This window comes from Pseudomonas sp. FW305-3-2-15-E-TSA4 (assembly GCF_058787295.1).
Map to the genome: position 1 here is coordinate 1 of NZ_JBYSZP010000003.1, position 57223 is coordinate 57223.

The 57223-nt window shown below is 61.1% G+C and carries 50 protein-coding genes and 2 pseudogenes; 28 read left to right on the forward strand and 24 right to left on the reverse strand.

Annotation, left to right across the window (positions count from 1 at the left end):
- Window positions 1-102 precede the first annotated feature (102 nt).
- Window positions 103-540: a YkgJ family cysteine cluster protein gene (locus tag AC3WMV_RS04450; protein WP_007961740.1), complete on the reverse strand. Its 438-nt coding sequence runs from the start codon at window positions 538-540 to the stop codon at window positions 103-105.
- A 257-nt stretch (window positions 541-797) separates the two neighbouring features.
- On the opposite strand from AC3WMV_RS04450, the gene AC3WMV_RS04455 reads away from it, so the two are divergent.
- From AC3WMV_RS04455 to AC3WMV_RS04475, 5 genes are all read left to right on the forward strand, one after another.
- Window positions 798-3248 (forward strand): glycogen/starch/alpha-glucan phosphorylase, encoded by a 2451-nt coding sequence (locus AC3WMV_RS04455; protein ID WP_103368315.1) that lies wholly within the window; start codon window positions 798-800, stop codon window positions 3246-3248.
- Window positions 3249-3503: 255 nt separating this feature from the next.
- Window positions 3504-7100, forward strand: a complete 3597-nt coding sequence (locus tag AC3WMV_RS04460) for a DUF2339 domain-containing protein (RefSeq protein ID WP_103368316.1) — start codon at window positions 3504-3506, stop codon at window positions 7098-7100.
- Window positions 7097-8461, forward strand: coding sequence for a DUF3999 domain-containing protein (locus AC3WMV_RS04465; RefSeq protein WP_103368317.1), 1365 nt, complete (start codon window positions 7097-7099; stop codon window positions 8459-8461). Before AC3WMV_RS04460 ends, AC3WMV_RS04465 begins: the two co-directional genes overlap by 4 nt.
- Window positions 8462-8790: 329 nt before the next feature.
- Entirely contained in the window at window positions 8791-9801 is a 1011-nt protein-coding gene (locus tag AC3WMV_RS04470; protein ID WP_007961744.1) for a class 1 fructose-bisphosphatase, read from the forward strand.
- Window positions 9802-9804: 3 nt separating this feature from the next.
- A complete protein-coding gene (locus tag AC3WMV_RS04475; protein ID WP_103368318.1) occupies window positions 9805-10407 on the forward strand; it encodes a DUF924 family protein in 603 nt (200 codons plus the stop codon).
- 10 nt (window positions 10408-10417) lie between these two features.
- Here AC3WMV_RS04475 and AC3WMV_RS04480 read toward each other — a convergent pair whose 3' ends face one another.
- From AC3WMV_RS04480 to AC3WMV_RS04495, 4 genes and pseudogenes are all read right to left on the reverse strand, one after another.
- A complete protein-coding gene (locus AC3WMV_RS04480; RefSeq protein WP_103368319.1) occupies window positions 10418-10750 on the reverse strand; it encodes a type II toxin-antitoxin system RelE/ParE family toxin in 333 nt (110 codons plus the stop codon).
- A complete protein-coding gene (locus tag AC3WMV_RS04485; RefSeq protein ID WP_047290864.1) occupies window positions 10747-11019 on the reverse strand; it encodes a type II toxin-antitoxin system Phd/YefM family antitoxin in 273 nt (90 codons plus the stop codon). The genes AC3WMV_RS04480 and AC3WMV_RS04485 overlap by 4 nt, the downstream gene beginning before the upstream one ends.
- Before the next feature lie 204 nt (window positions 11020-11223).
- Window positions 11224-11988: a methyl-accepting chemotaxis protein gene (locus AC3WMV_RS04490; RefSeq protein ID WP_371260421.1), complete on the reverse strand. Its 765-nt coding sequence runs from the start codon at window positions 11986-11988 to the stop codon at window positions 11224-11226.
- Window positions 11989-12081: 93 nt separating this feature from the next.
- Window positions 12082-13116 (reverse strand): annotated as a pseudogene (locus AC3WMV_RS04495) (cache domain-containing sensor histidine kinase); the annotation flags it as partial.
- Between the two features lie 282 nt (window positions 13117-13398).
- Between AC3WMV_RS04495 and AC3WMV_RS04500 the strand changes: the two are divergent.
- Both AC3WMV_RS04500 and AC3WMV_RS04505 read left to right on the forward strand, forming a co-directional pair.
- The gene (locus AC3WMV_RS04500) at window positions 13399-13653 is read left to right on the forward strand and encodes a hypothetical protein (protein WP_003220802.1); all 255 of its coding nucleotides are present in this window, start codon (window positions 13399-13401) and stop codon (window positions 13651-13653) included.
- A 31-nt stretch (window positions 13654-13684) separates the two neighbouring features.
- Complete coding sequence (locus AC3WMV_RS04505; RefSeq protein WP_103368320.1) at window positions 13685-14254, forward strand: lipocalin family protein; 570 nt, start codon at window positions 13685-13687, stop codon at window positions 14252-14254.
- Window positions 14255-14373: 119 nt separating this feature from the next.
- On the opposite strand, the gene AC3WMV_RS04510 is transcribed toward AC3WMV_RS04505, so the two are convergent.
- Window positions 14374-15738 (reverse strand): formimidoylglutamate deiminase, encoded by a 1365-nt coding sequence (locus AC3WMV_RS04510; protein ID WP_103368321.1) that lies wholly within the window; start codon window positions 15736-15738, stop codon window positions 14374-14376.
- A 146-nt stretch (window positions 15739-15884) separates the two neighbouring features.
- Here AC3WMV_RS04510 and hutC point away from each other — a divergent pair, with 146 nt between their 5' ends.
- The 18 genes from hutC to AC3WMV_RS04600 all read left to right on the forward strand — a co-directional run bounded on the left by hutC (window position 15885) and on the right by AC3WMV_RS04600 (window position 38506).
- Window positions 15885-16595, forward strand: coding sequence for a histidine utilization transcriptional repressor HutC (gene hutC, locus AC3WMV_RS04515; RefSeq protein ID WP_162803449.1), 711 nt, complete (start codon window positions 15885-15887; stop codon window positions 16593-16595).
- Window positions 16592-17161, forward strand: coding sequence for a HutD/Ves family protein (locus tag AC3WMV_RS04520; protein ID WP_027611280.1), 570 nt, complete (start codon window positions 16592-16594; stop codon window positions 17159-17161). The genes hutC and AC3WMV_RS04520 overlap by 4 nt, the downstream gene beginning before the upstream one ends.
- A gap of 458 nt (window positions 17162-17619) precedes the next feature.
- Window positions 17620-19317 (forward strand): urocanate hydratase, encoded by a 1698-nt coding sequence (gene hutU / locus AC3WMV_RS04525; RefSeq protein WP_027611281.1) that lies wholly within the window; start codon window positions 17620-17622, stop codon window positions 19315-19317.
- Window positions 19318-19471: 154 nt separating this feature from the next.
- Window positions 19472-20944: a purine-cytosine permease family protein gene (locus AC3WMV_RS04530; RefSeq protein WP_103368322.1), complete on the forward strand. Its 1473-nt coding sequence runs from the start codon at window positions 19472-19474 to the stop codon at window positions 20942-20944.
- Between the two features lie 69 nt (window positions 20945-21013).
- Entirely contained in the window at window positions 21014-21982 is a 969-nt protein-coding gene (locus AC3WMV_RS04535) for an ABC transporter substrate-binding protein (protein WP_027611283.1), read from the forward strand.
- Between the two features lie 84 nt (window positions 21983-22066).
- Window positions 22067-22918: an ABC transporter permease gene (locus AC3WMV_RS04540; protein ID WP_027611284.1), complete on the forward strand. Its 852-nt coding sequence runs from the start codon at window positions 22067-22069 to the stop codon at window positions 22916-22918.
- On the forward strand, window positions 22915-23745 hold the full coding sequence (locus AC3WMV_RS04545) for a quaternary amine ABC transporter ATP-binding protein (RefSeq protein WP_047601084.1): 831 nt from the start codon (window positions 22915-22917) through the stop codon (window positions 23743-23745). The genes AC3WMV_RS04540 and AC3WMV_RS04545 overlap by 4 nt, the downstream gene beginning before the upstream one ends.
- Window positions 23746-23923: 178 nt before the next feature.
- Entirely contained in the window at window positions 23924-25447 is a 1524-nt protein-coding gene (hutH, locus tag AC3WMV_RS04550; protein ID WP_103368323.1) for a histidine ammonia-lyase, read from the forward strand.
- Between the two features lie 116 nt (window positions 25448-25563).
- The gene (hutH, locus tag AC3WMV_RS04555) at window positions 25564-27096 is read left to right on the forward strand and encodes a histidine ammonia-lyase (RefSeq protein WP_103368324.1); all 1533 of its coding nucleotides are present in this window, start codon (window positions 25564-25566) and stop codon (window positions 27094-27096) included.
- Window positions 27097-27198: 102 nt separating this feature from the next.
- Window positions 27199-28404, forward strand: coding sequence for an imidazolonepropionase (hutI, locus tag AC3WMV_RS04560; protein WP_095137983.1), 1206 nt, complete (start codon window positions 27199-27201; stop codon window positions 28402-28404).
- Between the two features lie 10 nt (window positions 28405-28414).
- Complete coding sequence (gene hutG, locus AC3WMV_RS04565) at window positions 28415-29218, forward strand: N-formylglutamate deformylase (protein ID WP_096794678.1); 804 nt, start codon at window positions 28415-28417, stop codon at window positions 29216-29218.
- A 241-nt stretch (window positions 29219-29459) separates the two neighbouring features.
- The gene (gene pip / locus AC3WMV_RS04570) at window positions 29460-30431 is read left to right on the forward strand and encodes a prolyl aminopeptidase (RefSeq protein WP_003220824.1); all 972 of its coding nucleotides are present in this window, start codon (window positions 29460-29462) and stop codon (window positions 30429-30431) included.
- A complete protein-coding gene (gene dtd, locus AC3WMV_RS04575) occupies window positions 30428-30865 on the forward strand; it encodes a D-aminoacyl-tRNA deacylase (protein ID WP_027611289.1) in 438 nt (145 codons plus the stop codon). Before pip ends, dtd begins: the two co-directional genes overlap by 4 nt.
- 307 nt (window positions 30866-31172) lie before the next feature.
- Window positions 31173-32957, forward strand: coding sequence for a glucan biosynthesis protein G (locus AC3WMV_RS04580; protein ID WP_167734086.1), 1785 nt, complete (start codon window positions 31173-31175; stop codon window positions 32955-32957).
- Window positions 32950-35520: a glucans biosynthesis glucosyltransferase MdoH gene (gene mdoH / locus AC3WMV_RS04585; RefSeq protein ID WP_103368325.1), complete on the forward strand. Its 2571-nt coding sequence runs from the start codon at window positions 32950-32952 to the stop codon at window positions 35518-35520. Before AC3WMV_RS04580 ends, mdoH begins: the two co-directional genes overlap by 8 nt.
- Before the next feature lie 372 nt (window positions 35521-35892).
- On the forward strand, window positions 35893-36690 hold the full coding sequence (locus AC3WMV_RS04590) for a transporter substrate-binding domain-containing protein (protein WP_003220833.1): 798 nt from the start codon (window positions 35893-35895) through the stop codon (window positions 36688-36690).
- Between the two features lie 129 nt (window positions 36691-36819).
- Window positions 36820-37779, forward strand: a complete 960-nt coding sequence (locus AC3WMV_RS04595; RefSeq protein WP_027611292.1) for an amino acid ABC transporter permease — start codon at window positions 36820-36822, stop codon at window positions 37777-37779.
- The gene (locus AC3WMV_RS04600) at window positions 37772-38506 is read left to right on the forward strand and encodes an amino acid ABC transporter ATP-binding protein (protein WP_095137988.1); all 735 of its coding nucleotides are present in this window, start codon (window positions 37772-37774) and stop codon (window positions 38504-38506) included. The genes AC3WMV_RS04595 and AC3WMV_RS04600 overlap by 8 nt, the downstream gene beginning before the upstream one ends.
- 146 nt (window positions 38507-38652) lie before the next feature.
- On the opposite strand, the gene AC3WMV_RS04605 is transcribed toward AC3WMV_RS04600, so the two are convergent.
- The 11 genes and pseudogenes from AC3WMV_RS04605 to ubiE all read right to left on the reverse strand — a co-directional run bounded on the left by AC3WMV_RS04605 (window position 38653) and on the right by ubiE (window position 46863).
- Entirely contained in the window at window positions 38653-39525 is an 873-nt protein-coding gene (locus AC3WMV_RS04605) for a methyl-accepting chemotaxis protein (protein WP_371915146.1), read from the reverse strand.
- Window positions 39508-40569 (reverse strand): annotated as a pseudogene (locus AC3WMV_RS04610) (methyl-accepting chemotaxis protein); the annotation flags it as partial. The gene AC3WMV_RS04605 and the pseudogene AC3WMV_RS04610, both read right to left, overlap by 18 nt.
- Window positions 40570-40799: 230 nt before the next feature.
- Window positions 40800-41507, reverse strand: coding sequence for a 16S rRNA (uracil(1498)-N(3))-methyltransferase (locus AC3WMV_RS04615; protein ID WP_027611294.1), 708 nt, complete (start codon window positions 41505-41507; stop codon window positions 40800-40802).
- Entirely contained in the window at window positions 41504-42295 is a 792-nt protein-coding gene (gene tatC, locus AC3WMV_RS04620; protein WP_027611295.1) for a twin-arginine translocase subunit TatC, read from the reverse strand. Before tatC ends, AC3WMV_RS04615 begins: the two co-directional genes overlap by 4 nt.
- The gene (gene tatB / locus AC3WMV_RS04625; RefSeq protein ID WP_103369831.1) at window positions 42292-42744 is read right to left on the reverse strand and encodes a Sec-independent protein translocase protein TatB; all 453 of its coding nucleotides are present in this window, start codon (window positions 42742-42744) and stop codon (window positions 42292-42294) included. Before tatB ends, tatC begins: the two co-directional genes overlap by 4 nt.
- A gap of 10 nt (window positions 42745-42754) precedes the next feature.
- Window positions 42755-43036 (reverse strand): twin-arginine translocase TatA/TatE family subunit, encoded by a 282-nt coding sequence (locus tag AC3WMV_RS04630; protein ID WP_003220847.1) that lies wholly within the window; start codon window positions 43034-43036, stop codon window positions 42755-42757.
- Window positions 43037-43061: 25 nt separating this feature from the next.
- Window positions 43062-43394 (reverse strand): phosphoribosyl-ATP diphosphatase, encoded by a 333-nt coding sequence (locus AC3WMV_RS04635; protein WP_003220849.1) that lies wholly within the window; start codon window positions 43392-43394, stop codon window positions 43062-43064.
- On the reverse strand, window positions 43387-43788 hold the full coding sequence (gene hisI, locus AC3WMV_RS04640; RefSeq protein ID WP_007909357.1) for a phosphoribosyl-AMP cyclohydrolase: 402 nt from the start codon (window positions 43786-43788) through the stop codon (window positions 43387-43389). Before hisI ends, AC3WMV_RS04635 begins: the two co-directional genes overlap by 8 nt.
- A gap of 80 nt (window positions 43789-43868) precedes the next feature.
- A complete protein-coding gene (gene ubiB, locus AC3WMV_RS04645; protein ID WP_027611297.1) occupies window positions 43869-45473 on the reverse strand; it encodes a ubiquinone biosynthesis regulatory protein kinase UbiB in 1605 nt (534 codons plus the stop codon).
- On the reverse strand, window positions 45470-46093 hold the full coding sequence (locus AC3WMV_RS04650) for a ubiquinone biosynthesis accessory factor UbiJ (protein WP_003220855.1): 624 nt from the start codon (window positions 46091-46093) through the stop codon (window positions 45470-45472). Before AC3WMV_RS04650 ends, ubiB begins: the two co-directional genes overlap by 4 nt.
- On the reverse strand, window positions 46093-46863 hold the full coding sequence (gene ubiE / locus AC3WMV_RS04655; protein ID WP_007961779.1) for a bifunctional demethylmenaquinone methyltransferase/2-methoxy-6-polyprenyl-1,4-benzoquinol methylase UbiE: 771 nt from the start codon (window positions 46861-46863) through the stop codon (window positions 46093-46095). The genes AC3WMV_RS04650 and ubiE overlap by 1 nt, the downstream gene beginning before the upstream one ends.
- A 154-nt stretch (window positions 46864-47017) precedes the next feature.
- On the opposite strand from ubiE, the gene AC3WMV_RS04660 reads away from it, so the two are divergent.
- The 3 genes from AC3WMV_RS04660 to AC3WMV_RS04670 all read left to right on the forward strand — a co-directional run bounded on the left by AC3WMV_RS04660 (window position 47018) and on the right by AC3WMV_RS04670 (window position 48869).
- Entirely contained in the window at window positions 47018-47293 is a 276-nt protein-coding gene (locus AC3WMV_RS04660; RefSeq protein WP_003220859.1) for a polyhydroxyalkanoic acid system family protein, read from the forward strand.
- Between the two features lie 231 nt (window positions 47294-47524).
- Complete coding sequence (locus AC3WMV_RS04665) at window positions 47525-47947, forward strand: phasin family protein (RefSeq protein WP_027611299.1); 423 nt, start codon at window positions 47525-47527, stop codon at window positions 47945-47947.
- Between the two features lie 10 nt (window positions 47948-47957).
- On the forward strand, window positions 47958-48869 hold the full coding sequence (locus AC3WMV_RS04670) for a phasin family protein (protein WP_096794687.1): 912 nt from the start codon (window positions 47958-47960) through the stop codon (window positions 48867-48869).
- Between the two features lie 257 nt (window positions 48870-49126).
- Here the strand turns inward: AC3WMV_RS04670 and AC3WMV_RS04675 are convergent, their stop codons facing one another.
- The 7 genes from AC3WMV_RS04675 to hslV form a co-directional block, all read right to left on the reverse strand.
- Window positions 49127-49747: a TetR/AcrR family transcriptional regulator gene (locus tag AC3WMV_RS04675; RefSeq protein ID WP_027611301.1), complete on the reverse strand. Its 621-nt coding sequence runs from the start codon at window positions 49745-49747 to the stop codon at window positions 49127-49129.
- A gap of 30 nt (window positions 49748-49777) precedes the next feature.
- A complete protein-coding gene (gene phaC / locus AC3WMV_RS04680; RefSeq protein ID WP_103368731.1) occupies window positions 49778-51460 on the reverse strand; it encodes a class II poly(R)-hydroxyalkanoic acid synthase in 1683 nt (560 codons plus the stop codon).
- A 139-nt stretch (window positions 51461-51599) separates the two neighbouring features.
- Entirely contained in the window at window positions 51600-52454 is an 855-nt protein-coding gene (gene phaZ / locus AC3WMV_RS04685) for a poly(3-hydroxyalkanoate) depolymerase (RefSeq protein ID WP_027611303.1), read from the reverse strand.
- Between the two features lie 225 nt (window positions 52455-52679).
- Window positions 52680-54359, reverse strand: a complete 1680-nt coding sequence (gene phaC, locus AC3WMV_RS04690) for a class II poly(R)-hydroxyalkanoic acid synthase (protein WP_103368730.1) — start codon at window positions 54357-54359, stop codon at window positions 52680-52682.
- A gap of 257 nt (window positions 54360-54616) precedes the next feature.
- Window positions 54617-54994 carry a gamma-butyrobetaine hydroxylase family protein gene (locus AC3WMV_RS04695; RefSeq protein ID WP_103368729.1) on the reverse strand — a complete coding sequence of 126 codons (378 nt, stop codon included), beginning with the start codon at window positions 54992-54994 and terminating at the stop codon, window positions 54617-54619.
- Window positions 54995-55147: 153 nt separating this feature from the next.
- Window positions 55148-56485: an ATP-dependent protease ATPase subunit HslU gene (hslU, locus tag AC3WMV_RS04700; RefSeq protein ID WP_007968354.1), complete on the reverse strand. Its 1338-nt coding sequence runs from the start codon at window positions 56483-56485 to the stop codon at window positions 55148-55150.
- 55 nt (window positions 56486-56540) lie between these two features.
- Window positions 56541-57071: an ATP-dependent protease subunit HslV gene (gene hslV, locus AC3WMV_RS04705; RefSeq protein ID WP_007968352.1), complete on the reverse strand. Its 531-nt coding sequence runs from the start codon at window positions 57069-57071 to the stop codon at window positions 56541-56543.
- Between the last annotated feature and the right edge of the window lie 152 nt (window positions 57072-57223).

Consider the following 57223-nt stretch of genomic DNA (forward strand, 5'->3'; position numbering starts at 1 on the left):
CCCTTCGCGAGCAGGCTCGCTCCCACAGGGGAACGCATTCCAATGTGGGAGCGAGCCTGCTCGCGAAGGCGGCGGATCAGCCGCCGCAAATTTCAGGAAAGGTCAGAACTTCTCGATCGACCGCGAATTCTGCACCCGCTCGACTTCTTTCGGCTTGTACGCGCAATACCCCGGCCGCGGGCCGATCTTCGGGTGGTTGCGGCAGGTGTCCGGGCGTTTGTCATAAATGGTGCACAGGCGGCTCTTACGATCCAGGTAATAGCAATCGTTGTTGCTCATGCGCTGCAGGGTGAAGATCCCCGACTTCTGGTTGAAGCGCTCGACCAGCCCTTCCTTTTGCAGACGCTTGGCGATGTTCTTCGGCGGATCACCCAGTTCGAACTCGTCGACCACGCCGATGCGTACCAGGTCCTTGATCTTGACCTCGACCGGCAGGGTGCAGCAGCTGGAGACACAAGAGCCGCACATCGGGGCCGAATATTTGGCCCACGTATCGAGACGGTCGATCTCGGCGGCGGCAATCAGGTTGGGCTTCATCATCGGGAATTACCAGGCGTGTGCATCAGGGCGCGCGATCATACCGGGACTGGTGGATTTTTGAACAACCTTTCGCCAGATTTTTGCAAATGCCGCGCAAATGTCATTCAGTCCGGCACGGCCCCTGCATTCATTAGCCCACTCGCCAAGGTAATGCCGGGCTATCTCACCGACTTCGGAAAAACTGCCGAACCAGCGCCTCTACCGTCGGTCAGACCGTCTAGGCTCAGACAATTCCCCGCTCGCTCGAGGTCCTATCGATGACTCAAGAACCACTAGTTCGCGAAGCAGAGGTGGCCGCATTCCGCGATGCCGTCCTGACCAAGCTCACCTATGCAGTGGGTAAAGACCCGGATCACGCTTTCGACCATGACTGGTTCGAAGCCATTGCCCTGGCGGCGCGCGACCACATGGTCGAACACTGGATGGACCACACCCGGCAGATCTACCGCAAAGGCCAGAAACGGGTGTATTACCTCTCGCTGGAATTTCTCATCGGTCGTTTGCTCTACGACAGCCTGAGCAATCTCGGCCTGCTCGACGTCGCGCGTGAAGCGCTGACCGAACTGGGCGTCGATCTCGAACGCATCCGCCTGCTGGAACCTGACGCGGCACTCGGCAACGGCGGCCTCGGACGTCTGGCGGCGTGCTTCATGGAAAGCATGTCGACCCTCGGCATCGCCGGGCACGGCTACGGCATTCGCTACGAGCATGGGCTGTTCCGGCAGGCCATCGTCGATGGTTGGCAGCAGGAGCAGACCGAGCACTGGCTGGATTTCGGCAACCCGTGGGAGTTCGAACGTCCGGAAGTGGTGTACTCGATCGGCTTCGGCGGCAGCGTCGAAACCGTCACCGATGCCAGCGGCAAGACCAAACAGGTCTGGTCGCCTGCGGAAACCGTGCGCGCGATTGCCTACGACACACCGGTGGTCGGCTGGCGCGGGGCGAGCGTCAACACCCTGCGCCTGTGGCGCGCCCGGGCCATGGAAGATCTGCACCTGGAGCGCTTCAACGCCGGTGACCACTTGGGCGCCGTCGCCGAAGTGGCCCGGGCTGAAAGCATTTCCCGCGTGCTTTACCCGGCCGACAGCACTGAGGCCGGGCAGGAACTGCGCCTGCGCCAGGAATACTTCTTCGTCGCCGCTTCCTTGCAGGATCTGCTGCGTCGTCATCGCAACATGCATACCTCGGTGCTGACCCTGGGCGATCACGCGGCGATCCAGCTCAACGACACCCACCCTTCGATTGCCGTTGCTGAATTGATGCGGCAACTGGTCGACGTCTACGACGTGGCCTGGGATGCGGCGTGGCAAGTCACCGTCGACACCCTGTCGTACACCAACCACACGCTGTTGCCCGAAGCGCTGGAAACCTGGCCGGTCGGCCTGATGGAACGCATGCTGCCGCGGCACATGCAGATCATTTATCTGATCAACGCCCAGCACATCGACTCGCTGCGCGCCAAAGGCATTCATGATTTCGACGTGCTGCGCGCGGTGTCGTTGATCGAAGAGGACAACGGTCGCCGGGTGCGCATGGGCAACCTCGCGTTCCTCGGTTCGCACAGCGTCAACGGCGTGTCCGGGCTGCACACGCAGTTGATGCGCAAGACCGTGTTCGCCGAATTGCACAAGCTCTACCCGGAGCGGATCAACAACAAAACCAACGGCATCACCTTCCGCCGCTGGCTGTTCCAGGCCAACTCCGAACTGACCTCGATGCTGGTCGACTCCCTCGGCCCGGAGGTGCTGGATAACCCGGAAGAGCGCTTGCTCGATCTGGAACCGTTCGCCGAGCAACCCGCCTTCCGCAAAGCCTTCGCCGAACAGCGCCTGCACAGCAAAAAGGCCTTGGCCTATCTGATTCACGAGCGGCTGGGGATCGCGGTCAATCCGGCGGCGATGTTCGACGTGCAGGTCAAACGGATCCACGAATACAAGCGCCAGTTGCTCAACCTGATGCACACCGTGGCGCTGTATCAGGCAATCCGCGCCGAGCCTGAAGTCGACTGGGTACCCCGGGTGAAAATCTTCGCCGGTAAAGCGGCGGCCAGTTATCAACAGGCCAAATTGATCATCAAACTGACCAACGACATCGCCCGGGTAGTGAACAACGACCCGACCGTGCGCGGTTTGCTGAAAGTGGTGTTCCTGCCCAACTACAACGTCAGCCTGGCGGAAAGCATCATTCCTGCGGCGGACTTGTCCGAGCAGATTTCCACGGCCGGGTTCGAAGCCTCGGGCACCAGTAACATGAAGTTCGGCCTCAACGGTGCGCTGACCATCGGCACCCTCGACGGCGCCAACGTGGAAATGTGCGAGCGCATCGGCGCCGAGCACATGTTCATCTTCGGCCTCAGCGCGCAGCAGGTTGAAGCGCGCAAGCAGAACCACGAGTTCAGCGCTGCACCGGACATCGCCGCGTCGCATCGTTTGAGCGACGTGCTGCAAGCGATCCGCAGTGGTGTGTTCTCGCCGGATGACACGTCGCGCTACACCGGGCTGATCGATTCGCTGGTGGACTACGATCGCTTCCTGGTCTGCGCTGACTTCGATTCCTATTGGGAAGCGCAAAAACGCGTCGATGCGCATTGGCACGACGCCAACAACTGGTGGCGTTCGGCGGTGCTCAACACGGCGCGGATGGGCTGGTTCTCGTCCGACCGGACGATTCGCGAGTACGCCACGGATATCTGGAAGGCACTGGAGTGATTTTCTGCAACAAATGTGCGTAAGGCCCAACGATTGTTGGGCCGGATCGATATACTGAGCGCCGGTTACCGGGCTGTTCAGTCACCACTGATCCAATGTAGGAGTGAGCCTGCTCGCGATAGCGCCGTCACATTCAACAGCTTCGTTGACTGACAAATCGCTATCGCGAGCAGGCTCACTCCTACAAGGGTTTGTGCCTAGACTGAAGCAACTGTCGGGATTGCCCCGCCTCGGGGCCGCTTAGGGATATCGACCATGCAATGGATGTTCATGTTGATCGGGCTGCTGCTCGGCTGGCTGCTCGATGAGTCGTTCAGTGCCGCGCTGCTTGGTGCACTGCTCGGGCTGGCGATCGGGCAAACGCTGCGCATCACCCGTCTTGGCTCGCAGGCCACCGACCAACAGCGTCAACTGGAACAGGCCAAGGTCGCCCTGCAAGCCGTCGAGCAGCGTCTGTTTCTGCTTGAAGGTGCCAGCGTGCGCACCACACCGCCGAGCGTGGCGCCGATGCCGGACGCCATCGTTGAGCCGATCATCGTCGCCGAACAATCATCCTCCCCCACGCCGGATCTGGTCTGGGAACTGCCGCCCGAACTAGAACCGATCTCTGCCGTTGCCAGCGAAACCAGCCAGCCGCTGCCGGCGGATGTCTGGCGTCTGGATGCTGTTACCGACGAGCCAGCAGCGCCGGCACAGCCTGCCGAACCTCGTGGCCCGAACCTGATCGAGCGTGGCATCAGCGCTGCGCGTAACTGGCTGTTCGGTGGCAACACCGTGCTGCGGGTTGGTGTGGTGCTGCTGTTTTTCGGTCTGGCGTTCCTGCTGCGCTACGCCACCGAGGGCATGGTGGTGCCGATCGAACTGCGTTATGCCGGCGTCGCGGCGGCGGCGTTGGCCCTGCTGGCACTGGGCTGGTGGCTGCGTACGCGCAACAGCAGTTATGCGCTGATTCTGCAGGGCACCGGGATCGCGGTGCTGTACCTGACGGTGTTTGCGGCGATGCGTCTGCATCCGTTGCTCGATCCGTCCGCCGCGCTGGGGTTGCTGGTGGCGGTCACGGTGTTCTCGGCGATTCTCGCCATCACTCAGGATGCGCTGGGGCTGGCGGCGGCTGCAGCATTGGGCGGTTTCGCCGCACCGATCCTGACCTCGACCGGGGAGGGCAACCATGTCGCGCTGTTCAGCTATTTCGCGTTGCTCAATGCCGGCATTCTCGCCATTGCCTGGTTCAAGGCCTGGCGCCTGCTTAACCTGATCGGGTTCGTCGGCACGTTCGGTATCGGCTTCGCCTGGGGCCTGCGCTCCTATGCGCCCGAGTTGCTGTGGAGCACCGAGCCGTTCCTGATTCTGTTCTTCCTGATGTACCTGGGCATCGGCCTGTTGTTCGCCCGACGCAAGTTGCTCGACATGCCCGATGCGCCAGCAGACGGCGATCGCGAGGCGCTGCTGCACTGGTCGGCGCGCAAGGGCGACTACGTCGACGGCACGATGCTGTTCGGCCCGCCGATCGTGGGCTTCGGTCTGCAGTTTGCGCTGGTGCAGCACCTGGAGTTCGCCGCTGCGTTCAGCGCACTCGCACTGGGCGTGATCTACATGGGCCTGGCCCGGGTGTTGATGGGCGGTCGCGCTTTGTTGCTGGGCGAAACCTGTCTGGCGCTGGGGGTGATTTTCGCCAGCCTGGCGATCCCGCTGGGCCTCGATGCGCGCTGGACTTCAGCGGCCTGGGCAGTGGAGGGCGCGGGGATTTTCTGGCTCGGCCTGCGTCAGCAGCGGCCGTTCGCCCGAGCGTTTGCCCTGCTGCTGCAACTGGGTTCGGCGTTGGCGTTCCTCAGTCAGTTGCGCGTCGGCGAAAGTAGCCTGCTCGACGGCGCACCGCTGGGGGCGTTGATGCTCGGCCTCGCGCTGCTGTTCAGTTTCTATCAATTGCGCAAAGCCTCGGCGGAACAGGCTTCGCCGTGGGAGCGCCAGGGTTTGCCGGTGCTGGCGGCACTGGGTCTGACCTTCCTGTACCTGTTGGCGCCGCTGTTTTTCCTGGTTCAGGCGACAGCGATCAGTTGGGCCTTGGCCGGACTGGTGACCCTGTTTGTCGGCCTGCGCCTGCAATCGCGCACGTTCCTGTTCACCGCGTTCGCCGTGCAGTTGCTCGGCGGTGCGTTGTTCCTGTTGCGCCTGCAAGGTGCAGGTGAGAATTCGGCGGCCGTGTTCAGCGCCGGGTGGAGCGGTTTGCTCAGCGCATCGGTGATCGGTGTGGCGTTGATCGGCGGGATGCTGCTGGCGGCGCGCGACGAGATGGTGCGCGGCGATGTGCGGCTGCTGCGCGGGTTGTCGGTGGTGTTGCTGGCGGGGTTGGTGCTGATCAATCTGGCGGTGCTGTTCGTGCTGCCGTGGCAAACCGCGAGTGCGGTGTGGGCGGCGAGCGGTCTGTTGATCATCTGGCTGAGCCTGTACCTCAAACAGCGCGTGAGTTTTGTCTTTGGGCTGTTGTTGCAGTTGATCGGTGGCGCGGCGTTCTTGTTGGCCGGCCCCGAGTTGCTCGGGCCGCTGTCCAGCGAAGGTCTGCGGCCGTTGGCCCATGGCGGCTTCTGGACGCCGCTGGTACTGGGGCTGGCCGCGCTGGTCGGTGCCTGGCGTCTGCAACTGGGCAATCACGCCTCGGCCTTCGATGCGCTGAGTTTGCAACGCCTGTCCGAAGTGCTGCTGGTGTGGGGCGCCGGTTGGTGGGCGTTGGCGTGGGTCAGTGAGGTGCTGCGTTTTGCGCCGCTGAATCTGCAGGCGACGCTGTTGCTGCTGATTGCCGCGCTGAGTGTGGCGCTGTGGACATTGTTGGCGCTGCGCCTGAAATGGCCGGCGCTGGGCCTGCTCTGCACCTTGCTGATCCCGGCGGCGGGGCTGGTGCTGCTGGCGGCGTGGCATGCGCGTTATCACCCAGCGGCGAATTTCGGTTGGCTGGCGTGGGTATTGGTGTTCGCCGTGCATTTCTTCAGCCTGCGGCGTCTGGCGCCGATGCTACCGGCACGCGCCTTGAGCACGGCGCACGTGCTGGGTTGCTGGCTGCTGATCGGCGTACTGGCGCTGGAGCTGCGCTACGGTCTGCTGCTGTTGTCCGAGCAATACAACGCCTGGCGCTGGCTGGGCTGGGCGATCCTGCCGAGCCTGTATCTGCTGTTGGCGGCGGCTCCGCGCAGCTGGCCATGGCCGGTGGCGGCATTCCCGCGGGAATATCGTTTGTACGCTGCCGCGCCGCTGGCAGTGCTGATGCTGGCGTGGTTCTGGCTGGCCAACGGTGTCAGCGACGGTAACGCCGAACCGCTGCCGTACGTGCCGCTGATCAACCCGTTGGAATTGGGCCTGCTGTTCGCCTTGTTCGGGGTGTACGTGTGGTCGCGTCATGCGGTGACGCAGTTTGCCCTGCGCAAGGATTACGCCGAGTACGCCACACAACTGGTCGCCGGAGTTTCGCTGTTCGCTTTCTGCACCGCGCTGGTGACCCGTGCTGCGCACCATTGGGCGGGCATTCCGTTCGAGCTGGATCTGCTGCTCGAATCGATGCTGGTGCAGGCCGGGTTGTCCATCGTCTGGACCCTGATGGCGTTGGGTTTGATGATCGGCGGACACCTGCGTCACCGGCGCGAAGTGTGGCTGATCGGCGCGGCGTTGATTGCGCTGGTGGTGGCCAAGCTGATTTTTGTCGAATTGAGCAACCGTGGCGGACTGGCCCGGATCGTCTCGTTTATCGGCGTCGGCGTGTTGCTGCTGGTGGTGGGCTATTTCGCACCGCTGCCACCGAAACGTGTCGAAGCCGAACCGGTGGCGGACAAACCCGTGCCGGATACCGAAGGAGTTTCATCTTGAGTCGCATGCTGAATCTGGGGTGGTTGGCGCTGGGCGTGGTGATGGCTGCCGGCGCCCAAGAAAAACCGGCGGACTTCGCCACGCAGGTGCCGCTGACGGTGAGCGGCAACGGCCCCTGGTATCGCCTCGACCTGCCGCTGAGCGCACAATTGCAGGCCCGCCAGACCGATCTCAGCGACCTGCGCGTATTCAACGCCGCCGGCGAACCGCAGGCCTACGCCCTGGCCCGGGAATCGGCGCAGACCCGCGACGACGGGCAGTTGCATGAGGTGAAGTGGTTTCCGTTGTACAACGCTGCCGATGCCAGCGAGCGGGCGCCGAACGTGCGCGTGCAATCGACCACCACCGGCACGCTGGTGGAAGTGCAGCCGTCGACGCAATTGGAGGCCGGTGAAGAAGTGCTGCGTGGCTGGCTGCTCGATGCCAGTGCGATCAAGGCGCCGCTGCAGCAGCTGATTCTCGACTGGACCAGCGAGCGCGACGGCTTCCAGCGTTTCAGTATCGAGGCCAGTGATGACTTGCAGCATTGGCAGGCGTGGGGCGAGGGGCAGGTCGCGCGGCTGACCTTTTCCGACGAACGCATCGAACAGCACGAAGTGACGCTGCCGGGGCAATCCGCACGCTATCTGCGTCTGCTGTGGGATGCGCCAACCTCGGCGCCCATCCTCACGTCGGCGCAACTGAAAAGCAGCGATCCACGCAACGTGCCGCTGCCGTTGGTCTGGTCGCAAGCGCTGGCGGGTAGCAGCACCAAGTCCGGTGAGTACACCTGGCAGTTGCCGATGGGCCTGAATGTCGAGCGGGTGCAAGTCGAGCTGAAACAACCGAACAGTCTGGCTCCGGTCACACTCGCGGGCCGCCGCGAAAGCAGCCTGCCGTGGCAGACATTGAGCAACGGTTTGCTGTATCGCCTGACCCAGAACGGTCAGGACGTGGTGCAAAACGAATTGCAGTTGTACGGGCAGACTGTGCAGCAGCTGAAACTGAGCGTGGATGAGCGTGGCGGCGGTCTGGGTGAACAGGCACCGAGCCTGAAGTACGCGGTGCGGGCGACCCAGGTGATTTTCCTCGCACGGGGTGACGGGCCTTACAGTCTGGCGCTGGGCAATCCGACGGTGAAAACCGCGAACCTGCCACTGAGCACGCTGATTCCGGATTTCAAAGCGGAAAAACTCGCGGCGCTGGGCAAGGCCTCGGTGCAGGGTGAGGTGGTTGCCACTCAGGCTGCGCCGGCGACTACGGCGGCAGTAGCCGAGACCAACTGGAAGAAAATCGGCCTGTGGGCGGTGTTGCTGGTGAGTGTGGTGTTCCTCGGGGCGATGGCGGCGAGCCTGTTGCGCAAGCCGCCGACCAATTCCTGAGAATGGCTGGCGCTGCGCGCCATTCGCGAGCAAGCCCGCTCCCACAGTTGACCGAGTAGCCTCGATGGACGCGATCAATGTGGGAGCGGGCTTGCTCGCGAAGGCGGCTGATCGGCCAACGAGAATTTCAGATCGGTCGCGGTTGCGCACGCACCACCCGTCCCGTTTCGAACTACGCTCAATCCGGTACCTGAACTCTCTCGACCCGATCACGTCTGATACAAGCAATTGCGCCCCAATGCACGTTACCGGGCGTCATCGCTCGCTACGTTTTCAGACTCCCTGTAAACTGCGCGGGTTTTTAGCCCCCCATTCCACCGGAGCCGTCCATGTCCCGCGTTACCCTGAGTCGCTATTTGATTGAGCAGACCCGCAGCAATAACACTCCTGCCGATCTGCGCTTCCTGATCGAAGTGGTGGCGCGTGCCTGCAAAGAGATCAGCCACGCCGTGTCCAAAGGCGCCCTGGGTGGTGTTCTGGGCAGCATGGGCACTGAAAACGTCCAAGGCGAAGTGCAGAAGAAGCTCGACGTGCTGTCGAACGAGATCCTGCTCGAAGCCAACGAATGGGGCGGTCACCTGGCCGGCATGGCGTCCGAAGAAATGGACAATGCCTACCAGATCCCGGGCAAATACCCGAAAGGCGCCTACCTGCTGGTGTTCGACCCACTGGACGGCTCGTCGAACATCGACATCAACGCTCCGGTCGGCACCATCTTCTCGGTACTGCGTTGCCCGAACGAATACCTGAGCCAGAACGAGCCGCTGAACGAAAAAGCTTTCCTGCAGCCAGGCACCCAGCAGGTTGCCGCCGGTTACGCGATCTACGGCCCGCAGACCATGCTGGTGCTGACTCTGGGCGACGGCGTCAAAGGCTTCACCCTGGACCGCGAAATGGGCAGCTTCGTACTGACCCACGAAGACATCACCATTCCTGAAACCACCCAGGAATTCGCGATCAACATGTCCAACCAGCGCCACTGGGAAGCTCCGGTACAACGCTACGTCAGCGAACTGCTGGCCGGCGAAGAAGGCCCGCTGAAGAAGAACTACAACATGCGCTGGGTCGCGGCGATGGTGGCCGACGTGCATCGCATCCTGACCCGTGGCGGTCTGTTCATGTACCCACGCGACAGCCGTGAGCCATCCAAGCCCGGCAAACTGCGTCTGATGTACGAAGCCAACCCGATGTCGTTCCTGGTGGAACAGGCCGGCGGCGCGTCCACCGACGGTCACCAGCGCATCCTCGACATTCAGCCGGAAGGCCTGCACCAGCGCGTAGCGGTGTTCCTCGGCTCGAAAGAAGAAGTCGCCCGCGCCACGGCTTACCACAAGGAATAAGCCATGACCGCGCCCTGGCAGCCGTTGCTCGATTGGTGGTTCGGACATGCCGAATCACCGGACGAGATATCGGCTGACAAGGGCAAGTTGTGGTTCGGCAAGAAAGACAGCCAGGACCTCGAAGCGCGTGAGCGTTTCGGGGTCTTTGTCGATCAGGCCCTCGCTGGCGAATTGACCGAGTGGACGCAACGTCCCGAAGGTTGGCTGGCCGTGGTGCTGTTGCTCGATCAACTGCCGCGAATGATCTTTCGCGACTCTCCCAAAGCATTTTCCGGTGATCTGCGCGCGCAGAAACTCGTCGCCCAAGGCATTGCAGCGGACTTCGACCGGCAACTGAAGCCGATTCAGCGGGTATTCATTTATCTGGTGTTCGAACACTGCGAAAACCTCGCGGTGCAGAACGAAGCCGTTTCGCGTTTTATCGATCTGGTAGCTGAACAGCCGGAAGCCGAGCGGGCGGTGTTTGCCGACAATCTGGATTATGCCGAGCGACATCGGAAGGTGATTGCACGATTTGGACGGTTTCCGCATCGCAATGCGGTGTTAGGGCGGGAGTCTACGGCTGAGGAGTTGGCGTTTCTGAGTCAGCCTGGGTCGCGGTTCTGATTTGTTGAGTTCAAGGATTGCCGTTCAACAGTCTCTTCATCAAAAGTGAAGGCAGGCTTTTTCTTGAGTCGACAATGATATGAACGAAGACGTTTTTTTCTCTGACTTCATATATGACTCGGTTCATCCCGGAAATGATTTGTCGGTATTGACCAAGATTGAGCTTCTCGATTTCCTCGGGGATTGAACCGGAATAAGGAAGGTCTGCGAGACCAAGAATGGCGGTCTTGAGATCAGCGTAGGTACTCTGCCACGTCTGACTCGAGAACTGTTTGATAAGGTAGGTACGGAGTTCTTTGAGATCTGTCTGTGCGGACTGAAGAATAACGACCTTTAAACTCATTGATGGTCGGCCCTGTCCAAGTCCGCGAAAACATCCTCAGCGTCTCGATACTTGCCTTCCTCAATCTCCCGATTGCCCATTGCCAATAGCTTCAGCAAAGCCATTGTGTCTTCCTGCTCCTCAAAGCTTTTCACGTCCATAACTACAAGCTTGGCTTCACCATTTTGGGTGATGACCAATGGCTCACGGCTTTCAGTGATCGACTTGACGATCTCCGCTGTATGACTTTTGAGGTAGCTGATCGGTTTGATTTGCGATGAAAGCTTCATGGTTGAGTCTCGCCAAATTGAACAGGACTGAGTTTAGTCTTAATTCAGTCCAGCGTCATTGCGAGCTGACCAGCGTATTTCAACTCAAAATTCAATCGTCGCTAACGCCGTCATCGCCAGCAGGCTGCCTCCCAAAGGGGATCTGTGTCGTTCACAAAAACCTGTGGGAGCGGGCTTGCTCGCGAAGACGCCAGTGGCCGCGCCTTAGATCCTGAAGCTGCCTACCAGTTGCTTCAACCGCGCCGCCTGCTGCTCCAGATCCGAGCAAGCGCGCAAGGTTGCCTGCAGGTTCTCCACACCTTCCTGGTTCAGCGTGTTGATCTCGTTGATGTCGACGTTGATCGATTCGACCACCGCGGTCTGCTCCTCAGTCGCGGTAGCCACCGACTGGTTCATCCCGTCGATCTCGCCGATGCGTTGGGTCACGCTGCCCAGACGTTCGCCGGCCTGGTTGGCGATGCCGACGCTGCTTTCGCTCTCGCGCTGGCTCTCGGTCATGATGCTCACGGCCTGACGCGCGCCGACTTGCAGTTCTTCGATCATCTTCTGCACTTGCTGCGCCGAATCCTGAGTGCGGTGGGCGAGGTTGCGCACCTCGTCAGCGACCACGGCGAAACCACGGCCAGCCTCACCGGCGCGGGCCGCTTCGATGGCAGCGTTTAGCGCCAGCAGGTTGGTCTGCTGCGAGATGCTGGTGATCACTTCCAGAATCTGCCCGATGTTCACCGTGTTGCTGTTGAGGGTTTCGATGTTGCCGCAGGAGTCGCTGATTTTTGCCGACAACTGCTGCATCGCGTGGATGGTTTTATCCACAACCTGCTGGCCGTCGACCGCCAGGCTGCGCGCATCGCTGGAGTGCTGCGAGGCGAGGGCGGCGTTCTGAGCGATTTCCTGAGCGGCGGCGCCGAGCTGGTTGATCGCCGCGGCCACACTGTTGGTGCGACTGGCCTGCTGGTCGGAGTTGTACATCGACGAGTTCGACGCGGCAACCACGCGCAGGGCGACTTCGTTAACCTGGCCGGTGGCCGAGGACACCTCGCGGATCGAAGTGTGAATACGTTCGACGAAGCGGTTGAACGACAGACCCAGCGCGCCAAATTCGTCGTGGCCGTGGATCACCAGGCGTTTGGTCAGGTCGCCTTCACCTTCGGCGATGTCGTGCATGGCGCGGCCCATGGTCAGCAGCGGTTGCATCAGCACGCGGATCAGCATGCCGAGCAGGGCGATGATGATCACCACGGCGATCACCATGGCGATCAGCGCCGAGGTGCGGAATTCGCTGAGCATCGAGAACGCGGTGTCTTTGTCCAGCACCAGCGCCACGTACCAGTCGGCCGATGGCACGCCGTTAACGCGGGTGAACGAGATCAGTTGAGTCTTGCCGTCGAATTCGACTTCTTTCAGGCCCGGGCTGACTTTCGGTGCGCCGTTTGGATAAGCCTCGGCGAGGGTTTTCAGAACCAGTTTGCTGTCCGGGTGAATCAGAATCTTGCCATCGGCGCTGACGATGAACGCATGGCCGTGGCCACCAAAGTTGAGCGAGTTGATGATCGCGCTGACGCTGGTCAGGTCGATATCCGCGCCGGCCACACCGATCATCTGGCCCTGACGCTGCACTGGAGTGGCGACGGTGATTACCAGTTTGCCCGACGATGCGGCGATGTAGGGTTCGGTGACGATGGTCTGTTGGGCGCTGTTGGCTGCCTTGTACCAGCCACGGGCGCGCGGGTCGTAGTCCGGCGCGCGATTGCCGGCGGGTACCGAGAACATCACGCCGTCAGCGCCGCCGAAGTAGCTGAGCTGGAAATTGCCGGTGTAGGCGGGCAGGTCGATGATGCGCTTGAGGCTGGCCGGGGCGCTGCCGTCGGCGGCGACCTGCTGCGACAGCGATTGCAGTAACTGGATGCGGCTTTCCAGCCAGGTCTGGATGTTGCTGGTGGTCAGGCTGCCCAGTTCCTGCATCGAGGCTTCGGTGCTGCTGCTCAGGGCTTCGCGTTGTCGATAGTCGTTGAACAAAATGAAACAGGCGAACGCAACGGCCACCACGAGGGCGGCAGCCAACAAGATCTTGTGGCTGAATTTCATGTTTCTGGTCATCGAATGAACTACCGCGAAGGGGCTGGTCGAGAAAGGGCGGCAATTTGCCACACTCGGGGGCTTTGCGCTGCTCTTATTTCGACCGCCGCGCGCCAAAGATTAGGCGTCTTTGATGAAATGCGACGAAATGCTCAATAGCCGCACAAAGTGTCTGATTTACCGGTAAATGCCAGACGAGCGGAGCGATAAATAGCCATTTCTGAAGGGAACCAGATGAGGGTTTTCTCTTCTAAGCTTCTGGTTGGCACCATGCCATCCCCCTTCCGCTCCAGGAGTTACTTCATGTCGCTGCGATCTATCGCCCTTCTGACTTTTTGCGTGCTGTTGGCCGCGTGCAGCAAGGTCAATCAGGAAAACTATTCCAAGCTTTCGGCCGGCATGGCCAAGGCCGAGGTTGAGACGCTGCTCGGCAAACCCACCGACTGTTCGGGCGCGCTCGGCATGTCCAGTTGCACCTGGGGCGACAAAAACAGCTTTATCAGCGTGCAGTACGCCGGTGACAAAGTGCTGATGTTTTCCGGCCAAGGCCTGAAGTAAACCGGGGCTATGCGCCCACGGGAGAAAAATAATGAAGCGGTTATTGTTCGTCCTTTTTGCCGGCCTGGTACTGGCCGGCTGCGCCACCCACGGTGAAGATCCGCTGGCGCCCAAGACGGCTCACAGTGTCAATCTCAAGCGTTATCAGGGCACCTGGTATGAACTGGCGCGCCTGCCGATGTACTTCCAGCGCAACTGCGCGCAGTCCGAAGCCCACTACTCGCTCAGACCCGACGGCAATGTCGATGTGCTCAATCGCTGCCTGACCTCCGACTGGCAGTGGGAAGAAGCCAAAGGCAAGGCTTATCCACAGGTGCCGGGCAAGACCGACATGTTGTGGGTCGAGTTCGATACCTGGTTCTCGCGCTTGATTCCGGGTGTGGCGAAAGGCGAATACTGGGTGTTGTACGTCAGCGACGACTACAAGACCGCCATCGTCGGCGACCCGAGTCGCAAGTACATGTGGTTGCTGTCGCGCACGCCGATCGTCAACGGTGTGGTGCGTGAGGAGTTGCTGAGCAAGGCGCGTCAGCAGGGTTACGACACTACGCGACTGATCTGGCGGGCGTCGGATCGGCAGATGGCCAAGACTTCGAACTAAAGGTCACCACAAAATCAATGTAGGAGTGAGCCTGCTCGCGATGGCGGTGTGTCAGTCACATATTTATGTCTGACACACCGCCATCGCGAGCAGGCTCGCTCCCACATTTTTGTTTTGTGTCAGCCTAAAAGTTCGCGCAGAACCTGGGTGAAGGCACGTGCGCTTTCCTCTTCGCCCGCATGCCGGCTATCGCGCACCACCCATTGGCCATTGACCAACACGTCGCGCACCTGGCGATCGCCCCCAGCGAACAGCCAGCGATTCAAAATCCCGTCACCGCTGGCGGTCGCCAGATACGGATCATTGCCATCGAGCACGATCCAGTCCGCACGTTTGCCGACTTGCAGCGCACCAATCGGCTGTCCCAAAGCCTGGGCGCCGCCGTCCAGCGCCGCGTCATACAACGTGCGTCCGACCATCGGCTGATCCGCGCCATACAACCGGTTACGCCGCTGATCGCGCAGACGCTGGCCGTATTCCAGCCAGCGCAATTCCTCGACCACGCTGAGCGAGACATGGCTGTCGGAACCGATGCCCATGCGCCCACCCTGAGCGAGGAAATCCACCGCCGGGAAAATCCCGTCGCCCAGATTCGCTTCGGTGGTCAGGCACAGGCCGGCGATGGCGCGACTCTTGGCCATCAGCGTGACTTCTTCCGGGTTGGCGTGGGTCGCGTGAACCAGGCACCAGCGCTGATCGACCTCGGTGTTTTCGTAGAGCCATTGCAGCGGACGGCGACCGCTCCAGCTCAGGCAGTCATCGACTTCCTTCTGCTGTTCGGCGATGTGAATGTGCACCGGGCATTGTTTGTCGCTGGCTGCCAGCACTTCGCTGATCTGCTGCGGGGTGACCGCGCGCAGCGAGTGGAAGCACAGACCCAGTGATTGCGCTTTTTGCTGAGCCAGTAATGGCTGCAAGCGCGATTGCAGACTCAGGTAATTTTCGGTGCTGTTGATGAAGCGGCGCTGCCCATCATTGGGCGTCTGGCCGCCGAATCCGGAATGGCTGTAGAGCACCGGCAGCAGGGTCAGACCGATGCCGCTTTCGCTCGCTGCCTGACTGATGCGCAATGCCAGTTCGGCCGGATCGGCATACGGCTGACCGTTATTGTCGTGGTGCACGTAGTGGAATTCAGCAACCGAGGTGTAACCGGCCTTGAGCATTTCGATGTACAGCTGACGGGCGATCACGCCGAGCTGCTCCGGGCTGATTTTTCCGACGAGGCGATACATCAAGTCACGCCAGGTCCAGAAACTGTCGTTGGGATTGCCGGCCACTTCCGCCAGCCCGGCCATCGCGCGCTGGAAGGCGTGGGAGTGCAGATTGGGCATGCCCGGCAGCAGCGGACCGCTCAGCCGTTCGGCGCCGTCTGCGGTGGAATCGGCCAGGATTTGGGTCAACACGCCATCGGCATTGACCTCAAGACGTACATTATTGGCCCATCCGTTAGGCAGCAGCGCGCGTTCGGCAAAGAAAGCGGACATGGTTCAGCACCCCATCGTGTGTTATTTGTATATACATATACAGACGTTTGCCTGCCCGGTAAACTCCGGCAAGCTAGCAACCTTCATCCAATGAACAGGGATCAACCGTGCCGACTCCGCCTCCAGTCTCCCCGTTGGCCGCGAATATGGGCGACAGTCCGGCGCCCTTGTACGCCCGCGTCAAACAGATGATCACCCAGCAGATCGACAGCGGTAACTGGCCACCGCACTACCGCGTGCCATCGGAAAGCGAACTGGTCAGCCAGCTCGGTTTCAGCCGCATGACCATCAACCGCGCGCTGCGTGAAATGACCGCCGACGGCCTGCTCGTGCGCATGCAAGGTGTAGGCACGTTTGTCGCTGAACCGAAGAGCCAGTCCGCGTTGTTCGAAGTGCACAACATCGCTGATGAAATTGCCTCCCGTGGCCATCGCCACACCTGTCAGGTGATCACCCTCGAAGAAGAGGCCGCCGGCTCCGAGCGCGCGCTGGCACTGGACATGCGCGAAGGGCAGAAGGTGTTCCACTCGCTGATCGTGCATTACGAGAACGACATTCCTGTGCAAATCGAAGACCGCTTCGTCAACGCGCTGGTCGCCCCGGAATACCTCAAGCAGGACTTCACCCTGCAAACCCCTTACGCCTATCTCAACCAGGTCGCGCCACTGACCGAAGGCGAGCACGTCGTCGAGGCGATCCTCGCCGAGCCGTCCGAGTGCAAGTTGCTGCAGATCGAAAAAGGCGAGCCTTGCCTGCTGATCCGTCGCCGTACGTGGTCGGGGCGTCAGCCGGTGACCGCCGCGCGTTTGATTCACCCAGGTTCCCGTCATCGTCTGGAAGGACGCTTTCATAAATGAGTCAGGTAAAGGTTTTACGCGCTGAAGGCTACCCGCGCATGCCGTGGAAAAACGGCGGCGGCAGCACCGAAGAGATTACCCGTGATGCGGGTGCCGGCCTCGATGGTTTCGGCTGGCGCCTGTCGATTGCCGACATTGCCGAGTCCGGTGGTTTCTCGACCTTTGCCGGTTACCAGCGGGTGATCACGGTATTGCAGGGCGATGGCATGACCCTGTGCGTCGATGGTGATGACACGCGGCCGCTGTTACCGCTGGACCCGTTTGCCTTCAGCGGCGAAAGCCAGGTGTCCTGCACCTTGCTCGGCGGCGCGATCCGCGACTTCAACCTGATCTACGCGCCGCAGCGGTACAGCGCGCGGTTGCAGTGGCTGGATGGCGAGCAGCGGTTTTTCAGCTCGGCGACGACGGTGCTGGTGTTCAGTGTCAGTGAGCTGCTGCAAGTGCAGGTTGCTGACAACACTGCGCAACTCGGCCGCCATGATTGCCTGCAACTGGACGGTAACACCGGTCTGGTTGAAGTTGCGGTGAATGCCGCGTGCTGCGTGATTGAGCTGACCGCGCGCTGATCCAACTCTGGTAACACTCCTGTGGTGAGGGGATTTATCCCCGATGGCGGCGCAGCAGACCTTTTGGGACTGCTACGCGCTCCATCGGGGATAAATCCCCTCACCACAATTGCATTTCAATTCCTGTTTCCCTAGGCGCACCAACTTGTTACCGAACGCCCCAGCGTGGCGCAAAACCACGGGTTCGTAACGATCCGCCGAATCCTCAATTCCTCCCCGCAAAAATTTTCATCCACGCCGTAACCCTTGTCTCAGGCGCTCTGCAGCCCTGTCCGCGATTTTTCTTGTACAGCCCTTCAGCAAGTTGGCCGCTTGATTGCATATGCTTGTATGTACAAGTAAAGACGTATGCGTATAAGTCCGCAGCGTCCACTGATTCGCTTGTCGCGCATTGAGGCGCGCAGGCTGCTTGCCCACTGCCAGGGTTGGTTTGAATTGATCGCTGAGGAGTCTTTTTCGTGACTGACAATAAGCCTACAACTGCCGTTTATACAAAGAGACGTGACGTCGAAATCCGTGCATCGCGCGGCAACAAGCTGACCGCCAAGAGCTGGCTGACCGAAGCGCCGCTGCGCATGCTGATGAACAACCTCGATCCGGAAGTGGCCGAGAATCCGAAAGAGCTGGTGGTCTACGGTGGCATCGGTCGCGCGGCGCGTAATTGGGAGTGCTACGACAAAATCGTCGAAAGCCTGACCAATCTGAACGACGACGAGACCCTGCTGGTGCAATCGGGCAAACCGGTCGGCGTGTTCAAGACCCACAGCAACGCCCCGCGCGTATTGATCGCCAACTCCAACCTGGTGCCGCACTGGGCGAGCTGGGAACACTTCAACGAACTCGACGCCAAAGGCCTGGCCATGTACGGCCAGATGACCGCCGGCAGCTGGATCTACATCGGCAGCCAGGGCATCGTTCAGGGCACCTACGAAACCTTCGTCGAAGCTGGTCGCCAGCACTACAACGACAACCTCAAAGGCAAGTGGGTCCTGACCGCGGGTCTGGGCGGCATGGGCGGTGCTCAGCCACTGGCCGCTACCCTGGCCGGTGCCTGCTCGCTGAACATCGAATGCCAGCAGGTGAGCATCGATTTCCGCCTGAAAAGCCGCTACGTCGACGAGCAGGCCAAAGATCTCGATGACGCCCTGGCGCGCATCGCCAAATACACCGCCGAAGGCAAGGCGATCTCCATCGCCCTGCTGGGCAACGCGGCAGAAATTCTGCCAGAACTGGTCAAGCGCGGCGTGCGTCCGGACATGGTCACCGACCAGACCAGCGCCCACGACCCACTCAACGGCTACCTGCCGGCGGGCTGGACCTGGGACGAATACCGCGCCCGCGCCAAGACCGAGCCGGCCGCTGTGATCAAGGCCGCCAAGCAGTCGATGGCCGTCCACGTCAAAGCGATGCTGGACTTCCAGAAACAAGGCATTCCGACCTTCGACTACGGCAACAACATCCGTCAGATGGCGCAAGAAGAAGGCGTGGAAAACGCGTTCGACTTCCCGGGCTTTGTACCGGCCTACATCCGCCCACTGTTCTGCCGTGGCATCGGTCCGTTCCGCTGGGCGGCGCTGTCGGGTGATCCGCAGGACATCTACAAAACCGACGCCAAAGTCAAAGAGCTGATCCCGGACGACGCGCACCTGCACAACTGGCTGGACATGGCCCGTGAGCGCATCAGCTTCCAGGGTCTGCCGGCACGTATCTGCTGGGTCGGTCTGGGCCTGCGCGCCAAGCTCGGTCTGGCGTTCAACGAAATGGTGCGCAGCGGCGAGCTGTCGGCACCGATCGTGATCGGTCGCGACCACCTCGACTCAGGCTCCGTTGCCAGCCCGAACCGCGAAACTGAATCGATGCAGGACGGTTCCGACGCCGTGTCCGACTGGCCACTGCTCAATGCGCTGCTGAACACCGCGAGCGGCGCGACCTGGGTTTCCCTGCACCACGGCGGCGGCGTGGGCATGGGCTTCTCCCAGCACTCGGGCATGGTGATTGTCTGCGACGGTACTGACGAAGCGGCCGAGCGTATTGCGCGCGTGCTGCACAACGACCCGGCCACTGGCGTCATGCGTCACGCCGATGCCGGTTACCAGATCGCTATCGACTGCGCCAAGGAGCAGGGGCTGAACCTGCCGATGATTACCGGTAAATAAACGCACAACCTTGTGGGAGCGAGCCTGCTCGCGAATGCGGTCTGTCAGCCACCACACATGTTGAATGTGCTGACGCCTTCGCGAGCAGGCTCGCTCCCACACTAGTGCGCAAGACGCTCAGTGAACTCGAATAACAATCCACAGAGGTTGAATCATGGCTGTAACCCCCGATCGTGCAGGCAACAAACCGTTGATCGAAAGGCGTTCGATCGACTACATCCCGGAAGCGGAAAGACACGGTCGTCTGTTGAGCCAGTTCACCCTGTGGATGGGTGCGAATCTGCAAATCACCGCGATTGTCACCGGGGCGCTGGCCGTGGTGCTGGGCGGTGATGTGTTCTGGTCGTTGATCGGTCTGTTGATCGGTCAACTGCTGGGCGGCGGGGTGATGGCGCTGCATGCGGCGCAAGGGCCGAAACTGGGCCTGCCGCAGATGATTTCCAGCCGCGTGCAATTCGGCGTCTACGGCGCGGCGATCCCGATCGTGCTGGTGTGCCTGATGTACCTGGGCTTCACCGCCACCGGTACGGTGCTTTCCGGCCAGGCGCTGGGCCAGTTGTTTGGCGTCAGCGACACGGTTGGCATCCTGCTGTTCGCCAGCGTCATCGTGGTGGTCACGGTGCTCGGTTATCGGGTGATCCACTGGATCGGCCGGGTTGCCAGTGTCATCGGCGTGATTGCCTTCGTGTATCTGTTCAGCCGTCTGCTGAGTCAGGTGGATGTGGGCGCACTGTTGCAGATCCGTCACTTCAGCTGGAGCAGCTTCCTGCTGGCGGTGTCGCTCGCGGCCTCCTGGCAGATCGCGTTCGGCCCTTATGTGGCTGACTATTCGCGTTACCTGCCGAGCAAGATTTCCTCGGTGAAAACCTTCTTTGCCGCTGGCGCCGGTTCGGTCATCGGTGCGCAGGTGGCGATGGTCCTCGGCGTATTCGCCGCGGCCTCGGCCAACGGCCAGTTTGCCGGTCACGAAGTGGCCTACATCGTCGGACTGGGCGGCACCGGTGCCACGGCGGCGCTGCTGTACTTCAGCATCGCGTTCGGCAAGGTGACCATCTCGACGCTGAACTCCTACGGCAGCTTCATGTGCATCGCCACCATCATCAGTGGTTTCAAAGGGCACCTGACCGTTACGCGTATGCAGCGTCTGGTGTTCGTGCTGGTGATCGTCGGCGCGGCAACCCTGATCGCCTTGCTCGGTCAGCACTCGTTCCTCGGTGCGTTCAAGTCGTTCATCCTGTTCCTGCTGGCGTTCTTCACGCCATGGAGCGCGATCAACCTGGTCGACTACTACTGCATCACCCGCGAGCGTTACGACGTGCCGGCGCTGGCCGATCCTAACGGTCGCTACGGGCGCTGGAACCTGCTCGGGATCAGCGTCTATGTGTTCGGCGTGCTGGTGCAACTGCCGTTCATCTCCACCAAGTTCTACACCGGCCCGCTGGTGGCCGCCCTCGGTGACGTGGATATCTCCTGGATCATCGGTCTGGTGCTGCCTGCTGCCCTCTATTACGTGTGCGCAAAAAAATGGCACGGCTCAGTGCCTGATCAACTGATTCTGCCGGTCGAGCAGAACAGCGTTGTACCACCTGAAAAAAGTGGGGCCGGGCGCGCTGCGGCGCAGGCCTGATTGGACGTGGACAGGGCTGGATGCCTCTTGACTGCCGTAAGCCAATTCATGATTAGGAGCGTCGCAACAATGAAATCGAACAAGACCCTGCTCACCACACTGTTGTCCATGGGCCTGCTGGCCAGTGCCGGTGCCACTCAGGCAGCCGGTTGGTGCGAGTCCGGTAAACCGGTGAAATTCGCCGGTCTGAACTGGGAAAGCGGCATGCTGCTGACCGACGTGCTGCAAGTGGTGCTGGAGAAAGGTTACGACTGCAAGACCGACAGCCTGCCGGGTAACTCCATCACCATGGAAAACGCCCTGAGCAGCAACGACATTCAAGTGTTCGCCGAAGAATGGGTCGGCCGCAGCGAAGTCTGGAACAAGGCCGAGAAGGCCGGCAAGGTCGTCGGTGTCGGCGCCCCGATCGTCGGCGCAATCGAAGGCTGGTACGTGCCGCGCTACGTGATCGAAGGCGACGCCAAACGCAAGATCGAGGCAAAAGCCCCGGAGCTGAAAAACATCGCCGACCTGGGCAAGTACGCGGCTGTTTTCAAAGACGCCGAAGAGCCGTCCAAGGGCCGTTTCTATAACTGCCCGGCGGGCTGGACCTGCGAGCTGGACAACAGCGAAATGCTCAAGAGCTACGGCCTGGAAAACACCTACACCAACTTCCGCCCGGGCACAGGACCTGCGCTGGATGCGGCGGTGCTGTCGAGCTACAAGCGTGGCGAGCCGATCCTGTTCTATTACTGGTCGCCAACCCCGCTGATGGGCCAGATCGACGCGGTCAAGCTTGAAGAAAAACCGGGCGTCGACAAGAGCGTGAGCATCAAGGTCGGCCTGTCGAAAACCTTCCACGAGCAGGCGCCAGAACTGGTGGCCGTGCTGGAAAAGGTCAACCTGCCGATCGACCTGCTGAACCAGAACCTGGGCCGCATGGCGAAGGAACGTATCGAGTCGCCAAAACTGGCGAAAATCTTCCTCAAGGAACATCCTGAGGTCTGGCACGCGTGGGTCAGTGACGACGCAGCCAAGAAAATCGACGCGGCGCTGTAGGTCGATACCTCCCGGTCAACCGTGAGGCTGGCCGGGAGATATGCCGTAAATCGCTTGATTGAGATTTCTGATTGAGAGCCGCTTATGTTTCCCGAAAGCTTTACCTTTTCCATCGCCGACTGGGTCAACGGTTGGGTCGATTCGCTGGTCACCAACTACGGTGATGTGTTCCGCCACATCTCGGACACCCTGCTGTGGGCCATCGTCAACCTTGAAGGCCTGCTGCGCGCGGCGCCGTGGTGGTTGATGCTGGCGATCGTCGGCGTGGTCGCCTGGCACGCCACGCGCAAAGTGCTGACCACCGCTGTCATCGTCGGTCTGCTGTTCCTCGTCGGTGCTGTCGGCCTGTGGGACAAACTCATGCAGACCCTGGCGCTGATGATGGTCGCGACGATCATTTCGGTGCTGATCGGCATTCCGCTGGGGATCCTTTCGGCGCGCAGCAATCGCTTGCGTTCGGTGCTGATGCCGCTGCTCGACATCATGCAGACCATGCCCAGCTTCGTGTACCTGATTCCGGTGCTGATGCTGTTCGGCCTGGGCAAGGTCCCGGCGATTTTCGCCACGGTGATCTACGCCGCGCCGCCGCTAATTCGCCTGACCGATCTGGGCATCCGTCAGGTCGACGGTGAAGTGATGGAAGCGATCAACGCTTTCGGTGCCAACCGCTGGCAGCAACTGTTCGGCGTGCAACTGCCGCTGGCTTTGCCAAGCATCATGGCCGGGATCAACCAGACCACCATGATGGCCCTGTCGATGGTGGTGATCGCCTCGATGATCGGCGCCCGTGGCCTGGGTGAAGACGTGCTGGTGGGGATTCAGACCCTCAACGTCGGACGCGGCCTCGAAGCCGGTCTGGCGATTGTGATTCTCGCAGTGGTCATCGACCGCATTACTCAGGCGTACGGTCGGCCACGGCATGAGGTGAGCAAATGAACAACGCAACCGTGAGCAAGATCGAAGTCAAAAACGTTTTCAAGATTTTCGGCAACCGCGCCAAGGACGCACTGGCGATGGTCGGCCAAGGCAAGACCAAGGATCAGGTGCTGAACGAAACCGGTTGCGTGGTCGGGGTCAACGACTTGTCGCTGAGTATCGGCACCGGTGAGATCTTCGTGATCATGGGCCTGTCCGGTTCCGGCAAATCGACCCTGGTGCGCCACTTCAATCGCCTGATCGACCCCACCAGCGGCGCGATCCTGGTCGATGGCGTGGACATCCTGCAATACGACATGGAAGCGCTGCGCGAATTTCGCCGGCACAAGATCAGCATGGTGTTCCAGAGCTTCGGCCTGCTGCCGCACAAGACCGTGATCGAGAACGTCGCCTACGGCCTGAAAGTGCGCGGCGAGAGCAAGCAACTGTGCGCTGAACGCGCGTTGCACTGGATCAACACCGTGGGCCTCAAAGGCTACGAAAACAAATACCCGCATCAGCTCTCCGGCGGCATGCGCCAGCGTGTCGGCCTGGCCCGCGCCTTGGCGGCGGACACCGACATTATCCTGATGGACGAAGCGTTCAGTGCGCTGGATCCGTTGATCCGCGCCGAGATGCAGGACCAGTTGCTGGAGCTGCAAAAGACCCTGCACAAGACCATCGTCTTCATCACTCACGACCTCGACGAGGCCGTGCGCATTGGCAACCGCATCGCGATTCTCAAGGACGGCCGCCTGATCCAGGTCGGCACGCCAAGAGAGATCCTGCATTCGCCGGCAGACGAGTATGTTGACCGGTTCGTGCAGCGGCGGGCGGCAGTAGTCTGAAATGGATTGCCTTTGTGGCGAGGGGATTTATCCCCGATGGGTGGCGAAGCCGCCCCCAAACATTGCATGCGGTGCACCTGAAACATCCTGGCTGCAGGTTTTGGGGCTGCTGCGCAGCCCATCGGGGATAAATCCCCTCGCCACAGGGTGTATCAACAGAATTGGCATGAGGTTTTAGATGTCCCAGGCTGAAAAAATCATCATCACCGGCAACCCCCTGCGTTGGCAGGACGTGGTCGCCGTCGCCCGTCACGGCGCGCAACTGGAGTTATCGAGCGAGACCTGGGCGCGCATCGAAAACGCTCAGGCCATCGTCCAGCGCATCGTCGAAAGCGGCGAGCGTGCCTATGGCGTCAACACCGGTCTGGGTGGTCTGTCCAACGTTTCGCTGAAGGACGAACAGCTCAGCCAGCTCTCACGCAACACCCTGCTCAGCCACGCCTGCGGCGTCGGCCCGGTGCTGCCTGATGAGCAAACCCGGGCAATCATCTGCGCCGCAATCCACAACTACAGCCACGGCAAATCCGGCATTCACCGGCGGGTGGTCGAAGCGTTGCTGGCGCTGCTCAATCGCGGCATCACCCCGCAGGTTCCGTCGCAAGGCTCGGTGGGTTACCTGACGCACATGGCGCACATCGGCATCGCGCTGCTGGGCGTGGGCAATGTCAGCTATCGCGGGCAGATCACTTCGGCGCAACAGGCGCTGGCCGAAGAAGGCCTGCAACCGGTGCAGCTCGGGGCGAAGGACGGCTTGTGCCTGGTCAACGGCACGCCGTGCATGACCGGCCTCAGCTGTCTGGCGATTGCCGACGCGACGCGCTTGGTGCAATGGGCCGATGTGATCGGTGCCATGAGTTTCGAAGCGCAGCGCGGGCAGATCGCCGCGTTTGATGCCGAGATCATCGCGCTCAAGCCGCACCCCGGCATGCAACAGGTCGGTAGCAACCTGCGCGCCTTGCTCGATGGCAGTGAAGTAATCGCGACCGCCAAAGGCATTCGCACTCAGGATGCGCTGAGCATCCGTTCGATTCCGCAGGTGCACGGCGCTGCGCGCGATCAACTGGAACATGCGATCAAACAGGTCGAAGCCGAACTCAACGGCTGCACTGACAACCCGTTGCTGCTGGGCACGCCCGACAACTTCCGGGTGATGTCGCAGGCCAACCCGCACGGCCAGTCAGTGGCGATGGCGGCGGATCTGCTGGCGATTGCCATGGCTGAAATCGGCTCGATTGCCGAGCGCCGTCTCGATCGTCTGGTCAACCCGCACGTCAGCGGTCTGCCGGCGTTTCTGGTGGCCAATCCGGGAGTGAACTCCGGGATGATGATCGTGCAATACGTCGCCGCTTCGCTATGTGCCGAGAATCGCCAACTGGCGCAACCGGCAGTGCTCGACAACTACGTCACCTCGGGCCTGCAGGAAGACCACCTGAGCATGGGCACCAGCGCCGCGCTGAAGCTGCACCGCGCCCTGGAAAACTGCACGCAGATCCTCGCCATCGAATACCTGCTGGCGGCGCAGGCCTTTGAATTCCTCAAGGAGCAGCGCTTTGGTGCGGGCACTGACCGGGCGTGGCGCCTGCTGCGCGAAACCGTCCCGGCCTACGATCAGGATCGCTGGCTGGCGCCGGATATCGCCGCCGCCGCCAGCGTGCTGAAAAACCCGAATGCGCTGCACAACGTATTACCGAATCTGCACTGACAACTACCCATACCAGCGTGCCAAGGCGCGGATCGTCCACAAGACGAGAAACGACGGATAACGGAATGCTCCGGAGCGACTGGTAGTTAATAACAATGTTCAAAAGGAGCATTTTAATGACTGCGCTGAACCTGATTCCCGGCCAACTGAGCCTGGCCCAACTGCGTGATGTCTATCAGCAACCGGTCAAGCTGACCCTCGACCACAGTGCTGCGGCGCAGATCGAGGCCAGCGTCGCCTGCGTCGAGCAGATCCTCGCCGAGAACCGCACTGCATACGGCATCAACACCGGCTTCGGCCTGCTGGCGTCGACCCGCATCGCCAGCGAAGATCTGGAAAACCTACAGCGTTCGCTGGTGCTGTCGCACGCCGCCGGTGTCGGCCAGCCGATCAGCGATGAGCTGGTGCGCCTGATCATGGTGCTCAAGGTCAACAGCCTCAGCCGTGGTTTTTCCGGCATCCGCCGCGTGGTGATCGACGCGCTGATCGCGCTGATCAACGCCGAGGTTTATCCGCATATTCCGCTCAAGGGTTCGGTGGGTGCATCCGGTGACCTCGCGCCATTGGCGCACATGTCGCTGGTGCTGCTGGGCGAAGGCAAGGCGCGCTACAAGGGCGAATGGATGGAAGCCACCGAAGCGCTGAAAGTCGCCGGTCTGACCCCGCTGACCCTGGCGGCGAAAGAGGGTCTGGCGCTGCTCAACGGCACTCAGGTGTCCACGGCGTTTGCGCTGCGCGGTCTGTTTGAAGGTGAAGACCTGTTTGCCGGTGCGCTGGCTATTGGCGGTCTGACGGTTGAGGCGGTGCTCGGTTCGCGCTCGCCGTTCGATGCACGTATTCACGCCGCTCGTGGCCAGAAAGGTCAGATCGATGCCGCCGCCGCATATCGCGATCTGCTCGGCGAGCGCAGCGAAGTGTCCGACTCGCACCAGAACTGCGAGAAGGTTCAGGACCCGTACTCCTTGCGTTGCCAGCCACAAGTCATGGGCGCCTGCCTGACCCAGTTCCGTCAGGCCGCCGATGTGCTGGTGGTCGAAGCCAACGCGGTGTCCGACAACCCGTTGGTGTTCGCCGCTGAAGGCGATGTGATTTCCGGTGGCAACTTCCACGCCGAACCCGTGGCCATGGCCGCCGACAACATGGCCCTGGCCATCGCTGAAATCGGCTCGCTGAGCGAACGCCGTATCTCGCTGATGATGGACAAGCACATGTCGCAACTGCCGCCGTTCCTGGTGGCCAATGGCGGGGTCAACTCCGGCTTCATGATCGCTCAGGTGACCGCCGCAGCACTGGCCAGCGAGAACAAGGCGCTGTCCCATCCGCATTCGGTCGACAGCCTGCCGACCTCGGCCAACCAGGAAGACCACGTGTCGATGGCTCCGGCCGCCGGCAAGCGCCTGTGGGAAATGGCCGAGAACACCCGCGGGATTCTCGCGGTGGAATGGCTGGCGGCGGTGCAGGGGCTGGACCTGCGCAACGGTCTGAAGACTTCGGCCAAGCTGGAGCAGGCCCGGGCGATTCTGCGCCGCGAAGTGCCGTTCTATGAGAAGGACCGCTTCTTTGCACCGGACATCAATGCGGCGACCGAGTTGCTGGCGTCGCGCTGCTTGAGCGAATTGGTTCCGGCGAAATTGCTGCCTAGCCTGTAATGGCCTCTTCGCGAGCAGGCTCGCTCCCACAGGAGAATGCATTTCAACTGTGGGAGCGAGCCTGCTCGCGAAATCGATTTTGAATACTGTGGAGACTAAGGGATGAAAACCCTCTGGCAACACTGCCACGTCGCAACCATGGCGCAGGGCGTCTACTCGATCATCGAGGATGCGGCCATTGTGACGTCCGGTGCGCACATCGAGTGGATCGGTCCGCGCAATCTGCTGCCGTCCGGTGAATACCCGGCGGTCAACGATCTGCAAGGCGCGTGGGTGACCCCGGGCCTGATCGACTGCCACACCCACACGGTGTTCGGCGGCAACCGAAGCGGCGAATTCGAGAAGCGTCTGCAAGGCGTCAGCTATGCCGAGATCGCGGCGCAGGGCGGCGGCATTGCCAGCACCGTGCGCGCCACCCGTGAAGCGAGCGAAGACGAGCTGTTCGCCAGCGCCGCCAAGCGTCTGAAAAGCCTGATGCGCGACGGCGTGACCACGGTCGAGATGAAGTCCGGCTACGGTCTCGATCTGGCCAGCGAACGCAAGATCCTGCGGGTCATTCGTCGCCTGGCCAAGGAGCTGCCGATCAGCGTGCGCAGTACCTGTCTGGCCGCCCACGCGCTGCCGCCGGAGTACAAGGATCGCGCTGACGACTACATCGAGCACATCTGCGCCGAGATGCTCCCGGCATTGGCCGCCGAAGGGCTGGTCGATGCGGTGGATGCGTTTTGCGAGTACCTGGCGTTCTCGCCGGAGCAGGTCGAGCGGGTGTTCATCACCGCACAAAAACTCGGCCTGCCGGTGAAGCTGCATGCCGAGCAATTGTCGTCGCTGCATGGCTCCAGTCTGGCCGCACGGTATCACGCGTTGTCTGCCGACCATCTGGAGTTCATGGACGAAGACGACGCCATCGCCATGGCCAAATCCGACACCGTCGCGGTGCTGCTGCCGGGTGCGTTCTACTTCCTGCGCGAAACCCAGTTGCCGCCGATGGACGCCCTGCGCAAACACAAGGTCAAGATCGCCATCGCCAGTGACCTCAACCCCGGCACCTCGCCGGCGCTGTCGTTGCGCCTGATGCTGAACATGGCCTGCACCTGCTTCCGCATGACCCCGGAAGAAGCCCTGGCCGGCGCGACCATTCACGCCGCGCAAGCGCTGGGCATGGCTGATACCCACGGTTCGCTGGAAGTCGGCAAGGTCGCGGATTTCGTCGCCTGGCACATCGATCGTCCGGCGGATCTGGCCTATTGGCTCGGTGGTGATCTGGACAAACGCGTCGTGCGTCACGGCGTCGAATCAAGTCTGTAGGAGAGCGGTTGTGGATAAGGTTCTGAGTTTCAAACAAGGTCGCGTACCGCTGCTGATCAGCATGCCGCATGCCGGCGTGCGCCTGACGCCAGCGGTCGAAGCCGGGCTGATCGCCGACGCGAAAAGCCTGCCGGACACCGACTGGCACATTCCGCAGCTCTATGACTTTGCCGAGGAACTGGGCGCCAGCACGTTGGCCGCCGAATACTCGCGGTTCGTCATCGACCTTAACCGTCCGTCCGATGACAAACCGTTGTATGCCGGCGCCACCACCGGGCTGTACCCGGCGACGCTGTTCGATGGCATTCCGCTGTTCCGCGAAGGGCACGAGCCCTCGAAAGCAGAGCGCGCGACCTACCTGGAACAGGTCTGGACGCCGTATCACCGCACCCTGCAACAAGAGCTGGCGCGGCTGAAGGCCGAGTTCGGCTATGCGCTGCTGTTCGACGCGCATTCGATCCGTTCGATCATCCCGCACCTGTTCGACGGCAAACTGCCGGATTTCAACCTTGGCACCTTCAACGGCGCCAGTTGCGATCCACAATTGGCGACGCAACTGGAAGCCATCTGCGCCCGTCACGATCATTACAGCCACGTGCTCAACGGACGCTTCAAGGGCGGCCACATCACCCGCCATTACGGCAACCCGGCCGAGAACATCCACGCCGTGCAACTGGAGTTGTGCCAGAGCACCTACATGGAAGAGTTCGAACCGTTCCGCTACCGCGCCGATCTGGCAGAGCCGACGCGGGTGGTGCTCAAGGAGTTGCTGCAGGGCCTGCTGGCCTGGGCAAAGTCGCACTACACCGCATAACCCCTGTGGGAGCGAGCCTGCTCGCGAAGGCGTCCGTTCAGCCAGCATCTACGTTGAATGGCACACCGCATTCGCGAGCAGGCTCGCTCCCACAGGATGGTGGATAGCCTGCGAAGTTTACGGCTGACAAACGCTGACTGCTCTGGAGCATGCTCATTGACGTAAATCGGGTTTATGATGCCGAACGGCAGAATAATAGAAGTCCCCCCAGGGATGACCTCGACCCCTTACGGAGCGCGCAATGCAGACATTGTTTCCGCAGATCAAACCCCACGCCCGGCACGATCTGGCTGTCGATGACACCCACACGCTGTACGTCGATGAAAGCGGCTCGCCGGAAGGCTTGCCGGTGGTGTTCATCCACGGCGGCCCGGGTGCCGGTTGCGACGCGCAGAGCCGTCGCTATTTCGATCCGAACCTGTATCGCATTGTCACCTTCGACCAGCGCGGCTGCGGACGCTCCACCCCGCATGCGAGCCTGGAAAACAACACCACCTGGGATCTGGTCGCTGACCTTGAGCGTATCCGCAAGCACTTGGGCATCGATAAATGGGTGCTGTTTGGCGGTTCGTGGGGTTCGACTCTGGCGCTGGCCTACGCGCAAACCCACCCGGAGCGCGTACACGGTCTGATCCTGCGTGGGATCTTTCTCTGCCGTCCGCAGGAAATCGAGTGGTTCTATCAGGCCGGTGCCAGCCGTCTGTTTCCCGATTACTGGCAGGACTACATCGCGCCAATCCCGCTGGACGAGCGCGACGATCTGCTCAGCGCCTTCCACAAGCGTCTGGTCGGTAACGATCAGATTGCCCAGATGCACGCGGCCAAGGCCTGGTCTACGTGGGAAGGACGCACCGCGACCCTGCGCCCGAATCCGCTGGTGGTCGACCGTTTCTCCGAACCGCAGCGCGCCCTGTCGATCGCGCGGATCGAGTGTCACTACTTCACCAACAATGCGTTCCTCGAGCCGAACCAGTTGATCCGCGACATGGGCAAGATCGCTCATCTGCCGGGGGTGATCATTCACGGTCGCTACGACGTGATCTGCCCGCTGGACAACGCCTGGGAGCTGCATCAGGCCTGGCCGAACAGCGAGCTGCAGGTGATTCGTGACGCCGGTCACGCCGCCTCCGAACCGGGCATCACCGATGCGCTGGTGCGTGCCGCGAGCAACATGGCCCGTCGCTTGCTCGACCTGCCGCCCGAAGAAGCATGAAGGGGCTGTTACAGCGCGTGCGCGGTGCACGGGTCGAAGTCGCGGGAGAGACAGTCGGCGCGGTGGATCAGGGTTTGCTGGTGCTGGTGGCGGTCGAACCCGACGATACCCGTACCAGCGCCGACAAACTTTTGCATAAGCTGCTTAACTATCGGGTATTCAGTGACGCCGAGGGCAAGATGAATCTGTCCCTGGCGGATGTCGGTGGCGGGTTGCTGCTGGTCTCTCAGTTCACCCTGGCCGCTGACACCAAGAGTGGGTTGCGCCCGAGTTTCTCGACCGCGGCCCCTCCGGCATTGGGCGAGGAATTGTTCGACTATCTATTCAACAAAGCGAAACAGATGCATGGCACTGTGGCATCAGGTAGATTCGGCGCGGATATGCAGGTGCACCTGGTCAACGATGGCCCGGTAACCTTCCTGTTACAGACATGAAAGCCCTTGAAACACCTTTTCAAGGGCTTTTCGACTGAAAACAGGCGTTTTTCGCGATAAATACTTTGTTACCCCTGATGCGTTGTCACGCGGGCTACTAGATAATCGCGCGCTATGGGGATCAGCGTTCGCTGTTCCATTTTTGACTTAGGTAGAGACTTGTCTGGATCCGATTGGGGAATCATTTTGCCCCAGCGGAGTCGGAACAATGCTCGCCAACCTGGCATATAGATAGCTGGCCGTTGGTTTTTTGATCTGTTTTCGGCGAGGGTTGCTCGTGATTGTTAGTCCCTGTAATGCAGCAAAAATGTCTGCCAAACGCATGCGAAGTGCCCTGGTAGCCGGCTCGGCGCTCCTGTGCCTGCTCAGCGCCGGCCAGCTTTGGGCGTTCAATCTTGACGATGTATCAGCCAAGGCTAAAGAGCTGGCCGGGCAGAAGTTCGAAGCCCCGCGCAGCAACCTGCCGAACGAATTCCGCGACATGAAGTTCGCGGATTATCAGAAAATCCGCTTCCTCACCGAAAAGGCTGAGTGGGCTGATCAGAAGACACCGTTCAAGCTGTCCTTCTATCACCAGGGCATGCACTTCGACACGCCGGTGAAAATCAACGAAATCACGGCGAACACCGTCGAAGAGATCAAATACGATCCGACCCGCTTCGATTTCGGCGACCTCAAGTTCGATCCGAAGGCCACTGAACAACTGGGCTACGCCGGTTTCCGTGTGCTGTACCCGATCAACAAGGCCGACAAACAAGACGAAATCATGACCATGCTCGGCGCGAGCTACTTCCGCGTCGTCGGCAAGGGTCACACTTACGGTCTGTCGGCCCGTGGTCTGGCGATCGACACCGCACTGCCGTCGGGCGAAGAATTCCCGCGTTTCCGCGAGTTCTGGATTCAGCAGCCGAAGCCGGGTGACAAGCATCTGGTGATCTTCGCCCTGCTTGATTCGCCGCGCGCCACCGGTGCCTATCGCCTGATCCTGCGTCCGGGCAGCGACACCATTGTCGACGTCAAGGCGCAGATGTTCCTGCGTGACAAGGTCGGCAAACTGGGCATCGCACCGTTGACCAGCATGTTCCTGTTCGGCGCCAACCAGCCGTCGAAAGTCCTCAACTACCGTCGTGAACTGCACGACTCCAGCGGTCTGTCGATCCATGCCGGCAACGGCGAGTGGATCTGGCGTCCGCTGAACAACCCGAAACACCTGGCCGTGAGCAACTTCAGCGTCGAGAACCCGCGTGGTTTCGGTCTGCTGCAGCGTGGTCGCGACTTCAGCCACTACGAAGACCTCGACGATCGCTACGACAAGCGCCCAAGCGCCTGGATCGAGCCGAAGGGCGAGTGGGGCAAGGGCACCGTTGATCTGGTAGAGATTCCGACTGCCGACGAAACCAACGACAACATCGTTGCGTTCTGGAGCCCGGAAACCATGCCGGAGCCAGGCAAGCCGCTGGACTTTGCCTACCGCCTGCACTGGACCATGGACGAAGCGGCGATTCACGCCCCCGACAGCGCCTGGGTCAAGCAGACCCTGCGTTCGACCGGTGACGTCAAGCAGTCGAACCTGATCCGTCAACCGGATGGCAGCGTTGCCTACCTGGTCGACTTCGAAGGTCCATCGCTGGCGGCTCTGGCCCCGGATGCCGATGTGCGCAGTCAGGTCAGCGTTGGCGATAACGCCGAACTGGTCGAGAACAGCGTGCGTTACAACCCGGAAACCAAGGGCTGGCGCCTGACCCTGCGCATGAAGATCAAGGACGCGAGCAAGTCCACCGAGATGCGGGCCGCCCTGGTACAGCCAGTGGTCACCGCTGATCTGGCCAAGTCTTCGGTACCGGCGTCGAACTCGTCGGTGGCCAAGGCGGACAAGGTCGCGGCCAAGCAACAAGAGAAAGACGAGAAGGAAGCCAAGGCAGCCGAGGCCAAACAGGCCGACGCCAAGCCAGCCGCAGATGCCAAGGACAAGGCCAACAAAGACGCCAAGCAGCCAGCGGCTGCGAACGCGGCCCCAGCCACACCGGAATCGGCACCGACTGAAGAAGTCCTGACCGAGACCTGGAGCTATCAGTTGCCTGCCGATGAGTAACTCTCAAGTACAGCCAGAGACTCTGTCCGAGTATCTGGCGCATCTGCCGATGACCGACGAGCAGCGCGCGGAACTCGCGGGCTGCCAGTCCTTCAGCGAACTGCACCAGCGTCTGTCGTCGCCGACGTTCGACGCGCCTGCCGAAGCCGCCCAGGCTTCGGTGGGCAAGCGCCTGACCCTGAGCACCGCCGAGGAGCTGGAAGAGGCGGAAATGCTGGTGCTCGACGCCAGCGGTCGGGTCAGCATGAAGGCGACTCCGCCGATCCGTCGGACCAAAGTCGTGCCGGAGCCTTGGCGCACCAATATTCTGGTGCGTGGCTGGCGCCGCCTGACCGGGCGCACCAACCCGCCGCAGCCGCCGAAGGACGAAAACGTCTTGCCGGCAGCGCGCTGGCGCACGGTTGGTTCGATTCGACGTTACATTCTGTTGCTGCTGATGCTCGGTCAGACCATCGTTGCCGGCTGGTACATGAAAGGCATCATGCCGTACCAGGGCTGGTCGTTCGTCGATCTGGACGAAGTGCTGCACCAGCCGCTGCTGCAAACCGCCACGCAAGTGCTGCCGTATGCGCTGCAGACCAGCATCCTGATCCTGTTCGGGATTCTGTTCTGCTGGGTCTCGGCCGGTTTCTGGACGGCACTGATGGGCTTCCTCGAGTTGCTCACCGGTCACGATAAATACCGTATCTCCGGCAAAAGTGCCGGCAACGAGCCGATTCCGAAAGACGCTCGTACGGCGCTGGTGATGCCGATCTGCAACGAAGACGTGCCCCGGGTATTCGCCGGTCTGCGCGCCACCTTCGAGTCGGTCGCCGCTACCGGTGATCTGGATCGCTTCGACTTCTTCGTCCTCAGCGACAGTAACGACACCGATATCTGCGTCGCCGAGCAGCAAGCCTGGCTGGACGTCTGCCGTGAAGCCAAGGGCTTCGGCAAGATCTTCTATCGCCGCCGTCGCCGCCGTGTGAAACGCAAGAGCGGCAACCTCGACGACTTCTGCCGTCGCTGGGGTGGTGACTACAAGTACATGGTCGTGCTCGACGCCGACTCGGTGATGAGCGGCGAGTGCCTGACCAGTCTGGTGCGTCTGATGGAAGCCACGCCGGACGCCGGGATCATCCAGACCGCGCCGCGAGCGTCGGGCATGGACACCCTGTATGCGCGCATGCAGCAGTTCGCTACCCGCGTGTACGGTCCGCTGTTCACCGCCGGTCTGCACTTCTGGCAGTTGGGTGAATCCCACTACTGGGGTCACAACGCGATCATCCGCATGAAGCCGTTCATCGACCACTGCGCCCTGGCGCCGTTGCCGGGCAAAGGTGCGTTCTCCGGTGCCATCCTGTCTCACGACTTCGTCGAAGCCGCGTTGATGCGCCGTGCCGGTTGGGGCGTGTGGATTGCCTACGACCTGCCGGGCAGCTACGAAGAACTGCCGCCGAACCTGCTCGATGAGCTCAAGCGTGACCGTCGCTGGTGCCACGGCAACCTGATGAACTTCCGCCTGTTCCTGGTCAAAGGTATGCACCCGGTGCACCGCGCAGTGTTCCTCACCGGCGTGATGTCGTACCTGTCGGCGCCGTTGTGGTTCTTCTTCCTGGTGTTGTCGACCGCGCTGCTGGCGGTGAACACGCTGATGGAGCCGCAGTACTTCCTGGAACCGCGTCAGCTCTATCCGCTGTGGCCACAATGGCACCCGGACAAGGCGATCGCGCTGTTCTCGACCACCATCGTGCTGCTGTTCCTGCCGAAGCTTTTGAGCATCATCCTCATCTGGGCCAAGGGCGCGAAAGAGTTCGGCGGCAAGTTCAAGGTGACTCTGTCGATGCTTCTGGAGATGCTGTTCTCCATGCTGCTGGCGCCGGTACGGATGATTTTCCACACCCGTTTCGTCCTCGCCGCGTTCCTCGGCTGGGCCGCGACCTGGAACTCGCCGCAGCGTGACGATGACTCCACACCTTGGAGCGAGGCGGTCAAGCGCCACGGTCCGCAGACCCTGCTGGGTTTCTGCTGGGCACTGCTGGTGATCTGGCTGAACCCGAGCTTCCTCTGGTGGCTGGTGCCGATCGTCGGTTCGCTGATGCTGTCGATCCCGGTGTCGGTGATTTCCAGCCGTGTCGGTCTGGGCCTCAAATCCCGTGACGAGAGCCTGTTCCTGATTCCCGAGGAATACAATCCGCCACAGGCGCTGCTGGCGACCGATCAGTACACCCACGAGAACCGCTGGCACGCGCTGAACGACGGCTTCATCCGCGCCGTGGTCGATCCGCAGCAGAACGCCCTGGCGTGCTCGCTGGCGACGGCCCGTCACGGTCAGGCCGAGCCGATCGAATGGCTGCGTCAGGAACGTGTACGTCACGCCCTGAAGGCTGGCCCGGCGGCACTGAGCAACCATGATCGCCTGCAACTGCTGAGCGATCCGGTAGCTCTGTCGCGTCTGCACGAGCTGGTCTGGGCCGAAGATCACAAGGAATGGCTGGATGCCTGGCGTGCTTCGGTGAAAGCCGATCCGCATGCGCCGCTGTTGCCACTCAAGCCTGTGAGCTTGCAGGCGCAACCGGCCTGATGAAGAAACCCCGCTAACTAGCGGGGTTTTTTTATGGCGCTGAAAAGCCCCCTCATCGGAACGCCGCCCGCCTAACCCTCTCCCGGAGGGAGAGGGGACTGACCGGATTGGATATTCGAGTTGCATCGACCTGAGAAATCGAGTCGAACTTAGCTTTCGAATATTTCCCCTATCGGCTCCCTTTCCCCCTCTCCCCTCTGGGGAGAGGGCTGGGGTGAGGGGTGGCCCTTGATTGTTAAACAAATCGTCCATAAAACCTTGTGCAAAAAATCGAGTGCGTTAGCATCCGTCCCCGAATTGGCGCGCCCGGACGATCTTGTCCATTTCAGTCGGTTTTCGCGCCGCAATTGCAATGGTTTTGGGGACTTGAAGATGAAGAAGTATCTGTCGATGCTGCTGGTCGGCGTCACGGCACTGGTTGCAGTCAATGCGGCGCACGCCGGTGCAATCGATGACGCGGTCAAGCGCGGCACGTTGAAAGTCGGTATGGATCCGACCTACATGCCGTTCGAAATGACCAACAAGCGCGGCGAGATCATCGGCTTCGAAGTCGACATCCTCAAAGCCATGTCCAAGGCCATGGGCGTCAAGCTGGAGCTGGTGTCCACCGGTTACGACGGGATCATTCCGGCCCTTATGACCGACAAGTTCGACATGATCGGCAGCGGCATGACCCTGACTCAGGAGCGCAACCTGCGCCTGAACTTCAGCGAACCGTTCATCGTGGTCGGCCAGACCCTGCTGATTCGCAAGGAACTGGAAGGCACCATCAAGTCCTATAAAGACCTGAACACCGCCGACTATCGCATCACCTCCAAGCTCGGCACCACCGGTGAAATGGTTGCCAAGAAGCTGATCGCCAAGGCCAAGTACCACGGCTACGACAACGAGCAGGAAGCCGTGCTCGACGTGGTCAACGGCAAGGCCGACGCCTTCATCTACGACGCGCCGTACAACGTGGTCGCGGTGAACAAGGTCGGCGCCGGCAAACTGGTGTTCCTCGACAAGCCGTTCACCTACGAGCCGCTGGCCTTCGGTCTGAAGAAGGGTGATTACGACAGCATCAACTTCATCAACAACTTCCTGCACCAGATCCACGAAGACGGCACCTACGATCGCATCCATGACAAGTGGTTCAAGAGCACCGAGTGGCTCAAGGACATGGAATAACACTGGGTCAGTCAGACCGAGTCGCCCCATTCGCGAGCAGGCTCGCTCCCACATTGGAATGCATTCCCCTGTGGGAGCGAGCCTGCTCACGAAGAGGCCCTCCATAGCAACAAAAATCCGGAACCTGCAATGAAACAGAAAAAAGCCCAATGGCCCTGGCACGTCCTGACCGTGCTGGTGCTGGTCGGCCTGGCGGGTGCGTTGTATTACGCCACGTCGCTGATGTCCTACGAATGGCGCTGGAACCGCGTGCCGCAGTACTTCGCCTATCAGGCCGAAGAATCCCAGCGTGCCACCGACATCTCCACCGTCACCGAGCTGGTGCGCAAGGGCGGCAGCGCGCAGGTCACTCTGCGCAACGATGCCGGTGACGAGCAGCACCTGACTGTCGACGAGAACAGCCTGCAATTCGCTCAGGGCGACGATGTGGCCGAAGGCGACGTCGTGGGCGTGACCCGGCACTGGGCGGCAGGGCCGCTGCTGTGGGGCCTTTGGACCACGCTGTGGCTGTCGGTGGTGTCGGGTGTGCTCGGTCTGCTGATCGGTCTCGTCACCGGGTTGTGCCGCCTGTCGAGCAACCCGACCCTGCGCGACCTGTCGAGCATCTACGTCGAACTGGTGCGCGGCACGCCGCTGCTGGTGCAGATCTTCATTTTCTACTTCTTCATCGGCACGGTGATGAACCTGTCCCGGGAGTTCGCCGGGATCGCCGCGCTGTCGCTGTTTACCGGCGCCTACGTGGCCGAGATTATCCGTTCCGGGGTGCAGTCGATTGCCCGTGGCCAGAACGAAGCGGCGCGTTCGCTCGGTCTGAGCGCGGGCCAGTCGATGCGCCACGTGGTACTGCCGCAAGCATTCAAACGCGTACTGCCGCCGCTGGCCGGGCAGTTCATCAGTCTGGTCAAGGACACCTCGCTGGTGTCGGTGATCGCCATCACCGAGCTGCTGAAAAGCGGCCGTGAAGTCATCACCACCTCGTTCTCGCCGTTCGAGATTCTGTTCTGCGTTGCCGGCCTGTATCTGTTGATTAACCTGCCGCTGTCGAAAATCGCCAGCCGTCTTGAGCGGAGGCTCGCGCAAAGTGATTGAAGTCCGCGATCTGGTAAAAGTTTTCGACACCCGTGGTCAGGTAGTCCGGGCTGTGGATAACGTCACTACTACGGTGGCCAAGGGCGAAGTGCTGGTGGTGATCGGCCCGTCGGGCTCGGGCAAATCGACCTTCCTGCGCTGCCTCAACGGCCTGGAAGAGTTCGACTCGGGCTCGGTGAGCATCGACGGCCTGCAACTGGCCGACCCGAAAACCGACGTCAACGCTTACCGCCGCGAAGTCGGCATGGTCTTTCAGCATTTCAACCTGTTCCCGCACATGACCGTGCTGGAAAACCTCTGTCTGGCGCAGAAAGTCGTGCGCAAGCGTGGGCAGAAGGAAAGTGAGGCCAAGGCCTTGGCGTTGCTGGAAAAGGTCGGTATTGCGCAGAAGGCTCGGGAATATCCATCACGCCTGTCCGGCGGCCAGCAACAGCGCGTGGCGATTGCCCGGGCGCTGGCGATGGACCCGAAAGTGATGCTGTTCGACGAACCGACTTCGGCCCTCGACCCGGAAATGGTCGGCGAAGTGCTGGATGTGATGAAGAACCTGGCCGTGGAAGGCATGACCATGGTCTGCGTCACCCACGAAATGGGTTTCGCCCGGGAAGTGGCGGATCGGGTGCTGTTCTTCGATCACGGCAAACTGCTGGAAGATGCCTCCCCAGCGGAGTTTTTTGATGCGCCGAAGGATCCGCGGGCACAGGCCTTTCTGCGTCAGGTCTTGTAATTTCAGCGTCTCTCAGGACGCCTTCGCGAGCAGGCTCGCTCCCACAGTTGACCGAGTTGTCCAGGCGGACGCGGTCCAATGTGGGAGCGAGCCTGCTCGCGAAAGCATCACCTCGGTTCAGAGCGAACCGAGGTTTTCGGGTCACCTCAAACCTTGAACCGCCCCACCAGCATCTGCAGATGCGTCCCCAACCGCGCCAGCTCAACACTCGACGCCGCGGTCTCTTCACTCGCCGCCGACGTCTGATCCGACACATCCCGCACATTCAGCACGCTACGGTTGATCTCCTCGGCCACGGCACTCTGCTGCTCGGCTGCCGCTGCAATCTGCTGGTTCATCGCCTGAATCGCCGAGACGGTGCGGGTGATGCTTTCCAGTGAGCCACCGGCGCGGCGGGTCAGTTCGACGCTGCTGTCGGTCAGGCTGCGGCTGTTGTCCATGATCGTCGCCACTTGCTGGGTGCCGTTCTGCAGGCCGACGATCAGCTCTTCGATCTCTTCGGTGGACTTCTGCGTGCGCTGGGCGAGGCTGCGCACTTCATCGGCAACCACCGCAAAACCACGCCCGGCCTCACCGGCACGCGCTGCTTCGATCGCGGCGTTGAGCGCCAGCAGGTTGGTTTGCTGGGCCACCGACTTGATCACGTCGAGCACGCTGCCGATCTTGTCGCTCTCGCGCTTGAGTTCGCCCATGGCTTCGGTGGAGTGGCCGACTTCGACGGCCAGACGCTCGATCTGCGCGATGGCTTCACCCACCACTTTGTCGCCTTCGCGGGCCTGCTGGTCGGCGGCCACAGCGGCTTCGGAAGCTTCCTCGGCGTTGCGCGCGACTTCCTGCACAGTGGCGGCCATTTCGTTCATGGCGGTGGCGACCTGATCGGTCTCGACTTTCTGATTGTTGACCCCGGCGCTGGTCTGCTCGGTGACCGCCGACAGTTCCTCGGCGGCGCTGGCAATCTGCGTGACGCCGTCGCTGATGCCACCGATCAACTCGCGCAGGCCTTGGGTCATGCTCTGCATCGAGCGCTGCAACTGGCCGAGTTCGTCGCGACGCTGTGACACCAGGTTGTGGGTCAAGTCGCCGGCAGCCACGCGCTCGGCGACCTTCAGGGTCTGATTCAGTGGAATGATGATCTGCCGGGTGATCGCCCACGCGGCCAGCAAACCGAAGGCCACGGCCAGCAGGGTGGCGATGATCAGCATGTTCTTGGCGTGCGCGGCATCGGTATCGCGCACCACGGTTTGTGATTCGGTGAGCTTCTTGCTGAGGTCGAGGAGGATGTCGCCCTGCGCCGTCATGGTTGCCCCGGCCTTGGCATTGTTCACCTGCGAGTCGCGGAACTGAGCGACCGCCGCGCGATAAGCCTTGATCGAGTCGGTGGCCTGTTGCAGGTTGGCGATGTGCTGTTCGGGCAGTTTCGCCGGCAGGCTGTCGAGGTTTTTCAGTGCATTGTCGATGGCGTCCAGCGCGGGCTGCTCCGCCTCGGCCTTGCCGCTGTAGGTGTAGCCGCGCACCTGATAGCGCGCTTGCTGCAACAGTTTGCTCAGTTCGATCACGCTGTTGAATTGCGCGACGCTGTCACCTTGCAGCATGGATTTCTCGACTTCCGAGACTTTGGCCACGGCATTGTCGGCACTGGCGCCGAGCTTGCTGCGCGCGTCCTCACGCTGCACGGTGGCCTGTGTCATGTCGGCGAAGGCACGTTTGTACTCGGCGACAGCGGCCAGTTGCTGATCGACCATGGCCGCATCTGAGGGCTGCTCGATCAGGTCGCGCGCGGTTTGCAAGCCGCTGGCGAGTTTGGCCAGCAACTCGTTGACCGCGCCCGGGCCTTGTTCGCCACGACGCGCTTCATAGTCCAGACGCGCCAGGCGCAGGTCCTTGGTCAGTTCATTGAGGCTGGAGATGAAACCGAGCTTGTCGCCACGGCTGATAATGCCGCCCATGCCGGTCCAGCCGGTAAAGGTAATCAGCAGGGTGAGCAACAGCACCAGGCCGAAACCGATGCCCAGTTTGCGTTTGACGCTGACGTTCCCAAGATTCTCGGCTAACCAACGGTACATGCGACGACTCCCCTCGGACCACTTGCTAATTGGACTTATGGGGACTGTATCGGCTGGATGATGGCAATCTGTAACCTGATTTGCCCGGGGCGCAGCGACATTGTGGCGAGGGAGCTTGCTCCCGCCCGGCGGCGCAGCCGTCGCAAAACTGGCAAACACATTTTAATCTGAAGAAAGAGCAATGGCCGCTTCGCGCCCAAGCGGGAGCAAGCTCCCTCGCCACAGTACTTTTAGAACAGGCGGGCGAGCAGGGCGGTGACGGCGGTTTCGACGCGCAGGATGCGTTCGCCCAGTTGCACCGGTTGCAGGCCGGATTTGCCCAGCAGGTCGATTTCGTAGGGAATCCAGCCACCTTCGGGGCCGATCGCCAGGGTCACCGGTTCGCTCAACGCACGTGGGCACGGCGGGTAATTGCCGGGATGGCCGACCAGGCCGAGGGTGCCTTCGCTGATCGCTGGCAGACGATCTTCGACGAACGGTTTGAAGCGCTTCTCGATGATGACTTCCGGCAGCACGGTATCGCGGGCCTGTTCGAGGCCGAGAATCAGGTTCTCGCGAATCGCTTCCGGCTCGAGAAACGGCGTCTGCCAGAAACTCTTCTCGACCCGGTAGCTGTTGACCAGAATCACCTTCGACACGCCCATGGTCGCCACGGTCTGGAACACCCGTCGCAGCATTTTCGGGCGGGGCAGGGCCAATACCAGCGTCAATGGCAGCTTGGCCGGTGGTGATTGATCGAGGGTGACACGCAACTCGGCTTCACCGGCCTCAAGGCGCAGCAGCTCAGCCGAGCCCATCAAGCCATTGATCCGTCCCACGCGCAGGCTGTCACCGACTTCCGAGCGGTGCACTTCCTGCATGTGGGTCAGGCGCCGGTCACGCAGCACGACGCGGTCGGCCGCGATGAAGTCGGCCTCTTCGAGCAACAGCAGGTTCATGCCTGGGTCGCTGGCGGCTGGTCGTTGTGATCGTCGGCCGGTGTTTCGTCCGGGCGTTCGCGCTTGCTGATCAGGCCGCCGAACAGAATGCCGATTTCAAACAGCATCCACATCGGTACCGCCAGCAGGGTCTGCGAGAAGATGTCCGGCGGGGTGAGGATCATGCCGACCACGAAGCAGCCGATGATCACGTACGGGCGGATCTTCTTCAGGTATTTGACGTCGACCACGCCGATCCACACCAGCAGCACCACGGCCACCGGAATTTCGAACGCGACGCCAAAGGCGAAGAACAGCGTCATCACGAAGTCGAGGTAACTGGTGATGTCGGTCATCATTTCCACGCCGGCCGGGGTGGCGGCGGCGAAGAACTTGAAGATCAGCGGGAACACGAAGTAATAGGCGAACGCCATGCCGGTGTAGAACAGCAGGATGCTGGACACCAGCAGCGGCACGGCGATGCGCTTCTCATGCTTGTACAGGCCCGGCGCGATGAAACCCCAGATCTGATGCAGGATCACCGGAATCGCGAGGAACAGCGAGACCATCATCGTCAGCTTCAGCGGCGTCAGGAACGGCGACGACACATCCGTGGCGATCATCGTCGCGCCGACCGGCAGGTACTGGCGCAGCGGCGTCGAGACGAAGGTGTAGATCTGCTGGGTGAAGGCGAACAACCCGGCGAAGATGATGAACACCGCCGCCACACAACGCAGCAGGCGGGTGCGCAACTCGGTGAGGTGCGATACCAGCGGCATGTGCTGGTCGTTTTCGGGGAGATCGCTCATGGGGCTCGCGGCGGCAATGTAGGGTCGTGAGGCGCTGGTGTAGTCGGCGCGGCGGTTGGGGCTACGTGTTCAACCGGCGTTGGCGCCGCGACGGGCACAGGTTCGGTTGTCGCTACGGCAGGTGCAGGTGCAGGTGCAGCAGGCGCGGCTGGCGCATGAATCGTCTGCTCGCCGACATGCTCAACCGGGTTCGGCTCCTGCTGAACCGGCGTGAAAATCTTCCGCGCCTCCTGCTCCAGCGACAGGATGTGCTCGTTGTGCAGTTGCCGACGGATCTCGTCGGCACCGATTTCACGTTCAACTTCCTGTTTGATCGCGTTGAAGCTGCGCTTCAGCCGGCCGACCCACAGGCCAGCGGTGCGCGCAGCGCCCGGCAGACGCTCGGGGCCCAGCACCAGCAGGGCGACGAGGCCGACGAGCAGCAGTTCAGAGAAGCTGATACCAAACATTAGTCAGTGCTCACACGTCTTTGCGGATCGGCTCTTCGACTTTCTGCGCCTGCACGTCGATGGTGTGCGGCGGGTTGGCCTGAGCGGTGGCTTGCGGCTGCACCGGTGGTACTGGCTGCGCAGGCGTCACGGTCGGATCGGCGGCCGGCTTTTCGTCATCGTTCATGGCTTTACGGAAGCCCTTGATTGACTCGCCGACGTCGGTGCCGAGGTTTTTCAGTTTCTTGGTGCCGAACACCAGCACCACGACTACCAGAATGACGATCCAGTGTTTCCAGTCAAAAATGCCCATGTTGCTGTTCCTCTCTAAAAATTGTTCAGGCGGACGGACGCGAGGCTTTCTCGACGTGTCCGGACAGACCGAAGCGACGATCCAGTTCATCCAGCACGGCCTGCGGATGCTGCCCCAACTGGGCGAGCATGACCATGCTGTGGAACCACAGGTCGGCAGTCTCGTAGATCACATCGCTGCAGTCACCGCTGATGGCGGCGTCCTTGGCGGCAATAATGGTTTCGACCGACTCTTCGCCGACTTTCTCCAGAATCTTGTTCAGGCCCTTGTGATACAGACTAGCTACATATGAGCTGTCGGCCGCTGCGCCTTTGCGCTCTTCAAGTACCTGAGCGAGGCGGGTCAGGGTGTCACTCATGTTTGTGTCCTGCGGAATAGATTGCGTGCGGGTCTTTCAAGACAGGGTCGACCGTTTTCCAGTCGCCGTTTTCGAAGACGCGGTAAAAGCAGCTTTGACGGCCGGTATGGCAAGCGATGTCGCCGATCTGTTCGACCATCAGGATGATCACGTCGGCGTCACAGTCCAGACGCATTTCATGCAGGGTCTGTACATGGCCGGACTCTTCGCCCTTGCGCCACAGCTTGCCACGGGAACGTGACCAGTAGATTGCACGGTTTTCCGCAGCGGTCAGTTCCAGCGCTTCGCGGTTCATCCAGGCCATCATCAGCACGCGTCCGGTCTTGTGATCCTGGGCAATCGCCGGCACCAGGCCATCGGCGTCCCACTTGATCTCGTCCAGCCAGTTTTTCATCTTCGACTCCGACAGCGAACCCGCACTTCAATAGTCGGGTTCAGGCGTTCAAACAGTGTGCCAGCCGATCAGCGAACTGGCTATCGGCGAACGACCAGATACAAGCCGACTGCCACCATGATGCCCGCCGGCCAATGCCCCAGTTCGTGCAGCGGGCCACCCGCGGCGAGGATCGTGCCGCCGGCCAGATGCGCGCAACCGAGCAGGCGCAGGAACCAGTCGTCCTTGCGTTTGTGCCACGGTGGCGGCGGGTCGTAGGCGTGCGGTTGCGACATGCGTTCGAGCAGATCGCGAGCCATGTTGGCCAGGTGCGGCAGCTGTTCGAACTGGCTCTGCACGTTGCCGAGCAAGGCTTTCGGGCTGACGCGCTCGCGCATCCAGCGCTCAAGGAACGGCTGCGCGGTGTTCCACAGATCCAGATCCGGGTACAGCTGACGACCGAGGCCCTCGATGTTCAACAGAGTCTTCTGCAGCAGAACCAGTTGAGGCTGGACTTCCATGTTGAAGCGCCGTGCGGTCTGGAACAGGCGCATCAGCACCTGGCCAAATGAAATATCTTTTAACGGTTTTTCGAAGATCGGTTCGCATACGGTGCGGATCGCCGCTTCGAATTCGTTGAGTTTGGTTTCCGCCGGCACCCAGCCCGAATCGATATGCAACTGCGCCACACGGCGGTAATCGCGCTTGAAGAAAGCGAACAGGTTGCGTGCCAGGTAGTCCTGGTCTTCCGGGGTCAGGCTGCCGACGATGCCGCAGTCGATCGCGATGTACTGCGGGCTCCACGGGTTGACGGTGCTGACGAAGATGTTGCCCGGGTGCATGTCGGCGTGGAAGAAACTGTCGCGGAACACTTGGGTGAAGAAGATCTCCACGCCGCGCTCGGCGAGCATTTTCATGTCGGTGCGCTGGTCGGCGAGGGTCGCCAGATCCGTCACCTGAATCCCGTAGATGCGCTCCATCACCAGCACTTTCGGCCGGCACCAGTCCCAATAGACTTGCGGCACGTAAAGCAGCGGCGAGCCTTCGAAGTTGCGCTTCAACTGGCTGGCGTTGGCCGCCTCGCGCAGCAGGTCGAGTTCGTCGTAGATGGTTTTTTCGTAGTCCTGCACCACGTCCACCGGGTGCAGCAGGCGGGCGTCGGCGGAGACCTTTTCGGCGGCGCGGGCGAGGATGAACAGCCACGCCAGGTCCTGGGCGATCACCGGTTTCAGGCCCGGGCGGATCACCTTGACCACCACTTCTTCGCCGGTCTTCAGTTGCGCGGCGTGCACCTGCGCCACCGAGGCCGAGGCCAGCGGCTCGACGTCGAAACGGCTGAACACTTCGCTGATCTTCTTGCCTAGCTGTTCTTCGATCAGCTTGATCGACAGCTGCGAATCGAACGGCGGCACGCGGTCCTGCAGCAGCATCAACTCATCGGCGATGTCTTCCGGCAGCAGGTCGCGGCGGGTCGAAAGAATCTGCCCGAACTTGATGAAAATCGGCCCCAGATCCTGCAGCGCCAGGCGCAGACGCGCACCACGGCTCAGCTCCAGCGGCTTGCGCGGCAACCAGCGCCACGGCAGCACGTAACGCAGCGCCAGGAGAAACCAGGGCAGCGGCAGCTCGAACAGCAGGTCATCGAGGCGGTAGCGGATCACGACGCGCTGGATGCGCAACAGACGGCGGACGGCAAGCAGCTTCATGCGTTATCGCTTGGGTCGAGGGATCGGGAAAGGCGCTCGAAACGCGCCTCGAGACGTTCCAGATCAAGTTTGATCCGGTCCAGTTCGCTGAATCGCGCTTCGGCTTCGCGCTGCCCGACGAGGGTGCGCGATTCTTCGGCGAGGTATTCGGCGAGGTTCTGGTTGAGGCTGGCAAATCCTTGTTGATACCAGCGTGCGCGGCTGCGCAGGTGACCGCCAATCAGTTGCGTGGCGACCGGGCCGAGCCAGCGCGAGAGTTCGTACTCCCAGTCCAGCTCGAGGTCCTGCAGCACGCCGGCCAGTTCCAGCAGCACGCCGCTGTCACCGTCGAGCTCGACTTCCGGGGCATGCAGCACCGCGGTCTTGTCTTTGCTCACGGCCAGTTTCACCAGGCTCGATGCCGGGGCGCGCAGCGTGCAGTCGACACCGGTTTCCCAGTGCGAGGCGAGCATCAGGCCCTCATCGCTGGGCAGGATGAACAGTTGCAGCGCCGGGCTGCGGCAATCGACGGCAATCACTTTGCCAGTCAGATGCGCCAGCCGCGGCAGCGCCGTGCTGTCGAGACGCAGCACCCGGTTCAGACCGAGTTCGACGCTGGCGAGCAGCCCGGTGAGCAACATCAGGGCTTGATGCCGCGGTGCAGGGCGACGATGCCTGCGGTCATGTTGTGATAGGTCACGCGGTCGAAACCGGCGTCGACCATCATCGACTTCAGGGTTTCCTGATTCGGGTGCATGCGGATCGATTCGGCCAGGTAGCGATAGCTTTCCGAGTCGTTGGTGATCAGCTTGCCCATCAGTGGCATGAAGGCGAACGAGTAGGCGTCGTAGGCTTTCGACATCAGCGCGTTGGTCGGCTTGGAGAACTCCAGCACCAGCAGGCGGCCGCCGGGCTTGAGCACGCGCAGCATCGAGCGCAGGGCGTCTTCTTTGTGCGTCACGTTGCGCAGGCCGAAGGCGATGGTCACGCAGTCGAAATGGTTGTCCGGGAACGGCAGTTTTTCCGCGTCCGCCTGAACGAATTCGACGTTGCCCGACACACCCAGATCCAGCAGACGGTCACGGCCGACCTTGAGCATCGATTCATTGATGTCGGCCAATACCACCTGACCGGTCGGGCCAACCAGGTGCGAGAATTTTTTGGTCAGATCACCGGTACCTCCGGCGATGTCGAGCACGCGGTTGCCTGCACGCACACCGGACAGTTCGATCGCGAAACGCTTCCACAGACGGTGCATGCCGCCCGACAGAAGGTCGTTCATCAGGTCGTACTTCGCGGCTACGGAGTGGAACACCTCAGCGACTTTTTCCGCTTTCTGGCTTTCCGGAACGTTTTTGAAGCCGAAGTGAGTGGTGGGTTCGGCATCGCTGCCTTTGCGCTGATCAGTCATATCGCTGTCACCAAAAGAGAATGCGCGACATTCTAATCCCCAAGCCATGCTTTGTCTTGGAATGGCTAAAGGTAAGATGGGCGACCTTCGGGACGATTTGCCGCAGACGCGGTCAAGATTTACCGTCACCTATTCATCAAGCAGGAGTCATTCGATGGCCAAAATCAGTGTTGAGCGTGCCCACAGCCTGGGCAAGGAAGCCGCCCGCGAGAAGGCCGACAAGCTGGCGCAGAAACTCTCCGATCAATATGGCCTGGAGCCGCAGTGGTCGGGCGACACCCTGAACCTCAAGCGCTCGGGCGTGAAAGGCGCGGTGCATGTGGCCGACGACTCGATCCGCGTCGACGTGGAACTGGGCATCATGATGTCGGCCATGAGCGGCATGATCAAAGCCGAGATCGAGAAGGCGCTGGACAAAGCGCTGGTCTGAAACACGATCCCCTGTAGGAGTGAGCCTGCTCGCGATAGCGGTCTGTCAGTCACTGGAATGTTGATTGACAGACCGCTATCGCGAGCAGGCTCACTCCTACATTTGTTCTGTGGCGCTCCTGCTGTTTATGTCAGTTGTTAGGGTGCCGTTTCTAATTTTTCTCCCTACTTTGTGCCTGAGCCCGACACTTTTGCGGGCAGTTCCTCAAACCTTCTGCGCGTGAGGTGCACCATGGCCAAAGTCATTCTGAAGAAAAAAATCGACGCTTCGACTTCTGCTCTGAGCGACGTCAAATCCTATGCCCGCAAGATCTGGCTGGCAGGCCTGGGTGCCTACACCAAGGTCGGCCAAGAGGGCAGCGACTACTTTCAAGAGCTGATCAAGGCTGGTCAAACTGTTGAAAAGAAAGGCAAAAGAGTCGTCACCGAAAAACTCGAAGCCGCCAATGCCGAGATCGATGAAGCCAAGGATGAAGTCAGCTCGTTCAAAGGTCGCGTCGAAGTTCAGCTCGACAAGGTCGAGAAGGCGTTCGACTCCCGTGTAGCAAGCGCCTTGAATCGTATCGGCATTCCGTCTAAACATGACGTTGAGACACTCTCTGCTAAGCTCGATGAGCTGACGGCATTGCTCGAACGCGTCGCGCGTAAATCTTAAGGAGAACGGGATGGCTGGTAAAAAGAACACCGATAAAGAAGGCAGCTCGTGGATTGGGAAAGTCGAAGACTACTCCCGCAAAATCTGGCTGGCTGGTTTAGGCGTGTACTCGAAGATCGACACTGACGGCAGCAAGCTCTTCGAGTCACTGGTCAAAGACGGCGAGAAAGCCGAGAAGCTCACCAAGTCGGCAGTCGGCAAGAAAGTCGATGCCGCCAAGGATTCCGCTTCTTCGGCCAAATCGCGCATCAGCGGCGTGAAAGATCGCGCACTGGGCAAGTGGGACGAGCTGGAAGGGGCTTTCGACAAGCGCCTGAACAGCGCGATTTCGCGCCTGGGTGTGCCTAGCCGCAATGAAGTCAAAGCGCTGCACAGCAAGGTCGAGACCTTGACCAAGCAGATCGAGAAACTCACCGGTCTGAAAACCCAACCGGTCGCGGCGAAAACCGCAGCGGCCAAACCGGCAGCCAAAACCGCCGCCAAGCCACTGGCTAAAGCGGCTGCGAAACCAGCTGCCAAAGCTGCGGCCAAGCCAGCGGCAAAAACCGCTGCCGCCAAGCCTGCTGCTAAAACGGCCGCTGCCAAACCAGCCGCCAAGGCTGCCGCGAAACCGGTTGCTGCCAAAGCCGCTGCGAAACCTGCGGCCAAGTCCGCGGCCAAACCAGCCGCCAAGCCAGCAGCGAAAACCGCTGCCGCGAAACCGGCTGCCAAACCTGCGGCCAAACCGGCTGCGGCGAAAAAACCGGCAGTGAAAAAACCGGCCGCGCCGAAGGCCGCTGCGCCGAAGCCAGCTGCACCCGCAGCAGCCAAGCCAGCCACCCCGGCAACCCCGGCCAGCGCGTCGAACTCCGCCGCTGCACCGACTCCGGTAGCCACCCCGACTGCTGCATCGACCCCGTCGACGCCAACCAGTCAGTCCTGATTTTTCAGGGCAAAACAAAACGCCCGGCCTGTGAAGGTCGGGCGTTTTTGTTTGTGCCTTTTAAAAGCTTACCCTCACCCCAGCCCTCTCCCCGAGGGAGAGGGGGCCGATTCGGGGATGCTTCAGCCTTACACCGACCTGAAAGTGTCGTATTGAATCCATAATCGACTGGATTTTTCAGGTCGCCGTATTGCGTAAGACAATAAGGTCAGTCCCCTCTCCCTCTGGGAGAGGGTTAGGGTGAGGGGCTCTTGATTTCATTCGTGATCTTCGAGGTATTGCAGGGCCATCCGCTCCGTCGCCACTTTCACCGGCGGCAGCAGATGCGGCGCCACCAGCATCATGATCTGGTACACCACCAGTTTGACCTCGCCTTCACGATCGAGAATCCGCTGATAGTCCAGCGAGAACAGCAGGGTCAGGGTGATCTGCTCCACCAGTTGCCCCAACGCCTGGGTATCACTGACCAGTTGCCCCGAAGCCTTCAACCGCGCCAGCAAGGACGCCAGCGTACGCTTGAGCGCGTTGAGCAGGTTGCGGATGCCCTTGGCCAGTTTCGGCAGGCGCCCGGCGAGGTTCGACAGGTCCTGGAACAGAAACCGGTACTGCGCCAGGCGCTCGACGATCAGGTGCAGAAACAGCCAGTAATCCTCCGGCGCCAGCTCGGCATCCGATGGCGGATCGAGCAGCGGCGCCAGTTCGTTCTGGAAGCGTTCGAACAGGCCGAGAATCAACGGCTCCTTGCCGTGAAAGTGGTAGTAGAGATTGCCGGGGCTGATCCCCATTTCGTTGGCAACTTCCATGGTGGAGACGTTGGGCTCACCCTTTTCGTTGAACAGTTGCAGGGCACATTCGAGAATCCGGTCGCGGGTTTTCATCCAGTCTTCTTAGAAAAGTTCGGTTAAGCGTCAGCGCACATGCACGTAGGTGCCGGGTGCTGCCTCCATCGGTGGATAATTCGGGTTGCCGAGGGTAAACGTGGTTTCGTGCTGCGTGCCGGAGCGCTGCTGTATCCACTCCAGCCACTGCGGCCACCAACTGCCGTCGACGCGCTTGGCGTCGTAGTACCAGGCGCGCGGATCGCTGCTCAGCTTGCCGTTCTCGACGTAATTGGCTTTCGGGTTGCTCGGCGGGTTGAGGATGCTCTGCACGTGCCCACTGTTGGACAGTACGAAACGCCGCTCGCCACCGAGCAGCAGGGTCGAGCGGTACACCGCGTCCCACGGCGTGATGTGGTCGTTCATGCCGGCCACGCTGAAGCTGTCGACGGTGACTTTCTGCAGATCGATCGGCGTACCGCAGACTTCCAGGCCACCCGGGTGGGTCAGCGGGTTGTGTTTGAAGAAGTCCAGCAGGTCGCCGTGGAACGCGGCGGGCAGGCGAGTGTTATCGTTGTTCCAGTAGAGAATGTCGAAGGCCGGTGGCTCTTTGCCGAGCAGGTAGTTATTGACGAAGTAGCTCCAGATCAAATCGTTGGGCCGCATCCAGGCAAACACCTTGGCCATGTCGCGACCGTCGAGCACGCCTCGCTGGTAGGAGCGGCGTTTGGCCGCTTCGATGGTCTGTTCGTCGGCGAACAGGGTGGTCGGGGTTTCGATCTCGCTGTCGAGCAGGCTGACCAGATAGGTCGCACTGGAGATCCTCCGCAGTTGCCGTTTGGCCTGCAGATGCCCCTGTAGCGCAGCGATGGTCAGGCCGCCGGCGCAGGCGCCCATCAGGTTGACCTCGCGCGCGCCGGTGATCGCCCGGCAGATGTTCATCGCTTCCTCCACCGCTTCGACGTAGGTCGACAGGCCCCATTCACGGTGGCGCACGTCCGGGTTGCGCCAGCTGATCATGAAGGTCTGCAGACCGTTTTTCAGCGCGTACTGGACGAAGCTGTTCTGCGGGCTGAGGTCGAAAATGTAGTACTTGTTGATTTGCGGCGGCACCACCAGCAGCGGCTTGGCGTACTGTTTTTCGCTCATCGGCTTGTACTGGATCAGCTCGAGCATCTCGTTGCGAAACACCACGGCACCGGTGGTGGTGGCGACGGTCTTGCCGACCTCGAACGCCTGTTTGGTGACCTGGCGCGGCAGGCCATCGTTGTGCAGCAGATCATCAAACAGATGGCTCAGGCCGCGCACCAGACTCTGGCCGCCGGAATTGAACAGCTCCTTGACCGCCAGCGGATTGAGCAAGGTGTTGGAGGGCGCGACGGCATCGTTGAGCAAGGTGAACGCGAAGTGCGCGCGAGCGCGATCGTCCTCGCTCATGCTGCTTTCATCGATCCAGCTCTTGACCTGTTTCTGCCAGGCCAGATACGCCTGCAGGCTGCGCCGGTAGAACGGATTGAGGCTCCACGCCGGGTCGGCGAACCGCGCGTCCTGCGGGTTGGTCGGGTGCAGGGTTTCACCGAGCAGCACGCGACCGAGCTGGCCGCCGAGTTTCAGCGCGTGTTTCGCACTGTGGAGCGGGTTGCGCAGACCGTGGGCGGCGACGCTGCGCAAGGTCGAGAGCAAGTCCCGCCCACGCAGGCCGGTCATTGCACTTTGTGCATTGATGAACACGGCGGGACTGGGCACTACGCCCGTCGCAGGTTTGTCGCGCATGACTCAACACTCCTTCGTCTTCAGGTCAAAAACAAACTCACCGAACCAGAACACCATAGTCGCTGTTACGGGTTGCTGCCTGCGCGGCGTCCTGCCGCGCACTTTGTTCAAAACCCTGCATAAAGCCTGCCGCCGTGATTTATCCGCCCAGCGGGGTCGGATGCGGGTGCATCACGGCGCGCTGCCGCTCCTCCTCAAGGAATTTCATGATGATCGGCGCCACGGCTTCGGCGCGGGTGATCAGGAACAGATGACCGTCGTCGATGATGTGCAGTTGGGCGTTGGGAATCCGCCAGGCGAGCATGCGCATGTTGATCAGCGGGATCAGTGGATCGTCGTCGCCGGCCAGCACCAGGGTCGGCTGATGGATCTTGTGCAGCCAGTGAATGCTGGTCCAGCCGAGGCCGGCGAACAGCTGCCAGTAGTAACCGAGCTTGCCCGCCGAACGCACTTTCGCCGCATGGCTGGCGGCCAGCGTCGGGTCGCGGCGGAACGAGCCGCCGTAAATCAACGGCGCAATGCGGATCACGTGCGATGGCTGAATGTAACGGCGTGGGCTGGCCATCATCCACAGCACTTTCGGCTTGCCCGGCACCATGAAGGCGCCGGCCGCAGTCGCCGCCAGCACCAGTTTCTTGCAGCGTTCGGGGTAGTCGTGGGCGAATTGCTGCGCCAGCGCACCGCCCCAGGACACGCCGATCACGTTGACCTGACCGTAGTCGAGGTAGTCGAGCATCCGCGCCGTCAGCTTCGCCAGCCCGGGAAAGCGATAAGGCCGGTTGGGCGTCGACGAGCCGCCGACACCGGGCACGTCGAAGGCGATCACTTCCAGATCCGGGTCCAGCGCCGCGACAAACGGAAACACCAGCTCCAGGTTGGCGCCGATGCCGTTGAAAATCAGCAAGGGCGTCAAATGAGGCTTGCCGGGGCGTACCGCGGTGCGGAGGGTCTGCCCATCCAGATCGACGGTACGGAAAATGAACGGTTGCGGCATGCTTCAGGCCCTGTGGGTCAATCTCAATATCACCTTCAATCCCTTGTGGGAACGGGCATTGTGGCGAGGGGATTTATCCCCGATCGACTGCGAAGCAGTCGCACACCCTCAAACGCGGAGAATCATAGTTGCCGCGATTGCAGGTTTTGGGGCCGCTGCGCGACCCATCGGGGATGAATCCCCTCGCCACAATGCCCGCTCCCACAGGGGAATGAGGTGTGTCAGTTACCGCTCGTGAACGTAGGTGCCCGGCGAGGCCTCGCCTGCCGGATACGCCTTGTTGCCCAGTTTCAGTGGTGCCTTTTTCAGATTACCCGAGCGCTCGGCCTGCCACGCCTGCCAGTACAGCCACCAGGAATCGGTGTGCTTGGTCGAGTTCTCTTGCCATTCGTCGGCATTGGCGGCCATGCCTTCGCTGGTCATGTAGCGCGATTTCGGGTTGCCCGGCGGGTTCAGGATGCTCTGGATGTGCCCGCTGCTCGACAGCACGAACTCGACCTTGCCGCCAAACAGCTGCGCCGACTTGTAGCAGGATTTCCACGGGGTGATGTGGTCGTTGGTGCCGGCCAGCGAGAAGATGTCGGCGGTAACCTGTTTGAGGTCGATCGGCGTGCCGCACACTTCCAGTGCATTGGGGCGAATCAGTGGGTTGTTTTTGAACATCTCGATCAGGTCGCCGTGAAACGCTGCCGGCAACCGGGTGGTGTCGTTGTTCCAGAACAGGATGTCGAACACCGGCGGCTCGTTACCGAGCAGGTAGTTGTTGACCCAGTAGTTCCAGATCAGGTCGTTGGGGCGCATCCACGCGAAGACCTTGGCCATGTCTTTGCCTTCGAGCACGCCGGCCTGATATGAGTGACGCTTGGCGGTCTCGAGGGTCTGCTCGTCGACGAACAGGGCGACGTCGCTGTCCAGGGTGGTGTCGAGCACGCTGACCAGCAGGGTCAGGGCGTTGACTTTGTTCTCGCCGAGGGCGGCGTAGTGGCCGAGCAGCGCGGTGCAGGTGATACCGCCGGAGCAGGCGCCGAGCATGTTCACATCTTTGCTGCCGGTGATGGCGGTGACCACGTCGACTGCTTCTTTCAGCGCATCGATGTAGGTCGACAGGCCCCACTCGCGCTGGGCCTTGGTCGGGTTGCGCCAGCTGACGATGAAAGTCTGCACGTTATTACGCAGGCAGAAGCGCGCGAGACTCTTGTCCGGGCTCAGGTCGAAAACATAGAACTTGTTGATCTGTGGCGGCACCACGAGCAGTGGACGCTCGTGGACTTGCTCGGTGATCGGCTTGTACTGGATCAGCTCCAGCACGTCGTTGCGAAACACCACCGCGCCTTCGGTCACGCCGAGGCTCTTGCCGACCTCGAACGCGCCCATGTTGACCTGGCTCGGCATGCCGCCGTTGTGCACCAGATCCTTGGCCAGATGCGAGAGGCCATCGAGCAGGCTTTTGCCGCCGGTCTCGAAGAAGCGTTTGACCGCCGCCGGGTTGGCGGCGGTGTTGGTCGGGGCCATGGCTTCGGTCATCAGGTTGATCACGAAGTGGCCGCGCGCGATGTCTTTGGGTGACAGGCTGCTGTCGTCGATCCAGGAATGGAGCTCCTTGCGCCACGCCAGGTAAGTTTGCAGATAACGTTTGTAGAGCGGGTTCTGACTCCACGCCGGATCAGCGAAGCGACGGTCATCGCTGGCCGGTTGCAGTTCGGATTTGCCGAACAGCACGTTCTTCAGTTCAAGACCGAAATGGGTCACGTGCTTGACGCTATGGATCGGTTGTTTGATGGCCTGGGTCAGCACCATTCGAGCAGAGGCCAGCAGATCCTTTCCGCGCAGCCCAACGACGGGATTAAGCCCCAGGGTGTTTTCCGAGGCTTGGTACTTCAGGTCATCGTTATTCTTGTTACTCATCTACGACGCTCCATTGTCCTGAGACGAGTACCCGGTTTCTGCTGTGCAGTTCCACAGCGAATGCCAGGTACTACTGCTCGGGTGACCGTTAATTCTGCATAGCTGCTTTACAGTCGTAGAGCACTGCAGGGAACTTGCCAGCTCCATTGGTTACCCGAGTTTAATTTTTTTCGCAAGCAGGCCGATCCTCGGCCACACAGCAGAGCATTCAAACAGATGAATTTAGAAAATGCCCTCTAAAGAGCAAGAGTCTCGGACTAGAGCATCAGCTTGACGATTGACTGGTCCGGATCGCGGGTTTTCCCGGCCGCTTTGAGCTCGGCCAGATAATCGGCCCAGAGTGCGTCATGACGTCGCCCCAGCTCGTAGAGATAATCCCAGGTGAACAGGCCGCTGTCGTGACCGTCGTCGAAGGTCAGTTTCAGTGCGTACTGACCGGCCGGTTCCAGGCCGCTGAGGCCGACATTGAGCTTGCCGAATTGCAGGATCGGTTTGCCGTGGCCCTGGACCTCGGCGGAAGGGGAATGCACGCGCAGGAATTCGGCGGGCAGGGTGTATTCCTCGCCGGACGCGTATTTGAGCGTCAGGGTTTTCGAGGCTTTGTGCAGTTTGATGTCGGTGGGGATTGAGGTCATGGTCTGGCGTCCGTTGTGTGGGCGACCCTGATTCAAATGTGGGAGCGGGCTTGCTCGCGAATGCGGTGTGTCAGCCAACATTGGTGTCGACTGGCACGGCCTCTTCGCGAGCAAGCCCGCTCCCACAGGGTCCGCTACCGCTGTAAGTATGGCTTACAGGATATAACGGGACAGGTCTTCGTTCTGCGCCAATTCGCCCAGATGGCTGTTGACGTACGCAGCATCGATCAGGATCGGCTTGTCATCATGCGCACTGGCCAGGTCGCCGGCGCTGAACGATACCTCTTCCAGCAGACGCTCGAGCAGCGTGTGCAGACGACGGGCACCGATGTTCTCGGTTTTCTCGTTGACCTGCCAGGCGATCTCCGCCAGACGCTTGATGCCTTCAGGCTGGAACTGGATGTTCAGGCCTTCGGTTTTCAGCAGCGCGCAATATTGCTCGGTGAGCGATGCGTGCGGCTCGCTGAGGATGCGCTCGAAGTCTTCCGGGCTCAGCGCCTTGAGCTCGACACGGATCGGCAGACGACCCTGCAGCTCCGGCACCAGATCGCTCGGCTTGCTCAGGTGGAACGCACCAGAGGCGATGAACAGGATGTGGTCGGTCTTGACCATGCCCAGTTTGGTATTGACGGTGCATCCTTCGATCAGCGGCAGCAGGTCGCGCTGTACGCCTTCACGGGACACGTCGGCGCCGCCGACATTGCCGCGCTTGGCGACCTTGTCGATTTCGTCGATGAACACGATGCCGTGTTGCTCGACCGCTTCCAGCGCCTTGGCCTTCAACTCTTCTTCGTTGACCAGACGCCCGGCCTCTTCGTCGCGCACCAGTTTCAGCGCTTCTTTGACCTTGAGCTTGCGCGCTTTCTTCTTGCCCTTGCCCATGTTGGCGAACAGGTTCTGCAGCTGGCTGGTCATTTCTTCCATACCAGGCGGCGTGGCGATTTCGATGCCGGCCACTTCGGCGACTTCGATCTCGATTTCCTTGTCGTCCAACTGGCCTTCGCGCAGGCGCTTGCGGAACAGCTGACGGGTGTTGGAATCGCTGCTCGGTGCTTCTTCATTGCTGAAGCCCATGCGCGCCGGTGGCAGCAGTGCGTCGAGGATACGGTCCTCGGCAGCGTCTTCGGCACGGTGACGCACGCGGGTCATTTCCTGCTCGCGGAGCATCTTGATCGCGGCGTCGGCCAGATCACGGATGATCGATTCGACGTCACGGCCAACGTAGCCGACTTCGGTGAATTTGGTCGCTTCGACCTTGATGAACGGCGCATTGGCCAGTTTCGCCAGGCGACGGGCGATTTCGGTTTTACCGACACCGGTCGGGCCGATCATCAGGATGTTTTTCGGGGTCACTTCAACGCGCAGCTCTTCAGGCAGCTGCATGCGGCGCCAGCGGTTGCGCAGGGCAATCGCGACGGCGCGCTTGGCATCGTCCTGGCCGATGATATGGCGGTTGAGTTCGTGGACGATTTCGCGGGGAGTCATGGACATAGTAATTGACGGTCCTCAAGCAGAAACAAGCCGTGGCACTTTGGCCGCGTCAGGCTTATTCAGCGAGATCCTGCTCCTCAATGGTCTGGGTGTGGTTGGTGAATACACAGATGTCGCCGGCGATACCGAGGGCAGTTTCGACGATCTCACGGGCCGACAGGTCGGTCTTTTTCAACAGCGCGCTGGCTGCGGCTTGCGCGTAGGCGCCGCCGGAACCCATGGCGATCAGGCCGTCTTCGGGTTCGACCACGTCACCGTTGCCGGTGATGATCAGCGAGGCGTCCTTGTTGGCGACCGCGAGCATGGCTTCGAGGCGGCTCAGGGAGCGGTCGGTGCGCCATTCTTTGGCGAGTTCGACAGCGGCGCGGATCAGGTGGCCCTGATGTTTCTCGAGCTGGCCTTCGAAACGTTCGAACAGGGTGAAGGCGTCGGCGGTGGCACCGGCGAAACCGGCGATGACCTGGCCGTGGTACAGGCGACGAACTTTCTTCGCGTTGCCTTTCATCACGGTGTTGCCGAGAGAAACCTGGCCGTCGCCGCCCATGACGACTTTGCCGTGGCGGCGGACTGAAACGATGGTGGTCAAGGGAAGAGTCTCCACGCAGCGGGGCGAAAATGCCTTATGCCCATTCATATGGGGGTGCTGGAGAGGATTTCAACCGGGGAGGGCAATGGGAGACGAATGGTGTTTGATGACTGTGGCGAGGGGATTTATCCCCGATGGGGCGCGAAGCGGCC

Bases quoted from the DNA above. Each gene is read 5' to 3' on its own strand.
- AC3WMV_RS04455 (WP_103368315.1), top strand. From the start codon at position 798: ATGACTCAAGAACCACTAGTTCGCGAAGCAGAGGTGGCCGCATTCCGC.
- AC3WMV_RS04510 (WP_103368321.1), bottom strand. From the start codon at position 15,738: ATGTCCGCTTTCTTTGCCGAACGCGCGCTGCTGCCTAACGGATGGGCC.
- AC3WMV_RS04630 (WP_003220847.1), bottom strand. From the start codon at position 43,036: ATGGGCATTTTTGACTGGAAACACTGGATCGTCATTCTGGTAGTCGTG.
- phaC (WP_103368731.1), bottom strand. From the start codon at position 51,460: ATGCGCGACAAACCTGCGACGGGCGTAGTGCCCAGTCCCGCCGTGTTC.
- pip (WP_003220824.1), top strand. From the start codon at position 29,460: ATGCAGACATTGTTTCCGCAGATCAAACCCCACGCCCGGCACGATCTG.
- hutH (WP_103368324.1), top strand. From the start codon at position 25,564: ATGACTGCGCTGAACCTGATTCCCGGCCAACTGAGCCTGGCCCAACTG.
- AC3WMV_RS04615 (WP_027611294.1), bottom strand. From the start codon at position 41,507: ATGAACCTGCTGTTGCTCGAAGAGGCCGACTTCATCGCGGCCGACCGC.
- hutI (WP_095137983.1), top strand. From the start codon at position 27,199: ATGAAAACCCTCTGGCAACACTGCCACGTCGCAACCATGGCGCAGGGC.
- AC3WMV_RS04675 (WP_027611301.1), bottom strand. From the start codon at position 49,747: ATGAAAACCCGCGACCGGATTCTCGAATGTGCCCTGCAACTGTTCAAC.
- ubiB (WP_027611297.1), bottom strand. From the start codon at position 45,473: ATGAAGCTGCTTGCCGTCCGCCGTCTGTTGCGCATCCAGCGCGTCGTG.
- AC3WMV_RS04505 (WP_103368320.1), top strand. From the start codon at position 13,685: ATGAAGCGGTTATTGTTCGTCCTTTTTGCCGGCCTGGTACTGGCCGGC.
- mdoH (WP_103368325.1), top strand. From the start codon at position 32,950: ATGAGTAACTCTCAAGTACAGCCAGAGACTCTGTCCGAGTATCTGGCG.
- AC3WMV_RS04635 (WP_003220849.1), bottom strand. From the start codon at position 43,394: ATGAGTGACACCCTGACCCGCCTCGCTCAGGTACTTGAAGAGCGCAAA.
- hslU (WP_007968354.1), bottom strand. From the start codon at position 56,485: ATGTCCATGACTCCCCGCGAAATCGTCCACGAACTCAACCGCCATATC.
- AC3WMV_RS04660 (WP_003220859.1), top strand. From the start codon at position 47,018: ATGGCCAAAATCAGTGTTGAGCGTGCCCACAGCCTGGGCAAGGAAGCC.
- AC3WMV_RS04545 (WP_047601084.1), top strand. From the start codon at position 22,915: ATGAACAACGCAACCGTGAGCAAGATCGAAGTCAAAAACGTTTTCAAG.
- hisI (WP_007909357.1), bottom strand. From the start codon at position 43,788: ATGAAAAACTGGCTGGACGAGATCAAGTGGGACGCCGATGGCCTGGTG.
- tatB (WP_103369831.1), bottom strand. From the start codon at position 42,744: ATGTTTGGTATCAGCTTCTCTGAACTGCTGCTCGTCGGCCTCGTCGCC.
- AC3WMV_RS04695 (WP_103368729.1), bottom strand. From the start codon at position 54,994: ATGACCTCAATCCCCACCGACATCAAACTGCACAAAGCCTCGAAAACC.
- ubiE (WP_007961779.1), bottom strand. From the start codon at position 46,863: ATGACTGATCAGCGCAAAGGCAGCGATGCCGAACCCACCACTCACTTC.
- AC3WMV_RS04490 (WP_371260421.1), bottom strand. From the start codon at position 11,988: ATGTACAACTCCGACCAGCAGGCCAGTCGCACCAACAGTGTGGCCGCG.
- phaZ (WP_027611303.1), bottom strand. From the start codon at position 52,454: ATGCCGCAACCGTTCATTTTCCGTACCGTCGATCTGGATGGGCAGACC.
- AC3WMV_RS04460 (WP_103368316.1), top strand. From the start codon at position 3,504: ATGCAATGGATGTTCATGTTGATCGGGCTGCTGCTCGGCTGGCTGCTC.
- AC3WMV_RS04475 (WP_103368318.1), top strand. From the start codon at position 9,805: ATGACCGCGCCCTGGCAGCCGTTGCTCGATTGGTGGTTCGGACATGCC.
- hutH (WP_103368323.1), top strand. From the start codon at position 23,924: ATGTCCCAGGCTGAAAAAATCATCATCACCGGCAACCCCCTGCGTTGG.
- AC3WMV_RS04470 (WP_007961744.1), top strand. From the start codon at position 8,791: ATGTCCCGCGTTACCCTGAGTCGCTATTTGATTGAGCAGACCCGCAGC.
- AC3WMV_RS04520 (WP_027611280.1), top strand. From the start codon at position 16,592: ATGAGTCAGGTAAAGGTTTTACGCGCTGAAGGCTACCCGCGCATGCCG.
- AC3WMV_RS04530 (WP_103368322.1), top strand. From the start codon at position 19,472: ATGGCTGTAACCCCCGATCGTGCAGGCAACAAACCGTTGATCGAAAGG.
- AC3WMV_RS04650 (WP_003220855.1), bottom strand. From the start codon at position 46,093: ATGTTGCTCACCGGGCTGCTCGCCAGCGTCGAACTCGGTCTGAACCGG.
- AC3WMV_RS04605 (WP_371915146.1), bottom strand. From the start codon at position 39,525: ATGCAGAGCATGACCCAAGGCCTGCGCGAGTTGATCGGTGGCATCAGC.
- AC3WMV_RS04670 (WP_096794687.1), top strand. From the start codon at position 47,958: ATGGCTGGTAAAAAGAACACCGATAAAGAAGGCAGCTCGTGGATTGGG.
- tatC (WP_027611295.1), bottom strand. From the start codon at position 42,295: ATGAGCGATCTCCCCGAAAACGACCAGCACATGCCGCTGGTATCGCAC.
- AC3WMV_RS04450 (WP_007961740.1), bottom strand. From the start codon at position 540: ATGATGAAGCCCAACCTGATTGCCGCCGCCGAGATCGACCGTCTCGAT.
- phaC (WP_103368730.1), bottom strand. From the start codon at position 54,359: ATGAGTAACAAGAATAACGATGACCTGAAGTACCAAGCCTCGGAAAAC.
- AC3WMV_RS04535 (WP_027611283.1), top strand. From the start codon at position 21,014: ATGAAATCGAACAAGACCCTGCTCACCACACTGTTGTCCATGGGCCTG.
- AC3WMV_RS04580 (WP_167734086.1), top strand. From the start codon at position 31,173: ATGTCTGCCAAACGCATGCGAAGTGCCCTGGTAGCCGGCTCGGCGCTC.
- AC3WMV_RS04500 (WP_003220802.1), top strand. From the start codon at position 13,399: ATGTCGCTGCGATCTATCGCCCTTCTGACTTTTTGCGTGCTGTTGGCC.
- dtd (WP_027611289.1), top strand. From the start codon at position 30,428: ATGAAGGGGCTGTTACAGCGCGTGCGCGGTGCACGGGTCGAAGTCGCG.
- AC3WMV_RS04590 (WP_003220833.1), top strand. From the start codon at position 35,893: ATGAAGAAGTATCTGTCGATGCTGCTGGTCGGCGTCACGGCACTGGTT.
- AC3WMV_RS04540 (WP_027611284.1), top strand. From the start codon at position 22,067: ATGTTTCCCGAAAGCTTTACCTTTTCCATCGCCGACTGGGTCAACGGT.
- AC3WMV_RS04480 (WP_103368319.1), bottom strand. From the start codon at position 10,750: ATGAGTTTAAAGGTCGTTATTCTTCAGTCCGCACAGACAGATCTCAAA.
- AC3WMV_RS04665 (WP_027611299.1), top strand. From the start codon at position 47,525: ATGGCCAAAGTCATTCTGAAGAAAAAAATCGACGCTTCGACTTCTGCT.
- AC3WMV_RS04595 (WP_027611292.1), top strand. From the start codon at position 36,820: ATGAAACAGAAAAAAGCCCAATGGCCCTGGCACGTCCTGACCGTGCTG.
- AC3WMV_RS04485 (WP_047290864.1), bottom strand. From the start codon at position 11,019: ATGAAGCTTTCATCGCAAATCAAACCGATCAGCTACCTCAAAAGTCAT.
- hutC (WP_162803449.1), top strand. From the start codon at position 15,885: ATGGGCGACAGTCCGGCGCCCTTGTACGCCCGCGTCAAACAGATGATC.